44 protein-coding genes and 3 pseudogenes (1 of these 47 running past the window's edge) are annotated in these 57,671 nt (G+C 71.7%); 21 read left to right on the top strand and 26 right to left on the bottom strand.

Annotated elements, in window-relative coordinates:
- Both BM076_RS32490 and BM076_RS32495 read right to left on the bottom strand, forming a co-directional pair.
- A pseudogene (locus tag BM076_RS32490) lies at positions 1 to 541 on the bottom strand (IS5 family transposase); the annotation flags it as partial.
- 189 nt (positions 542 to 730) lie between these two features.
- Positions 731 to 1,405 (bottom strand): TetR/AcrR family transcriptional regulator, encoded by a 675-nt coding sequence (locus BM076_RS32495; protein WP_177246729.1) that lies wholly within the window; start codon positions 1,403 to 1,405, stop codon positions 731 to 733.
- Positions 1,406 to 1,533: 128 nt separating this feature from the next.
- Between BM076_RS32495 and BM076_RS32500 the strand changes: the two genes are divergently transcribed.
- Complete coding sequence (locus BM076_RS32500) at positions 1,534 to 3,750, top strand: MMPL family transporter (RefSeq protein WP_093717356.1); 2,217 nt, start codon at positions 1,534 to 1,536, stop codon at positions 3,748 to 3,750.
- A 133-nt stretch (positions 3,751 to 3,883) separates the two neighbouring features.
- Positions 3,884 to 4,651: an alpha/beta fold hydrolase gene (locus BM076_RS32505; protein WP_093717357.1), complete on the top strand. Its 768-nt coding sequence runs from the start codon at positions 3,884 to 3,886 to the stop codon at positions 4,649 to 4,651.
- On the opposite strand, the gene BM076_RS32510 is transcribed toward BM076_RS32505, so the two are convergent.
- On the bottom strand, positions 4,644 to 5,633 hold the full coding sequence (locus tag BM076_RS32510) for a thaumatin family protein (RefSeq protein WP_245796598.1): 990 nt from the start codon (positions 5,631 to 5,633) through the stop codon (positions 4,644 to 4,646). The genes BM076_RS32505 and BM076_RS32510 overlap by 8 nt on opposite strands.
- Before the next feature lie 88 nt (positions 5,634 to 5,721).
- Positions 5,722 to 6,303 carry an HD domain-containing protein gene (locus BM076_RS32515; RefSeq protein ID WP_093717358.1) on the bottom strand — a complete coding sequence of 194 codons (582 nt, stop codon included), beginning with the start codon at positions 6,301 to 6,303 and terminating at the stop codon, positions 5,722 to 5,724.
- Between the two features lie 292 nt (positions 6,304 to 6,595).
- Here BM076_RS32515 and BM076_RS32520 point away from each other — a divergent pair, with 292 nt between their 5' ends.
- Together BM076_RS32520 and BM076_RS32525 are read left to right on the top strand one after the other, a co-directional pair.
- Positions 6,596 to 7,552: an IS481 family transposase gene (locus BM076_RS32520; RefSeq protein WP_107417010.1), complete on the top strand. Its 957-nt coding sequence runs from the start codon at positions 6,596 to 6,598 to the stop codon at positions 7,550 to 7,552.
- Between the two features lie 159 nt (positions 7,553 to 7,711).
- Positions 7,712 to 10,084, top strand: a complete 2,373-nt coding sequence (locus tag BM076_RS32525) for an FUSC family protein (RefSeq protein ID WP_245796599.1) — start codon at positions 7,712 to 7,714, stop codon at positions 10,082 to 10,084.
- Positions 10,085 to 10,153: 69 nt separating this feature from the next.
- Here the strand turns inward: BM076_RS32525 and BM076_RS32530 are convergent, their stop codons facing one another.
- The 4 genes and pseudogenes from BM076_RS32530 to BM076_RS38420 form a co-directional block, all read right to left on the bottom strand.
- The gene (locus tag BM076_RS32530; protein ID WP_093717360.1) at positions 10,154 to 11,377 is read right to left on the bottom strand and encodes a cytochrome P450; all 1,224 of its coding nucleotides are present in this window, start codon (positions 11,375 to 11,377) and stop codon (positions 10,154 to 10,156) included.
- A 145-nt stretch (positions 11,378 to 11,522) separates the two neighbouring features.
- Positions 11,523 to 11,825: a DUF1330 domain-containing protein gene (locus tag BM076_RS32535; RefSeq protein ID WP_093717361.1), complete on the bottom strand. Its 303-nt coding sequence runs from the start codon at positions 11,823 to 11,825 to the stop codon at positions 11,523 to 11,525.
- Positions 11,826 to 11,992: 167 nt separating this feature from the next.
- Positions 11,993 to 14,218 (bottom strand): annotated as a pseudogene (locus BM076_RS32540) (family 78 glycoside hydrolase catalytic domain); the annotation flags it as partial.
- 582 nt (positions 14,219 to 14,800) lie between these two features.
- Positions 14,801 to 15,307, bottom strand: a pseudogene (locus BM076_RS38420) (glycoside hydrolase family 78 protein); the annotation flags it as partial.
- Between the two features lie 227 nt (positions 15,308 to 15,534).
- On the opposite strand from BM076_RS38420, the gene BM076_RS32545 reads away from it, so the two are divergent.
- The 3 genes from BM076_RS32545 (at position 15,535) to BM076_RS38240 (ending at position 18,304) form a co-directional block, all read left to right on the top strand.
- The gene (locus BM076_RS32545; RefSeq protein WP_245796600.1) at positions 15,535 to 15,981 is read left to right on the top strand and encodes a GNAT family N-acetyltransferase; all 447 of its coding nucleotides are present in this window, start codon (positions 15,535 to 15,537) and stop codon (positions 15,979 to 15,981) included.
- 193 nt (positions 15,982 to 16,174) lie between these two features.
- Positions 16,175 to 16,708, top strand: coding sequence for a hypothetical protein (locus BM076_RS32550; RefSeq protein WP_143120706.1), 534 nt, complete (start codon positions 16,175 to 16,177; stop codon positions 16,706 to 16,708).
- A gap of 141 nt (positions 16,709 to 16,849) precedes the next feature.
- Positions 16,850 to 18,304 carry a class I SAM-dependent methyltransferase gene (locus BM076_RS38240; RefSeq protein ID WP_322936895.1) on the top strand — a complete coding sequence of 485 codons (1,455 nt, stop codon included), beginning with the start codon at positions 16,850 to 16,852 and terminating at the stop codon, positions 18,302 to 18,304.
- A 105-nt stretch (positions 18,305 to 18,409) separates the two neighbouring features.
- Here BM076_RS38240 and BM076_RS32565 read toward each other — a convergent pair whose 3' ends face one another.
- From BM076_RS32565 to BM076_RS32575, 3 genes are all read right to left on the bottom strand, one after another.
- A complete protein-coding gene (locus BM076_RS32565; protein WP_093717366.1) occupies positions 18,410 to 19,384 on the bottom strand; it encodes an aldo/keto reductase in 975 nt (324 codons plus the stop codon).
- A 219-nt stretch (positions 19,385 to 19,603) separates the two neighbouring features.
- Positions 19,604 to 20,290: a response regulator gene (locus tag BM076_RS32570; RefSeq protein WP_093717367.1), complete on the bottom strand. Its 687-nt coding sequence runs from the start codon at positions 20,288 to 20,290 to the stop codon at positions 19,604 to 19,606.
- A complete protein-coding gene (locus tag BM076_RS32575; protein WP_093717410.1) occupies positions 20,287 to 21,975 on the bottom strand; it encodes a sensor histidine kinase in 1,689 nt (562 codons plus the stop codon). The genes BM076_RS32570 and BM076_RS32575 overlap by 4 nt, the downstream gene beginning before the upstream one ends.
- 135 nt (positions 21,976 to 22,110) lie before the next feature.
- On the opposite strand from BM076_RS32575, the gene BM076_RS32580 reads away from it, so the two are divergent.
- A complete protein-coding gene (locus BM076_RS32580; RefSeq protein WP_218160139.1) occupies positions 22,111 to 23,499 on the top strand; it encodes a cation:dicarboxylate symporter family transporter in 1,389 nt (462 codons plus the stop codon).
- A 107-nt stretch (positions 23,500 to 23,606) separates the two neighbouring features.
- On the opposite strand, the gene BM076_RS32585 is transcribed toward BM076_RS32580, so the two are convergent.
- Positions 23,607 to 24,287 (bottom strand): NAD(P)-dependent oxidoreductase, encoded by a 681-nt coding sequence (locus BM076_RS32585; RefSeq protein ID WP_093717369.1) that lies wholly within the window; start codon positions 24,285 to 24,287, stop codon positions 23,607 to 23,609.
- A 213-nt stretch (positions 24,288 to 24,500) separates the two neighbouring features.
- Here BM076_RS32585 and BM076_RS32590 point away from each other — a divergent pair, with 213 nt between their 5' ends.
- A complete protein-coding gene (locus tag BM076_RS32590; protein ID WP_093717370.1) occupies positions 24,501 to 24,800 on the top strand; it encodes a hypothetical protein in 300 nt (99 codons plus the stop codon).
- An 89-nt stretch (positions 24,801 to 24,889) separates the two neighbouring features.
- On the opposite strand, the gene BM076_RS32595 is transcribed toward BM076_RS32590, so the two are convergent.
- Positions 24,890 to 25,501, bottom strand: coding sequence for a VOC family protein (locus BM076_RS32595; RefSeq protein WP_093717371.1), 612 nt, complete (start codon positions 25,499 to 25,501; stop codon positions 24,890 to 24,892).
- Positions 25,502 to 25,898: 397 nt separating this feature from the next.
- Between BM076_RS32595 and BM076_RS32600 the strand changes: the two genes are divergently transcribed.
- Complete coding sequence (locus tag BM076_RS32600; RefSeq protein WP_245796608.1) at positions 25,899 to 26,744, top strand: GH25 family lysozyme; 846 nt, start codon at positions 25,899 to 25,901, stop codon at positions 26,742 to 26,744.
- Positions 26,745 to 26,911: 167 nt separating this feature from the next.
- Here BM076_RS32600 and BM076_RS32605 read toward each other — a convergent pair whose 3' ends face one another.
- From BM076_RS32605 to BM076_RS32620, 4 genes are all read right to left on the bottom strand, one after another.
- Positions 26,912 to 28,021 (bottom strand): polyprenyl synthetase family protein, encoded by a 1,110-nt coding sequence (locus BM076_RS32605; protein ID WP_245796601.1) that lies wholly within the window; start codon positions 28,019 to 28,021, stop codon positions 26,912 to 26,914.
- A complete protein-coding gene (locus BM076_RS32610) occupies positions 28,018 to 29,058 on the bottom strand; it encodes a terpene synthase family protein (RefSeq protein ID WP_093717373.1) in 1,041 nt (346 codons plus the stop codon). Before BM076_RS32610 ends, BM076_RS32605 begins: the two co-directional genes overlap by 4 nt.
- Complete coding sequence (locus BM076_RS32615; RefSeq protein ID WP_177246730.1) at positions 29,055 to 30,419, bottom strand: cytochrome P450; 1,365 nt, start codon at positions 30,417 to 30,419, stop codon at positions 29,055 to 29,057. Before BM076_RS32615 ends, BM076_RS32610 begins: the two co-directional genes overlap by 4 nt.
- A 389-nt stretch (positions 30,420 to 30,808) precedes the next feature.
- Entirely contained in the window at positions 30,809 to 31,717 is a 909-nt protein-coding gene (locus BM076_RS32620) for a LysR family transcriptional regulator (protein ID WP_093717375.1), read from the bottom strand.
- 147 nt (positions 31,718 to 31,864) lie between these two features.
- Here BM076_RS32620 and BM076_RS32625 point away from each other — a divergent pair, with 147 nt between their 5' ends.
- Complete coding sequence (locus BM076_RS32625) at positions 31,865 to 32,215, top strand: DoxX family protein (RefSeq protein WP_093717376.1); 351 nt, start codon at positions 31,865 to 31,867, stop codon at positions 32,213 to 32,215.
- A 103-nt stretch (positions 32,216 to 32,318) separates the two neighbouring features.
- Here BM076_RS32625 and BM076_RS32630 read toward each other — a convergent pair whose 3' ends face one another.
- Positions 32,319 to 33,158 (bottom strand): hypothetical protein, encoded by an 840-nt coding sequence (locus tag BM076_RS32630; protein ID WP_093717377.1) that lies wholly within the window; start codon positions 33,156 to 33,158, stop codon positions 32,319 to 32,321.
- Positions 33,159 to 33,646: 488 nt separating this feature from the next.
- Between BM076_RS32630 and BM076_RS32635 the strand changes: the two genes are divergently transcribed.
- From BM076_RS32635 to BM076_RS32655, 5 genes are all read left to right on the top strand, one after another.
- Entirely contained in the window at positions 33,647 to 34,669 is a 1,023-nt protein-coding gene (locus tag BM076_RS32635) for an ABC transporter permease (protein ID WP_093717412.1), read from the top strand.
- Between the two features lie 335 nt (positions 34,670 to 35,004).
- Complete coding sequence (locus BM076_RS32640) at positions 35,005 to 36,450, top strand: glycosyl hydrolase (RefSeq protein ID WP_093717378.1); 1,446 nt, start codon at positions 35,005 to 35,007, stop codon at positions 36,448 to 36,450.
- A 59-nt stretch (positions 36,451 to 36,509) separates the two neighbouring features.
- The gene (locus BM076_RS32645; protein ID WP_093717379.1) at positions 36,510 to 37,976 is read left to right on the top strand and encodes a glycosyl hydrolase; all 1,467 of its coding nucleotides are present in this window, start codon (positions 36,510 to 36,512) and stop codon (positions 37,974 to 37,976) included.
- A 126-nt stretch (positions 37,977 to 38,102) separates the two neighbouring features.
- A complete protein-coding gene (locus BM076_RS32650; RefSeq protein WP_093717380.1) occupies positions 38,103 to 39,596 on the top strand; it encodes a glycoside hydrolase family 30 protein in 1,494 nt (497 codons plus the stop codon).
- Between the two features lie 293 nt (positions 39,597 to 39,889).
- Complete coding sequence (locus BM076_RS32655; protein WP_093717381.1) at positions 39,890 to 41,704, top strand: adenylyl cyclase; 1,815 nt, start codon at positions 39,890 to 39,892, stop codon at positions 41,702 to 41,704.
- 118 nt (positions 41,705 to 41,822) lie between these two features.
- Here BM076_RS32655 and BM076_RS32660 read toward each other — a convergent pair whose 3' ends face one another.
- The 5 genes from BM076_RS32660 to BM076_RS32680 all read right to left on the bottom strand — a co-directional run bounded on the left by BM076_RS32660 (position 41,823) and on the right by BM076_RS32680 (position 46,999).
- On the bottom strand, positions 41,823 to 42,824 hold the full coding sequence (locus tag BM076_RS32660) for a YdcF family protein (RefSeq protein WP_093717382.1): 1,002 nt from the start codon (positions 42,822 to 42,824) through the stop codon (positions 41,823 to 41,825).
- Between the two features lie 64 nt (positions 42,825 to 42,888).
- On the bottom strand, positions 42,889 to 43,170 hold the full coding sequence (locus BM076_RS32665; protein ID WP_093717383.1) for a hypothetical protein: 282 nt from the start codon (positions 43,168 to 43,170) through the stop codon (positions 42,889 to 42,891).
- Positions 43,171 to 43,481: 311 nt separating this feature from the next.
- Positions 43,482 to 45,905 (bottom strand): glycosyl hydrolase family 95 catalytic domain-containing protein, encoded by a 2,424-nt coding sequence (locus tag BM076_RS32670; protein WP_093717384.1) that lies wholly within the window; start codon positions 45,903 to 45,905, stop codon positions 43,482 to 43,484.
- A gap of 265 nt (positions 45,906 to 46,170) precedes the next feature.
- Entirely contained in the window at positions 46,171 to 46,596 is a 426-nt protein-coding gene (locus tag BM076_RS32675) for an ATP-binding protein (protein ID WP_245796602.1), read from the bottom strand.
- A gap of 25 nt (positions 46,597 to 46,621) precedes the next feature.
- Positions 46,622 to 46,999 carry an STAS domain-containing protein gene (locus tag BM076_RS32680; protein ID WP_245796603.1) on the bottom strand — a complete coding sequence of 126 codons (378 nt, stop codon included), beginning with the start codon at positions 46,997 to 46,999 and terminating at the stop codon, positions 46,622 to 46,624.
- A gap of 324 nt (positions 47,000 to 47,323) precedes the next feature.
- On the opposite strand from BM076_RS32680, the gene BM076_RS32685 reads away from it, so the two are divergent.
- From BM076_RS32685 to BM076_RS32695, 3 genes are read left to right on the top strand one after another with little or no spacing between them, the layout of a single operon-like run.
- On the top strand, positions 47,324 to 48,889 hold the full coding sequence (locus BM076_RS32685; RefSeq protein WP_177246731.1) for a PP2C family protein-serine/threonine phosphatase: 1,566 nt from the start codon (positions 47,324 to 47,326) through the stop codon (positions 48,887 to 48,889).
- Positions 48,886 to 49,980, top strand: coding sequence for a cobalamin B12-binding domain-containing protein (locus BM076_RS32690; protein WP_093717387.1), 1,095 nt, complete (start codon positions 48,886 to 48,888; stop codon positions 49,978 to 49,980). Before BM076_RS32685 ends, BM076_RS32690 begins: the two co-directional genes overlap by 4 nt.
- Positions 49,977 to 50,417: an STAS domain-containing protein gene (locus BM076_RS32695; protein WP_093717388.1), complete on the top strand. Its 441-nt coding sequence runs from the start codon at positions 49,977 to 49,979 to the stop codon at positions 50,415 to 50,417. The genes BM076_RS32690 and BM076_RS32695 overlap by 4 nt, the downstream gene beginning before the upstream one ends.
- Positions 50,418 to 50,487: 70 nt before the next feature.
- On the opposite strand, the gene BM076_RS32700 is transcribed toward BM076_RS32695, so the two are convergent.
- On the bottom strand, positions 50,488 to 51,384 hold the full coding sequence (locus BM076_RS32700; RefSeq protein WP_093717389.1) for an SDR family oxidoreductase: 897 nt from the start codon (positions 51,382 to 51,384) through the stop codon (positions 50,488 to 50,490).
- 135 nt (positions 51,385 to 51,519) lie between these two features.
- Here BM076_RS32700 and BM076_RS32705 point away from each other — a divergent pair, with 135 nt between their 5' ends.
- Positions 51,520 to 52,125, top strand: a complete 606-nt coding sequence (locus BM076_RS32705) for a TetR/AcrR family transcriptional regulator (RefSeq protein WP_093717390.1) — start codon at positions 51,520 to 51,522, stop codon at positions 52,123 to 52,125.
- Between the two features lie 61 nt (positions 52,126 to 52,186).
- On the opposite strand, the gene BM076_RS32710 is transcribed toward BM076_RS32705, so the two are convergent.
- Positions 52,187 to 55,741 (bottom strand): ricin-type beta-trefoil lectin domain protein, encoded by a 3,555-nt coding sequence (locus BM076_RS32710; protein WP_093717391.1) that lies wholly within the window; start codon positions 55,739 to 55,741, stop codon positions 52,187 to 52,189.
- A gap of 563 nt (positions 55,742 to 56,304) precedes the next feature.
- Between BM076_RS32710 and BM076_RS32715 the strand changes: the two genes are divergently transcribed.
- Complete coding sequence (locus BM076_RS32715) at positions 56,305 to 57,489, top strand: AI-2E family transporter (protein WP_245796604.1); 1,185 nt, start codon at positions 56,305 to 56,307, stop codon at positions 57,487 to 57,489.
- 72 nt (positions 57,490 to 57,561) lie between these two features.
- On the opposite strand, the gene BM076_RS32720 is transcribed toward BM076_RS32715, so the two are convergent.
- Positions 57,562 to 57,671, bottom strand: the end of a protein-coding gene (locus BM076_RS32720; RefSeq protein WP_093717393.1) for a hypothetical protein. It continues 133 nt past the right edge of the window; 110 of the gene's 243 nt are visible here — the last part of the coding sequence; the start codon falls outside the window, past its right edge; it ends in the stop codon at positions 57,562 to 57,564.

Below are 57,671 nucleotides of genomic sequence, written 5' to 3' on the forward strand. Positions count from 1 at the left end.
GTCCTGGGGCGGCCGGTCGGTCTGGGCACCCGTAAGCGGATCATGACCTGCTCGAATGCGGGTGCGTCTGCGGCCTGGCCCGGTGTGATGACGAACGCGAGCGGGCGGCAGTTGCCGTCCGTAACGAGGTGGATCTTGGTGGTCAGTCCGCCGCGGGACCGTCCGAGGGCATGGTCGGCAGGCTCGCCGGCCGGGGCCCCTTTTGACGGGCCCCGGCCGCGTGCTGATGGGCGCGGACGATCGTGGAGTCGACCGCGACGACCCAGTCGAGGTCGCCTTCGGCATCGGCCTGGGCCAGCAGTGCGGTGAAGACCTTCTCCCAGGTGCCGTCCGCGGCCCACATCCGCAGCCGGTTGTGGGCGCCCTTCCACGATCCGAAGTGCTCGGGCAGGTCCGTCCACGGTGTGCCGGTGCGGTACTTGAACGCGATCGCGTCGATCACCTGCCGGTGATCCCGCCACCGCCCACCCCGCCGAGGCGTCCGATCAGGCAGCAACGGCTCGATCCTCGCCCACTGCGCATCAGTCAACGACACACCCAGACCAACGATCCGATGATCTGAAAGAAACGCCCTAGCCCGCTGAATGGCGTCGTCGGGCACCCGCCCGACCGGGCGCCGAGCCGCCCACGGGGCCGCGCACCCGCACCACCGGGGTGCGCGGCCCCATCCGTGTCTGCTGCGTCCGCCGCATCCGTGTTCACCCCATCCGCATCCGCGGCCCTCGCCGCGTCAGTCCTGGGCGCAGAGCCCCTGGACGAGCGTCTCCAGCACGTTCTCCACGGAGGCCGCCAGTGCCTCGCCCCGGAGCATGGCCAGCGGCCCGTCGATCACCAGGATGGCCAGGCCGTGCACGCCCGACCAGGCGGCGACCTCCGCGCCGGGCCGCCGCCTCGGCGACATCCGGCCGGTGGCCACCAGGTCGTCCAGGACGGTGGAGAGCATGTCGAACGAGCTGAAATTGTCGTTGTCGTCGCGCGTCGGCTGTCCGGTCTCGGCGTCCATGGGCATCGCGATCCGGCAGAAGGCGGTGCGGAACATGCCCGGCTCGGCGAAGGCGAAGCGCAGATAGCCGCGGCCCACCGCCTTGGTGCGCTCCACGGCCGCCGCGCCGGGATCGGCCTCGGCGCGGGCCGAGCCCGCCGCGGCCCCCGAGGCCGCGATCTCCGCGCGCATCGCGACCGCGAGCGCGTCCTGGCCGTGGGACTTCACCGCGAACAGCAGGTCGCCCTGCCCGGCGAAGTGCCGGTAGGCCGCGGTCGGTGACACGCCGACCCGGCGCGCGGCCTCGCGCAGCACCACCGCCTCGGGGCCGCCGGCGGTCGCCAGATCGATCGCGGCGCCGACCAGCGCGTTGCGCAGGTCCCCGTGGTGGTAGCCGTCCTTGCGGCCTTTGATCGTCTCCATGCCCCTATGGTGCCCCATTCTCCCGACCGATGTTGACGGGGTTAACTTCGGCTGCCATGGTGGATGTTAACGCCGTGCACATGGCGCGGCGCCGATTGCCTCGCAAGCAGTGGCGGAGGGGTACCACCATGTTCAGCACGATCCTGCGACTGGCCCTGAACAGAACCCGGCTGGTGCTCGTCCTGAGCGCCGTCGTCGTGGTCGTCATGGCCGCGGTCGGCTTCGGGGCGTTCGGCAAGCTCCAAGGCGGCGGCTTCGACGACCCGGGCGCGCCCTCCAGCCGCGCCAAGACCCTCATCGACCGGGAGTTCGGCGGCGCCTCCGACCTCGTGCTGCTGGTGACACCCGACAACGGCGGCCCCGACACGCCCGCCGCCGCGCGGGCCGGCCGTACGCTGACCGCCGCGCTCAAGGGCGAGCCGACGGTCGACAACGTCGTGTCGTACTGGGACCACCCCGGTCCCGCGCTCGCCTCCAAGGACGGCACCAAGGCCCTGGTCCTGGCACACGTCAAGGGCGGCGACAACGACATCGCGGACCGTGCCAAGACCCTCGTCGGCCGCTACACCGGCGACCGCGGCGCCGTCGACGTGCGCGCGGGCGGCGCCGCGGCCGTCAACAACGACGTCAACTCCCAGGTCACCAAAGACCTCGCCCTGGCCGAGTCGATCGCCGTGCCGATCACGATGATCCTGCTGGTGCTCGCCTTCGGCAGCCTCGTCGCGGCCCTGCTGCCCCTGGTCATCGGTCTGATCGCGGTCGTCGGCACCTTCGCCGAGCTGTACGTCCTCGGCAGCGTCACCGACGTCTCCGTCTTCGCCGTCAACATCACCACCGCGCTCGGCCTCGGCCTGGGCATCGACTACGCCCTGCTGATGGTCAACCGCTTCCGGGAGAATCTCGCCGCCGGGCACGAGGTCCCGGACGCGCTGCGCCGCACCCTGCGCACCGCGGGCCGCACCATCGCCTTCTCCGCCGGCACCGTCGCCGCCGCGCTCGCCGCGCTGCTGGTCTTCCCGCAGTTCTTCCTGCGCTCCTTCGCCTACGCGGGCATCGGCGTCGTGGTGATCGCCGCCCTCGCCGCGCTCATCGTCATCCCCGCCCTGCTCGCGGCGCTCGGCCACCGGGTCAACGCCGGCCGGCTGCCCTGGTCCAGCACCGTCCGCAGCTCCGACGCGCCGCTGTGGGGCCGCATGGCGAGCACCGTGATGCGGCGCCCCGCGATCACCGCGCTGCCCGCCGCGGCCGTCCTGCTGGTCCTGGCGAGCCCGCTGCTCGGCGTCACCTTCGGCAGCCCCGACGAGCGCGTCCTGCCCGAGAGCGCGCAGAGCCGCTCGGTCGCGCAGACCCTCGACCGGGAATTCCCCGGCGACGACTCCGGCGCGATCCAGGTCGTCACCACCGGGCCCGCCGCCAACGGCCCGCTCGACGGCTACGCCACCGCCGTCTCCAAGCTGCCCGGTGTCCAGCGCGTCACCGCCAGCACCGGCACCTACACCGACGGCGCCCGCGCCGCCGCCGGACCCGAGGCCGCCGCCCTGTCCCGGCCCACCGCACAGCGGCTGACCGTCGTGCAGGAGCCGGGCCTCGGCTCCGGCGACTCCCAGAAGCTGGTCCGGGAGGTCCGCGCGGTCGCGGCCCCGGCCGGCACCCACACCCTGGTCGGCGGCACCGACGCCGAACTCGTCGACTCCAAGCACGCCATCGGCAGCCGGCTGCCACTGGCGATCGGCCTGGTCGCCGTCACCACCTTCGTCCTGCTCTTCCTGTTCACCGGCAGCGTCGTCCAGCCGCTGCGCGCCCTCGTCCTTAACGGCCTCAGCCTCTGCGCGGCGATCGGCGCCATGGTGTGGATCTTCCAGGACGGCCATCTGACCGGACTGCTCGGCTTCACCCCGATGCCGATGGACACCTCGATGACGGTGCTGATGTTCTGCGTCGCCTTCGGCCTGTCCATGGACTACGAGGTCTTCGTCACCAGCCGCATCAAGGAACTCCACGACCAGGGCGCCGACACCGAGGCCGCGGTCAGCGGCGGCCTGTCCCGTACCGGACGGCTGGTCACCATGGCCGCCGCGCTCCTGGCCGTCAGCTTCTTCGCCTTCGGCACCGGCAAGGTCAGCTTCATCCAGATGTTCGGCCTCGGCAGCGGCCTGGCCATCCTCATCGACGCCGTCGCCGTCCGCGGCATCCTCGTGCCCGCCGCCATGCGGCTGCTCGGCCGCGCCGCCTGGTACGCGCCGCCCGCGCTGCGGTGCCTGCACGGCAAGGCCGGCCTGAGCGACGCGGACGACGAACAGGAGCCGCCCGTACGGCAGGAGCCGCACCCCACCGCGGCCCGCTGAAGCCCTGTCGCACCGCGTGGGGCGGCGCCCGGCAGGCACCGGCGCCGCCCCACGCGCGATGATCGCCCGCAGCGGAACCGCGCAGGGCGAAATTCGGAGGGCAAAGCACGGCGCCCTGCGTAGGGTCGGCGGGATGACGCTCTCTTACGACACGGCGGGGGACGGCCCCGCACTCCTGCTGCTGCACGCCGGAATCTGCGACCGCCGGATGTGGGACCCGCAATGGCGGCCCCTGGCCGACGCCGGATACCAGGTGATCCGCTGCGATCTGCGCGGCTTCGGCGAGACCCCCGCGCCGGACGGTCCGTACAACAACGCCGACGACGTGGTCGCGCTGCTCGACGCGCTCGGCATCGAGCGGGCCGCGCTGATCGGCGCCTCCTACGGCGGCAAGACGTCGCTGGAGATCGCCGCCCGCAGGCCCGACCGGGTGAGCGCCTTGGCGCTGCTGTGCGCGGGCTCCGACAGCCACGAACCCTCCGACGCCCTGGTCGCACTCGGCGAGCGCGAGGAGGCGCTGGTGGAGGCCGGAGACCTCGACGCGGCCCTCCAGCTGATGGTCGACAGCTGGATCGGCCCCGAAGGCGACGACACCGTCCGCGAGGCCGTACACGTCATGCAGCGCCGCGCCTACGAGGTGCAGCTCGCCGCCGGCGACGTCGCCCAACTGCGGCCCCCGTACGAGCTGTCGGCGATCACCGCGCCGACGCTCGCCGTCTCCGGCGGCCAGGACATCGAGGACTTCCGGCGGATCGCCGAGGGCCTGCCCGCGCGGCTCGCCGACGCCCGGCACCTCGAACTGCCGTGGGCCGGCCATCTGCCGAGCATGGAACGGCCTGCCGAGGTCACCGAGCTGCTGACCGCCTTCCTGGGGGAGCGGCTCGCACCGGCCGTCAGGTGACGCCGAAGGTCACCCGATAGTCGCACCGCCCCTTGCACGCCATCGTGGCCGCGTCGTCGAAGGCGTACGAATACGCGTACGGCGCGGCCTTCTTGAACACCTGCGTGTAGTCGACGGGCCATTTCGACGGCACACACTTGTCCCGGCCCGCCCAGGCGCCGCGGCAGCAGTAGGTGTCACCGCCGAAGGCCGCACACGGCGGCATGCACCCGACGACCCGGCCGCCCTTGGTGGCGCGCATCGCGGCCGGACAGTCCACGGGCTTGGTGCAGGCGCCCTTGTAACAGCCGGTCGGGCTCACCGGGTCGGCCGTGACGGTGTGCGAGATGTTGATGTACATCGGCAGATTGGCGCCGTCGACCATGCTGACGTCGTAGAAGTCGAGACCGGCATAGGCGTCGAAGGTGAACTCGCCCAGTGTGGTGGGCGGGTTGGCTCCCGAGCAGTGCGCCGTGCAGTCACCGGTCAGACAGTCACCGCCGCCGCCCGACGTACAGCCCGTACGCCCCCAGATCCGGCCGCCCCAGGTGTTGCCGACCGTGAGCGAGGTGCTCTGCCCGGGCCGCAGCTCGCGCCCGTCCGGATACGCGGACGTGTTGCTGACGATCGCCCACACCGTCTCCTGCGTACGGTTCACCACCGTGATCGTCCGCCCGCCGCCGGTGCCCGACGCGGGCGGCGCGGTGGCCGCCGGTGCCTTCGCCGGTGCTTTCGTCGTGGGCCGGTGCGACGGGGGAGCGGTGTGCGGCCGGGCCGAACGGCTCGCGGTGGTGGACGGCGTCGCGGCCGTGGGGGAGGGCGCCGCCGTGCCGGTCGGTGACGGCGACGCGGCGCCGGTGGTACGGGCCACGGCCTCGGTGCTCGCCGCGCCGTCCGTGCCGGGCGAGGACGGCCAGAAGTACACCGTCCCGGCGGCGACCAGCGCGATCACCACCAGCCCCCACCAGCCCCGTACGGACTTCGTCCGCCGTCTGCGTCCCATCGTGCCGTCCTCCCGCCGTGCGTCGGTACACGTGGGAGACCCCGCGGGGCCCGGCCGGATAACACAAAGCGGGCCGGGCCTCCGGTCGTCAGCCGCGCCGGACCGCGTGCCCGAACTCGGCGGCCAGGGAGTCCAGTTCGGGTTCGCCGAATTCGGCGACCAGATCCTTGAACGCCACGACCTTGTCAGGACCGAACCGCGCGACACGCTCGGCGTACGCGGCGGTGTCCAGGAACTTCGGCGGATTCGACTTGGAGTGGAATTTGTCCGCGTACATCACCAGCCGCTCCTCGACGGACCCGGCCACGTAGTCGCCCGGCGGGATCGGCAGGTGCTGCCGCTCGATGTCCGCACGGGTCAGACCGACCCCGGTGTGGCACGAGGCGAAACGGCACAGCGGCTCGGACAGCCCCTCGGCGCGCAGCAGTTCATGACCGAGCACACCGTGCCTGATGTACGCGCCGTCACCGACCCGGTAGACGCCGATGTCGTGCAGGAGCGCGCCGGTCTCGACCAGCCGGACGTCGACCGGAAGCGGGTAGCGGTCCGCCAGCTCCAGGGCGATCCGCGCGACGATCTCGCAGTGCGTACGGACGATGTCCAGGGATTCGTGGGTCGGAGCGTACTTCTCGTGCAGCGCGCGCACGCTCTCGGCAGAGGGAAGATTCACCAGCGCAGCCTAGGGCGTGTCCGCAATGTCGCGCCTGGCCGGCGGCGCCTGGCACGCACGCTCGCTGCGTTGTCGGGCTCGTCCGAGTAGGCCCACTACGAGGACGACCCTCCGCCTTGCGATCGCACGCACCAGACACCGCCGGCCCCGCCCTGCGGGCGGACGCCGCGACATTGCGGACACGGCCTAGGTGTATTGATCACGAGCGTTGTTGACACGTGCCGGTGCTTGATCATGGCGAAGACCTCCGGTGTGGTGGAGCTGTCTAGGACTGCACCGCACGGAGGTCTTCATGTCCCACCGTAATGCCCGGCTGACCGTTCACGGCAGACGGATCCTTGTTGGGCGTGTCCGTTCGGGCCGTCCGGTCGCGCATGTCGCAGCAGAGATGGGCATCTCGCGGACCACGGCCCACAAATGGGTCAGGCGCTGGCTGGCGGAGGGCGATGCGGGTCTGCACGACCGCTCCAGCCGACCGCACAGGACACCGCATCGCACTCCGGCCACGGTGGAGGCCCGCGTGTGCGAGCTGCGCCAGGCCCGCAAACTCGGCCCCGCCCGGATCGGCCCGATCCTGGGCATGCCCGCCTCCACCGTGCACCGCGTCCTGACCCGCCACGCACTGAACCGCCTGGCCTTCATGGACCGGCCCACAGGCGAGATCATCCGCCGCTACGAACGTGACCGGCCCGGAGAACTGATCCACATCGACGTCAAGAAACTCGGGCGGATCCCCGACGGCGGCGGCTGGCGCACCCGCGGCCGCCAGGCCACCCGGAACGAGAAACAGCACGTCGGCTTCGACTACATCCACTCCGCCGTCGACGACCACACCCGCCTGGCCTACAGCGAGATCCACCCCGACGAGAAGGCCGCCACCTGCACCGGCTTCCTCCGCCGCGCAGCGGCCTTCTTCGCCACCGCCGGCATCACCCGCATCGAGCGCGTCCTGACCGACAACGCCTGGTCCTACCGCAAAAGCACCCTGTTCAAGCAGGCACTGGCCGACCTCGGCGCGACCGGAAAACTCACCCGCGCCTACCGCCCCCAGACCAACGGCAAGGTCGAACGCTTCAACCGCACCCTGCTCGACGAATGGGCCTACCAACGGCCCTACACCAGCAACGAACAGCGGACCGCAGCCCTGGCAGACTTCCTCCACACCTACAACCACCACCACAGCCACACCGCACTCAGCGGCCAGCCACCCATCACCCGCGTCAACAACCCTGCGAGCCAATACACCTAGGCCGTGCCGCGCGGATGCTGCCGCCCGGACCGTGCCGGGCGCGCGGCGCCGCGCCACCGTGCGCCCGGGGGCTGCCGCGGGCGGCCGTCGGTGCCATGCTCTGCTGATGACCATCGACCCGGCCCGCACCCGGCGCCCCCGACGACAGGAGACACCGCCGTGGTGAACGTCCTGACCTGGCTGCGCACCCGTGACGCGGACCTGTCGGCGCTGCGCCGCGCCGCGCGCGCCGCCATCGTCATGCCCGCGCTGTTCGCCCTCGGCGACAAGGTGATCGGCAATCCGACCATCGCCACCTTCGCTTCCTTCGGCGCGCTGTCCGGACTGCTCTTCGTCGACTTCAGCGGCGCCATGGCCCAGCGGCTCGCGGCGCAGGCCGGCCTGGTGGCGGCGGGCGCGGCGCTGGTGTGCGTCGGGACGCTTGCCTCGCAGAAGGCATGGCTGGCGGTCGTGGCGACGCTGGTCGTCGGTTTCCTCGTGCTGTTCGCCGGAGTCGTCAGCTCCGTGCTCGCGAGCGCTTCCACCGCGCTGCTCGTCGCCTTCGTCCTGCCGGTGACCCTGCCCGCGCCGGTGAGCCAGCTGCCGGACCGGCTCGCGGGCTGGCTGCTGGCCGGCGCGTGCACGGTGTTCGCCGTCGGAGTGCTGTGGCCGGCGCCGCGCCGCGAACCGCTGCGGCTGGCCACCGCGCACGCGTGCGCACTGCTCGCGCGGCGGCTGCGGGCCGAGGTCGACTGCGTGCGCGGCGGCTTCGGCCCGGTCGGCGCGGCCGAGTACAAAGCGCTGGCCGACGAGGCGCGCGCCGCGGTCGCGCGGCTGCGCACCTCTTTCTTCGGCGCGCCCTACCGCCCCACCGGCCTGTCCACCTCCGCGCGCACCCTGGTGCGGCTGGTCGACCAGATCGTCTGGCTGGACGCGATCCTGGAGCGGATGCCGCTGGAGCAGGAGCCGGGCCCGACCGACGCCGTGGTGTGCGACGTGAAGATCGCCGCGGCCGTCCTGCTCGAACACGGCGCGGACACCCTGGAGTCGGTCGCCGACGACGCCGGACGGCTGGAGAGCGATCTGCGGCGCCTGGAAGAGGTCCGCGAGGCGATGGAGGCTGCCGTCACCGGCGACCTCCCGCTGCACCGCCCGCGCCGCCGGCCCGCCGCGGGAAACGACACGCCCGGTACGGCCGGCGCGTCTTCCGATGACGGCGGGGACGACACGCCCGACGCGATGGCGGGCATCCTCGGCTCCCTCGAACCCAGCTTCCGCGCCCAGGAGATGAGCTTCGCCATCTCCGCCATGGCCACGAACATCGGCCTCACCGTCGCCGCCCGCCGCCGTAGCTGGTGGGACCACGTCATCGGCCGCCAGCCCGCCGGCGTGTCGTCCCCGCTCGCCTCCGCGCAGGAACGCGCCGGGGCACATGTCGAACCGCACTCGGTGTGGCTGCACAACAGCGTGCGCGGCGCGATCGCCCTCGCCCTGGCCGTCCTGCTCGCGGAGTCCACCGGGGTCCAGCACTCCTTCTGGGTCGTCCTCGGCACCCTCGCCGTGCTCCGCTCCAACGCCCTGAGCACCGGCCAGAACGCGCTGCGCGGCCTGCTCGGCACCGGCATCGGCTTCATCATCGGCGGCGGCATCGTCTACGCCGTCGGCACCCACACCACCGCACTGTGGGTGCTGCTGCCCTTCGCCGTCGCCTTCGCCGGTCTCGCGCCCGCCGCCTTCTCCTTCGCCGCAGGACAGGCCGGATTCACCACCGTCCTGCTGATCCTCTACAACATCATCGAACCGGAGGGCTGGCGGATCGGCCTGGTCCGCGTCGAGGATGTCGCCATCGGCTGCGCCGTCTCCCTGGTGGCCGGCGCGCTGTTCTGGCCGCGCGGCGCGGGACCCGCGCTCAGCCAGGCGCTGGCCGACGCCTTCGCCGACGGCGCCCGCTACCTGCGCGGCGCCATCGAGTACGGCGTCGCCCGCTGCGACGCCTCGCTGCCGTCACCCGCCCGGCCCGAGGACGAACGGCGGCGCGCCGCCGCCGCGTCCCGCCGTCTCGACGACGCCTTCCGGGGCTTCCTCGCCGAGCGCGGCACCAAGCACATCCCGCTGGCCGACGTCACGACACTGGTCACCGGGGTCGCGGCGCTGCGGCTGACCGCCGACGCCATCCAGGACCTGTGGGCGCGCGAGACCGTGCTGTCCGACGAGGACAGGACCGCGGCCCGCGGCGAGATCCTGTGGGCGGGCACCTTGCTGGTCGACTGGTACGAGGCCACCGCGCGGGCGCTGGCCGGCTCCGGCGCGGTCCCGGAGCGGATCGCCCACAGCGCGGAGTCCGACCGGCGGCTGCTCGACGCCGTACGCCGCGACCTGACCGCCGACGACGGGCGCGGCACCTCCACGGCCGTCAAGATGATCTGGACCTTCGACCACATCGACGCCGCCCGCCGCCTCCAGGCCGCGCTGCTGCGCCCGGCACGCGCGGCGGCGGGCCTGCACCGCACCCGCCGCACACTCCGGCCGTGGACCCGCCCGGAGCCGGCCTGAGCCGTACGCCGTACGGCCTCCCGTGCCGGTCCGGGCCGGCCGATGCCCCGCGGCTCACCCCCGTATGTGTCAGCCCGCCGCGGGCGTCAGGCTCAGGTCCAGCCGCAGCGGCCCGCGGACGAACACCCCGGCGTCCGCGGCCGGGGTGCCGTCGGCGAAGTCCATCTCCGTGAAGGCGTCGAGGAGTTGATTGGCGCCGACCTCCACCTCGGTCTTCGCCAGCAGCGCCCCCACGCAGAAGTGCCGGCCGAGCGCGAAGGCCAGGTGGTCGGCGGCCGCGCTGAAGGCATTGGCGGTGGTGAGGTCGGCGCGGTGGATGTCGAAGGTGTCGGGCCGCGCGTAGTGCGTGCCGTCCCGGTTGGCCGCGCCGATCAGACAGGTCACCGTGGCGCCCGCCGGGATCGTGCCGCCGTCGAGGGGCACGTCCTCGGCGGTCTGCCGCATGATCATCTGCAACGGGGGAGTGAACCGCAGCGACTCCGCGAAGGCCGCGGGCACCAGCGACCGGTCCGCCCGTACCGCTTCGAGCTGGTCGGGGTGGGCCAGCAGATTGCGGAACATGCCCGCGATCGCCTTGTCAGTGGTCTCGCCGCCCGCCGACAGCAGCAGGCTCACGAAGGACGTGATGTCCTGGTCGGTCATCACGGTGCCGTCGATCTCCGCGGTGCACAGCGACGACAGCAGATCCGTACCCGGCTCGTCCCGCCGCCGGTGGATCACCGGCAGCAGATACGCGGCCAGCTCCCGGCTCGCGCGCATCCCCGCCTCGGCGACCTCCGGGTCCTGGGACAGATTGGCGAAGAAGCCGACGACGGCGGCGTACCAGGCGTGGAAGCGGTCGTGCTCGGTGCGGTCCAGGCCGAGCATGTCGACGATGACATTGACCGGGAACCTCGTCGCGAACTCGTCCACCAGATCGGCCCGCCGCGCGTCCCGGAAGCGGTCGATCAGCTCGCGCGCGTTGCGCTCGATCACCGGCAGGAATTTCTCCCGCAGTTCGCGGCCGCGGAAGGCCGGCGCCACCAGCGCCCGGTGGACCGCGTGCTCCCGCCCGCTCATCTGGACGATCGTCCGGCCGCCGTGCACCGGCTCCAACTGCCAGTCGTAGTTGTCGGTGGTGAACACCGGGTCGCGGAAGGCGCGTTCGACGTCGTCGTAACGCGACAGCAGCCAGCTCGCGGTGCCCTCGTGGAACACCACCGGATAGTGCTCCCGCAGAACGCGGTACGCCGGATACGGGTCGGCCGCGAACTGCGGCGAGAGGATGTCGGGCGGCTCAGGAACGACGGTCACGGTACGTCCTCGGCTTCCTGCTCACGACGCGCTGCGGGCGGGCGTACCCGACGGTAGAGCACCCCGACCGGCCGGACCTAGGCGCTTTCCCGCCCCGTACCGCACCCGCACGCGGCCCGGGCCACGCGCGGGTGCGGCCGCGACGTCAGACGATCTCGCCCAGCCCGGGCAGGATCGTGACGCGCCGTATCATCGCCCGCTCGGCGATCTCCTTGCCCGGCGCGTACGTGTCCGAGTCGTGCCAGGCACGGGCCTTCTCGACGCTGTCGAACGCCAGCAGGGTGTAGCCCTTGGTGCCGTCCCAACTGCCTTCGAGTGCCTCGGCCTTCGCATTGACCGCCAGGTAGTCGCCGCCGAATTCGGCCACCGCCTTCTGACCGATCTCCCGGTATTCCGCCAGGGCACTCATGTCGGTCACTTCGATTTCCAGCAGGACATATGCGGTCATCTGCGGTCTCCCCGAATTCAACTGCGATTTACGCCCCGCGGTGTGTGCCGCGTGGGCGCGGATCCCTCATGATCCGCGCCCAGCATGCCGACTGCGGGCCGGCCGCGCAATGGCCCAATGCCCTTACCGCGAGCCGGAATTGGCGTGAATTCGCCGGTGCCTCCGATTCACTTCCCGGCGGTGAAGCGCCACGTGCCGGAACCGACCTCGTACACCGCGACCTTGCCGTCGGTCCGCACCGGCCGCGCGCCGTGCGTGGCCGTGACGTGCGGGTGACCGGCGCCGGCCAGCGGCACCTCGACCGTCGCGGTGGTGCCGACTGGTACGGAGACGGTGAGGTCGAACCGCCTGCCGGTGTCCGTCCAGGCGCTGGCCACCGCGCCCTTCGGCGTGTCGATCGACGCGGACACCGCCCGCAATCCGCCGGGTGGCCGCGGCGCGATCGTCACCGTCCGGTAGCCGGCTCCCGTCGGCCGGATCCCGGCCAGCGTGGTGTACAGCGAGGCGTTGATGCCGGCGAACATCGCGTGGTCATGGGTCTCCATGCTGGAGCGGTACGTCCACTCCTCCCACGAGGTGGTCGCGCCCTGCCCGATCTCGTAGCCGAAGCCGGGATAGGTCCGCTGGTCCAGCACGGTCATGGCGACATCGGTGCGTCCGACGGCGGCGAGCGCGTCCATCAGGTAGCGGGTGCCGAAGATGCCGGTGTCCAGATGCCCGCCGTCCTTGGTCATGATGGTGTCGACCAGCTGGCGGCCGACCGCCGCGACCTTGTCGGCGGGCACCATCCCGAAGGCCATCGGCAGCACGCTGGTGGTCTGGCGGCCGTCGCCGTAGGTGTCGCCGGCCGCGTTGAGGAAGCGGGAGTTGAAGGCGTCCTTGATGTCCCCGGCCAGCTCCTCGTAGTGCGCGGCGTCCGCGCTCTCGCCCAGCGCCGTCGCGGACTTGGCGACGTCCACCGCCTGGAGGTACATCAGCGCGGTGTTCACCACCGACACCTCGCTCTGGCAGGCGCCCGCGCTCGGACTGCCCAGACCGCCGTTGGCGTTGGAACTGCGGTCCGGCGGGCACCAGTCGCCGAAGCCCTTGTTCTCCGGCCAGATGTGGTCCGGCTGCATCGCGGCGTCCTTGTCCACGAAGTCCTTCATGGCCGGATACGTCGCCGCCAGCGTGGCCTTGTCGCCGTAGTTCTCGTACAGCGTCCACGCCAGCGTGACCGGATTGCCGTCCATGTCCGGCCGCACCGCGTTGCCCTCGTCATTGGGCAGCGCCGCGCCGGGCGGCAGGTCCTGGAGGTACTTGGCGTAGTAGCGGTCCATGCCGAATTCCCGGGTGGACGCGTCGTGATACGCCTGTACGTCCATGCCGGGCGGTGTCCGCTCGTCGCGTACCGGATTGTCGGTGGGCGTGCTCATCGAATTGTTGAGGATCGTCCAGCGGTTGTTCTGCCAGATCTTGTTGAGCAGCGCGTCGGACGAGGAGAAGGTCCCGGTGGAGGCCACGTCGGCGTGCACCACCCGCGCGTCCAGGCTCGCCGCCGTCGGCCTGCCCGGGAAGCCGGTGACCTCGACGTAGCGGAAGCCGTGATAGGTGAACCGGGGCTCGTACGTCTCCTGCCGGCCCGTGCCCGCCAGGGTGTACGTGTCGGTGGACGCCGCCGACCTGTTGGTGACCGTGTCCAGCATTCCGTCCGCGCCGATCTCCTCGGCGGTGCGCATCTTCACTGCGGTGCCGGCCGCGCCCTCGACCCGCAGCCGTTCCCAGCCCGCGATGTTCTGCCCGAAGTCGTAGACGTACACACCGGGCCTGGGCTGCTTGACGCTCACCGGACGCAGCGTGCCGGTCACCCGCAGCGGCGGCATCGTGTCCGCGACGAGCTTCTGCGACGGCGCCGTCGCCTTCTTCACCGGCTGCCAGCCGGTGTCGTCGTACCTCGGGCGGTCCCAACCGGCTTTGTCCAGCGTGGCGTTGTAGTTCTCCCCGGCATAGATGTCATTGCCGGTGATCGCGCCGGTCGACCACTTCCATGAGTCGTCGCTGACGACCTTCTGCCGGGTGCCGTCGGCGTAGTCGACATCGAGCAGCACCACGGCCTGCTTCTGCCCCGTCCAGCGGAAACCGTACGGGTTGAACCGCGGCCCGTAGCCGTTCCCGAGCCACATGCCGACGGTGTTGGCGCCTCTCTTCAGCGCGCCGGTGATGTCGTAGGTCGCGTACAGATTGCGCTGGTCGTACGGCGTGTTGGCGGGCGCGAGCACCCGGTCGCCGACCTTGGCGCCGTTGAGGTGCAGCTCGTAGAAGCCGAGACCGTAGACGTACGCCCTGGCCCTCGCGACCTTCTTACCGCCGAGGGTGAAGGAGTGGCGCAGCATCGGCGCGGCCGGGTCGGGGTCGAGCAGCGTCGGGTCGCCCTTCGGCTCCAACTGGCCGTCGGTGACGGCAGTGTCGGGGAAGAGCGGGTCGGGGGAGGCGTCGAAGGCGTCGGAGAACAGCGTCTTCCCGTCCGGGCCGCGCACGGTGACGTTGTCGTACAGCGCGTCCTCGCCGACACCATTGGTGGTCGAGGTGCGGAAGCCCAACGTGCCCTCGGCGAAGGTGCCGTCGGTGCGGGAGTCGACCTGGGTGCCGTCGACCGATGTGGTGATGCGGTCGCCCTCGGTCCTGATGGTCAGGTGGTGCGGCGCGTTGAGATTCGCCGAGGTGATCACCGGACTGAGGTCGACCTCGCCGAGATTGCTGAAGGAGCCGTCCTTCTGTACATGCGGGCGCAGCAGGATCTTCCCCGGTGTGGAGGCGGAGTTGATCTGCCACATGTAGTAATTGCGGCTGTCCTTCACCCGGAACAGCACGCTCGCCGCTGCCGCCTTGACGGTGAAGTCCGTGTCCAGGGTGAAGTCCGACCAGGAGTATGCCGCGCCGGTGTCCGGGGCGATCCACTGGGCGCCCTGCCAGTCGGCGTCGCCGAGCAGCCCCATCTCCCAGCGCGCGACCGGGCTCCAGGCCGACGCGTGGCCTCGCGCGTCCCGGACCTGCACCTTCCAGTAGTACGTCCGGCCCGACTCCGGCGCGGGTCCGCCGTACGGCACCGCCGTCGAGTCGGCACCGGCGACCTGCCCGCTGTCCCACACGTCGGCGTGGCCCGGTGCCAGCCTGTCGGGGGTGGTCGCCACCAGGATCCGGTACCCGGTCTGCCGCTGGCCGTTGGCCGAGGCGCGCAGCTGCCAGCCGAGCGCCGGGTGGGTGTCGTCGGTCCCGAGCGGATCGGTGGTGGCGTCGGTCGTGAGGTGCGCGACCGTCAGGCCGCCACCGGCCGCGGCCTGCGCGACCGACCCGCTCCCGACGGTCGCGGCGCCGAGCGTCAGACCGGTCACCAGCGTCGCGACGCCGACACGGTAGGACAGCCGCTCGCGCAGCTTCGTCCGCGGATTTCTTCGCACACGACCGGGCATGGGACTCCCAACACCATGAGTGAAACGTTTCATTTCCGAAAGGCGTGTGCACCGTATGAGCGTTGCCTGTGAGGCGTCAATACTTCTGACATCGTCGGCCAATGCCGTACCGGACGCCGGGCGGAGAGTGAAAGACGTTTCAACGGCGGGCGTCCGTACGGCGACGGGCTGACCGCCCCCGCGGTCCGACCGCGTGCCCGGCGATCCGGCCCGCGCCGTGCCGGACCGTCGGCCGCCCGGCCACTGCCATGATCGGGTCCATGGAATTCCGAGTGGCCGTAGAAGAAGACCTGCCCGCGATCGTCGCCCTGCTGGAACACGAGGACACCGCGGTCGATCCGCGGACCGTCGCGGTCGGCGCGGCGTACGCCCGGGCCTTCGCCGCGGTGGCGGCGGATGACCGCAACGAATTCGTCGTCATCGACGACGGGACCGGCACCGTGCTCGGCTGCCTCCAACTGACCTACATCCCCGGACTCGGCCGGCAAGGACAGGAACGCGCGTTGATCGAGGCGGTGCGGGTGCACCCGGACCGGCGCGGCGCCGGGCTCGGCCGGGAATTCCTCACCTGGGCCATTGACCGGGCGCGCGCCCGCGGCTGCACCCTGGTCCAGCTCACCAGCCGGAAGCACCGCACGGCCGCCCACCGCTTCTACGCCGCGCTCGGCTTCGAGGCCACGCACGACGGGTTCAAACTGCCGCTGTGAGACCGGACGCGGCTGTCGTACGGGCGAGCGGTTCCGTACGTCCGCCGACGGGTGGGTCCGTACGGCTTGCCGCCGTCCGTCCGATGACGACTCGATACGCCTCTTTGTCACGGTCCGGCAACGGTGCGGCACAGGTGGCGTACGGGGTGCAATGCTCCCGTTCTCCGCACTGAGCGAAGCTTTGGGGGCCATTGTGCCGAAACGATCACATCCGCCGAGCCCGCCGCGCCTACCGAGCCCGTCCGCCCGCCGGTGGCGCGCCGCGACGGCCGCCGCCGCGCTGGCGGTGCTGGCGGGCGGTTCGCTGGCGGCCTGCGGCAGCGACGCGAAGGCGTCCGACGCCGGTGCGGACGCGGTGGCCACCACGCCCACGACGATGCCCGCCTGGTACGCCGCGGGCGGCGGCACCCATATGACGACGGTCTCCCGCGACACCACGACGGTCGACGACGACGCGTCCGCCAAGGACACCACCAGTCTCGGCACCGACTGCGTGACGCTGCTGACCGACGTCCAGGCCGCGCAGATCTTCGCGCCCGCCCCCGACGCCGACACCCAGCAGCACTGGTCGGACGCGCTGGACCGGCTCGCCCAGTCCGCCGCCGACTGCCGGGACGGCGTGACCCGCTCCGACTCCGCCCTGATCGCGAAGGCCGCCAAGGAGCGCCGCGCGGGCAGCACCGAGCTGAACCAGGCCATGAAGAGCGCCGCCGCGCTCAGCGGCTGACCCCGCCCGGGCGCGGGTCGGGGCCGAATACGCGGGTACCCGGACCGGCCGGTGCGGACGTGATGCCGGCGGGCACGGCCTGAGCCGCACACGCCGGGACCCGGACCCGAAGCGGCGGCGAGAGCGGAGAGGCGGGCCCCGATGCCCGAAGGCTGGCAGTGGGACGAGACGCTCTTCCTGGGCTCGGCGCCCTACTACCGGCGTGGCCGCCTGCCGTACGCGCCGGGCCTCGCCGACGCCGTGGCGCGGGAGCTGGCGCTCGACGGCCGGGGCCGGCTGCTGGACGTGGGCTGCGGCCCCGGCACGGTCGCGCTCGACCTCGTGGAGCACTTCGCCGAGGCCGTCGGGGTGGACCCGGACGCCGGCATGCTCGCCGAGGCGCGCCGCGAGGCCGCGGCCCGGGACGTGGCGGACCGCACCCGCTGGGTCCGGGCCCGCGCCGAGGAACTGCCGCTTGGGCTCGGCACGTTCACCGCCGTGACCTTCGGCCAGTCCTTCCACTGGATGGACCGCGACCGGGTCGCGCGGACCGTCCTCGACATGCTCGAACCGGGCGGCGCCTTCCTCCGTATCGCCGACCCCAAGGGCGAACGCCTCGGCACCGAGGGCCTGCCGTACCCCGCCGTCCCCTACGCCGCGATCGAACGCCTGATCACCGGCCACCTCGGCCCGGGGCGGCGGGCCGGGCAGGGCGTGCTGCGGCACGGGACACCCGGCGACGAGGCCACTGTGCTCGCCCGCAACGGCTACGGCCCGCCGCGCCGGCTCGTCGTCCGTGGCGGGGAACCGCTGGAACGCGACAGCGACACCGTCGCGGCCTGGGTCTTCTCGCTGTCCTACGCGGCGCCCCACCTGTTCGGCGACCGTCTCGCGGACTTCACGGCCGACCTCGACCGGCTGCTGGCGAAGACCTCGCGCGACCGACGGTTCTCCGAGCGGCTGCCGAGCACCGAGGTGCTCCTCTGGCGCAAAGCGCCGCCGTCGCACCGGCACCGGGGGGAGCGGCGATCGTCCCAGGTGAGGACATCCGCGGTGTCGCGGTTCCGCCCCGGCGCCGGGCCCGGTTACGGTGGGTGCATGAACGGACCGCGGCGGGCGAAGAGCGGGGCGGAGCGGACTGGTGACGCGGCCCGCGCCGAACGGCTCAAGGAGATCGAGGCCGAGTCGGAGGCGGCGGACGAGGACGCCAGGCTGCACCCGGCCAAGCGGCTCGTGCTGGGCATCGTCGGCGGAGTCCTCGTTTTGGTCGGCGTTGTGCTGCTGGTGCTGCCGGGACCTGGCATGCTGCTCGTGCTGGCCGGCCTGATCCTGCTCTCCCGCGCCATCCCCGCCGTGTCCCGCTTCGTCGAACCGGTCCGCGAGCAGGCGATGCTCGGTGCGGAGGCGAGTGTCGCCAACGGCTGGCGGATCGCCGGCTCCGTGCTCGCCGGGCTCGGCCTGATCGCCGCGGGCATCGTCTGGGGCCTGCGGGCTCTGTCCTGGCTGCCGTTCCCCGGTTGGAGCACCGGATCGAGCCTCATCCTGTCCGGCCTTGTGATCTTCGCCCTGCTCATCTGGAGCTACCGGCGCGTGCACGGCCCGCACCGGCAGGAGTGAACAGCCGGTGCCGGCAACGGTGGTGATGGAGCGTCACTCCCACCGCCGGCGCCTTTCCCACGGCCGGCGCCGATCCCCTCGCAGGCATCAATCCGGTGGCCCGCGTCAGTTCCACGGCAGGCGCGAGCGGAAGTCCCAGTACGCCTCGGGCGTCTGCGCCAACTCCGTCTGCGCGGCCTCCAGTCCGGTCCCGTCGAGCCGTACGTCCGTGGCGCGCAGATTGGCGGTGAGCTGTTCGCGGGTCGCCGCGCCCGACAGCACCACGTCCACCCACGGCCGGGCGAGCACCGCGGCCAGCGCGACGGCGTCGTAGGACACGCCCGCCGCCGCGGCGACCGGGCCGAGCACGGCATCGAGCGGCGGACCGGGCGCCGCCAGCCGCCCGTTGGCCATCGCCTCCTTGACGATCACGGTACGGCCCGCCGCGTGCGCCTCCGCCAGGGCGGGACCCGCCGACGGCTCCAGCAGATTCCAGGTGGACTGGATGCTGCCGAACAGCGGACGGCCGTCCACTTCTACGCCGAGCGCGGCGCGGATCGCCTCGCCCTGCCGCGGCCCGCTGGTCGAGATGCCCACCGTCACGCCCCGCGCGGCGAGTTCGGCGAGCCTGCGGTGCAGCGCGGGATCGGTGAGCGCGGGACTGCCGGGCGTCACCGAGTGCACCTGGTAGAGGTCGAGCCGGTCGCCGAGCAGCGCGCGGGTCTCGGCGAGCTGCCGGTCGTAGGTGGCGACGCCGTGGTCCTTGACCTCGTGCGTGTCGGCGTCGACCCGCCAGCCCGCGGTGTAGGTGTAGCCCCACTTGCTGCCCACGACGATGCCGGGCCGGTCACCGCCCTCCTCCAGCCACTGCGCGAGGAATTCCTCGGCCCGCCCGTAGGACCGCGCCGCGTCGAAGTAGCGGACCCCGTGGGCGGAGGCGTGGTCGAGCACGTCGTGCGTCCGCCGCCGCATCGCCGCCACGTCACGGCCCGGCGGCAGATCCCGGTCCCGGCCGAGATTGATGTAACCGGGCCGCCCGAGCGCGGCCAGACCGAGCCCGATCCGGTGGGAGGTGCCGGTGAGCGGCGACGGGGTGACCATGACGGTGGCTCCTGACGTTCGGCGGCCGGCCGCCGCGGGCGCACGGCCGGGGTACGGCGGCTGCGGGCGCGTACGGCCCCGGGCGCCGCCCGCCCGGACACCGGGGCCGGCGCGCACCGGTCACCGGCCCGCGTGATCACCGTACGACGCGCGCCGCCGCACCCGGCGACCGGCACGGCTGGGGCTGGCGGCGTACGGCGCCGGCACGCGCGGGTCCCGCTACGTCTTCGTCCCGTCCGACCAGCGGTAGCACAGCTCGGGCCGCCCCACCTGCCCGTACTGCGGGCTGCGCACCGCGCGGCCGGTGTCGACCAGATGCTCCAGATAGCGCCGCGCGGTGATCCGGGAGACGCCCGCCTCCCGGGCCGCGACCGCCGCCGAGAGCCCGTCGCCCGAGGCGGCCCGCAGAGCCGCCGTCACCGCTTCGAGCGTCGGCCCGCTCAGCCCCTTCGGCAGGGCCGAGGTCTGCGGGCCGCGCAGCGCGCCGAGCATCCGGTCCACCTCGGCCTGCCCCGACGCCTCGCCGCCCGCCGCGTCGTCGCGGTAACGCGCCCACAGCTCCAGCCGGTCACGCAGCGCCGGAAAGGTGAACGGCTTCAGCAGATACTGCACGACCCCGAGCGAGACCGCCTGCCGCACCACCGCCAGGTCCCGCGCCGAGGTCACCGCCACCACATCGGCGCCGTGCCCCGCGCTGCGCATCCGCCGTACGAGATCGAGGCCGTGGCCGTCCGGCAGGTGCAGGTCGAGCAGCACCAGATCGACCGGCCGCCGCTCCAGCAGCCGCAGCGCGGCGCCCCCGGTGTGCACCACGGCGCCCACCTCGAAACCGGGCAGCCGCTCGACGTACATGCGGTGCGCGTCGGCCGCCACCGGGTCGTCCTCGACCACCAGCACACTGATCACGCCGGAGCCTCCTGCCGCAGCGGCAGCCGTACGGTGAACCGCGCGCCGCCGCCCGGGGCGCGGTCGAGATCGACGGTGCCGCCCGCCCGCCGCGCCGCCTGCTCCACCAGGGCGAGACCGAGGCCGTGGCCCTCGCTCTTGGTCGTCCAGCCGCGCCGGAAGACCTCCTCGATGGCGGCCGGATCGACGCCCCGCCCTGAATCGGTGACCCTCAGCAGCAATTCGTCCTCCTCGGCCCTGGCCCGCACGGTGACCGACGGACGGCTGCCGCCGCGGGCGGCGCCCTCTATCGCCGCGTCGATCGCGTTGTCCATCAGATTGCCCAGCACCGTCACCAGATCGCGCGCGGCGAGTGCGGGCGGCAGCACCCCGTCGTCTATCCGGCTGTCCTCGGTGACGGTCAACTCCACGCCCCGCTCGTGGGCTTCGGCGGCCTTGCCCAGCAGCAGCGCGGCCAGTACCGGCTCGCCGACCGCCGCCACCACCCGGTCGGTCAGCGCCTGCGCCAACTCCAGTTCCGACGTGGCGAATTCCACCGCCTCCTGCGCGCGGCCCAGTTCGATCAGCGACACCACGGTGTGCAGCCGGTTCGACGACTCGTGCGCCTGCGACCGCAGCGCCTCGGCGAAACCGCGCACCGAGTCCAACTCCCCGGTCAGCGCCTGGAGGTCGGTACGGTCGCGGAGCGTCACCACGGTGCCGCGGCGCTCGCCGCCGCGCACCGGCGAGGTGTTGACCACCACGACCCGCTCCGAGGTCAGATGCACCTCGTCAAGACGCGGCTCCGACGCCAGCAGCGCCCCGGTCAGCGACGCGGGCAGGCCGAGCGCGTCCACGAAGCGGCCGACGACGTCCTGTTCGCCCAGGCTCAGCAGGTCGCGCGCCGCGTCGTTGCACAGCGCCACCCGCCGGTCGGCGTCCAGCAGGATCAGCCCCTCGCGCACCGCGTGCAGCGTGGCCTGGTGGTAGTCGTACATCCGGCTCAGCTCGGTCGCGGCCATGCCGTGGGTGTGCCGCCGCAGCCGCCGGTTCGCCACATAGGTGCCGAGGCCGCCGACCGCGAGCGCGCCGAGCGCCACCAGCACCAGCACGGTGAGCTGGGCGCGCACCTCCCGGCTGATGGTGTCGACCTTGATGCCGATGCTCACCAGCGCGACGACCCGGCCGCCCGACATCACCGGCGTCACCACCCGCACCGACGGGCCGAGGGTGCCGGTGTAGGTCTCGGTGAAGGTGCGGCCGCGCAGCGCGGGCGCGATGTGGCCGAGGAAGTGCTCGCCGATCCGCGACTTGTCGGGATGCGTCCAGCGGATGCCGTGGGTGTCCATGATCGTCACGAAGTCCACGCCCGCGTCCGCGGTGACCCGCTCGGCGTACGGCTCCAGGGTGCGGCTGGGATCGGCGGACGCCGCGGCGCGGACCACCGTGTCGGAGTCGGCGACGGCGGTGGCCGCCGCGACCACCCGGTCACGGGCCGCGTCCTCGGCCCGGCCGCCGGCGTTGACGTACGCCAGCACCGCGCAGCCAGCGACGACCAGCGCGACGATCACCACCTGCACCGCGAAGAGCTGGCCGGCCAGGCTGCGCGGCCGGGTACGGGTCAGGGCGCGGTCACGGCGCGGCCCGTCGGCGGCGCGGGACCCGGCCGCCGGATCCGTACCGTTGGCTCTCGGGATGCTCGGCATGACCACAGTGTGCACGCGATCGCGCGAACTCAATGAACGCAAACGTGACCTGCCTCACTCGCCGCGCGCATAGTCACCGGGACCTGTCCGATCGTGGGCGCTCGGGACGGCGCCCACGGACCGAGGGAGACGAAGGTGTCAGCCCAGGCCCCCCACGACGCCACGAGCCGTCGCGACCGTACCCATTACCTCTATCTCGCCGTGATCCTGGCGACCGTCGCCGGCGCTGTGCTGGGTCTGACCGCGCCCGGCGTGGCCGTCGAACTCAAGCCGATGGGCGACGGCTTCGTCAGCCTGATCAAGATGATGATCTCGCCGATCATCTTCTGCACCCTGGTGCTCGGCATCGGCTCCGTCCGCAACGCCGCGAAGGTCGGCAAGGTCGGCGGCCTGGCGCTCGGCTACTTCGTGGCGATGTCGTTCGTCGCGCTGGCCATCGGCCTGCTCGTCGGCAACATCCTGCACCCCGGCAGCGGCCTGCACCTGACCGAGACCATGAAGCACGTCGGCCACACGCAGGCCGCCAACGCGCCCGCCGACGGCGTCGACTTCGTCCTCGGCATCATCCCGACCACCCTGGTGTCCGCCTTCACCGACGGCGAGGTGCTGCAGACCCTGCTGGTGGCGCTGCTCGTCGGCTTCGCGCTCCAGGTCATGGGGCCGGTCGGAGCGCCGGTGCTGCGCGGCATCGGGCACATCCAGAAGCTGGTCTTCCGGGTGCTGTCCATGATCATGTGGGCCGCCCCGATCGGCGCCTTCGGCGCCATCGCGGCCGTCGTCGGCTCCGCGGGCATGGACGCGATCAAGGCGCTGGCCACCATCATGTTCGGCTTCTACATCACCTGCCTGCTCTTCGTCGCGGTCGTGCTCGGCGCGGTGCTGTGGGCGTTCGCCCGGGTCAATCTCTGGCACCTGCTGCGCTATCTGGCCAGGGAATTCCTGCTGATCGTCTCCACGTCGTCCTCGGAGTCCGCGCTGCCCCGGCTGATCGCCAAGATGGAGCACCTCGGCGTGAGCCGGCCCGTCGTCGGCATCACCGTGCCGACCGGCTACTCCTTCAACCTCGACGGCACGATGATCTATCTGACGATGGCGTCGCTGTTCATCGCCGACGCGCTGGACCAGCCGCTCTCCATCGGCCAGCAGATTTCCTTGCTGCTGTTCATGATGGTCGCCTCCAAGGGTGCCGCGGGGGTGTCCGGTTCCGGTATGGCCGTCCTGGCCAGCGGGCTCCAGTCGCACCGGCCCGCGCTGGTGGACGGCATCGGCCTGATCGTCGGCATCGACCGCTTCATGAGCGAGGCCCGCGCCGTCACCAACTTCGCGGGAAACGCGGTGGCGACCGTCCTGATCGGTACGTGGACGGGCGAGTTCGACCGCGACCGCGCCAAGCAGGTGTTCGCCGGTGACCTGCCCTTCGACGAGTCGACGCTCGCCGACGAGGACGAGGCCGCGCAGCCGTCGGCAGTGCCCGGTCAGCCCGCGCCCGAGGGCGTCACCGGCAAGCAGCCCGCCGCCATCTGACCGCGCGTCACCCCCTGATCGGCCCCGCCGGAGGTCCCCCCCTTCCGGCGGGGCCCGCGCGGTCCCCGTCCCGTGTCCCGGACGGTCGTCCTCCCGGGCGGTGGCGGTCAGCGGGCGAGCTGCACGGTGGCGTGCGGATGGGCGCGGCCGGTGGTCTCGGCGAGCATGAAGTGGGCGACGTCGGCGCGGGAGATCCGGGGGACGCCGTGCAGCGACAGGCGGGCGCCGACGCGGTAGCGTCCGGTGAGCGGCCCACCGACCAGCATCACCGGATACACCAGCGTCCAGTCGAGATCGGTGGCCCGCAGGATCTTCTCGCCGGCCGCCTTGTCGGCGAACATCCGGCCGAGCGCCTTGTAGACCGCCCAGTAGACGACCGGCGCCTGGTCGGCGGTGTCGCCGACGCCGTGCGCGGACAGGTGGACGATCCGCTCGACCCCGGCCTCCCGCATCGCCCGGACGATCAGCGGCATCGCCCGCACCGTGAGGTCGGGGGAGACCACGCCGTGCCAGGTGGTCGGGCTGCCGAAGGCGGTGAGCACGGCGTCCTGCCCCTCGACCGCCGCCCGTACCGCGTCCTGATCCGCCGTCACCTCGCCGCGGGCCACCCGCAGCCGCGGATGCGGCGGCGGCGCGGTCGCGCGGGGCCGGACGAAGGCGGTGATCTCATGGCCCGCGGCCAGGCCCTGCGCGACGAGCTGCTGTCCGGTCCTGCCGTTCGCCCCGAACACCAGCAGTTTCATCGCGGCCTCCCACCGGGCGGTCGGCGCGCGGACCGCGCCGGGCACGAATACATCTCCATCCAAACAGACGGGCCCGGCCGCCGCGGCCCGGTGGCGGCGTTCGGTACGCCTACGTCCACCAGGAGACAGTTATACGTAAATTCCCGTAGCGTGTAGGCTATTTGCGGGATCCGATCGAGTTGATACTTTCCCTCCGACAATATTTGCGCCGCACGGCCCGGTGTCCGCGGCCGGCGCGGCCCAGTGGGAGGACCACTCGTGATCCGTGCCCGTATCGCCGCCGCAGGGGCCGCCGTCGCGCTCGCCGCGGCCGGACTGGTCGCAGGTACCACCGTGACAGCGCAGGCCACTACCCCGCCGACGCCGTACATGTGCCCGTATTTCCTCAACGACGGCGCCTCCGGCCTCTACACCTGGACGTACGGCCAGGGCTGGCTGGTGTGCAACTACAGCCCGCACGCCGAACTGCAGTGCCGCTACAACGCCTTCAGCGGGGACGCCTGGTACAACGCCCCGAACCCCGCCTACTGTCCGACCCGCGCGATCCCCACGGCCTGACCGGGCGCCCCGGTCGGTGGCCCCTTCCGCCCGCGCCGGTATCTGCCGGCGTCGGCACGGGCGTGGTCCCCGACCGGCGGCGGGACGGTTCAGCCGGCCGCTTCCCAGACGAAGCCGTCCGGGTCGGTGAAGGGCCCGCTGTCGCTGCCGATCGCGATGCGGTGCGACCCGGTGCCCTCGGGCGCGACCCCGGCGTCCTTGGCGAGCGCGCGCCGCCCGTAGAGCGCCAGCTTGACCGGGCTTGAGGGCGTCGCGAACTCGACGTACTTACTGCCGAAGCTCTTGCCCACGGTCAGCCCCTGCCCGACGTAGAAGCGCTTGGTGGCGGCCATGTCCGCGACGCCCAGCAGCAGCACGAACTGGTCGATGCGGCGGTTGGCCGGTTCCGAGTCCTTCTTCGCGGAGGTCGCGATCTTCCACAGTGTGCCGTCGGGAGCCTGCACGACACCGCCGTAGCCCCAGAAGGACTTCTTGGCGGGCTTGACGGCGGTGGCGCCCGCGTCGAGGGCGGCGCCGAGGAGCGTGTCGACCGTGGACGGCTGGGAGACCGTCAGCGACAGCGTGAAGCCGCGGAATCCGGTCGTCGGCGTCCGCGCGGAGCGCACGCGCACCTGGCCGTCGAGGCCGAAGGCGTCGGTGTGGAGGCGGGCCGCGGCGGAGGTGTCGTCCACGTCGAGGGTGACGAAATCGATGGAGGTCATGGAAGAAGCCTGTCGCGCCGGGCCCCGCGTGGGCTTCTCGATTCCTGACCGATGCGGCGGCCGTCCGATTTGCGGGCATGCGCGCGGCACGGCAGATTTTCAGCCGCTGAAAGTTTTCGGCCGAGGGGTGCGGACTCCGCAGCTCATGGGCCTCAGATGTGGACTAGACCAACGAGAGGTCACGGTGCCCCCTTTACGCCACGGACGGTTCATGCGTCACTTGACGCGCTCCGGTCAATTCTTATTTCCGGCCCCGTCCGGCCACAGAACTACGCGCATAGAACCTCCGTACCGCCCCACGCACGAGAGCACCGCCCACCCCACCGCCCCACGTGCCAGGAGGAAAGCCTTGTTCTCCCGAATCCGCACCGCCGCCAGAACCGCCCAGGGCAAAGCGCTGGCCGTCGGCGCCGTCGGCGCGACCGTGGTACTCGCCGCGTCGCTGTCCGCGGGCGTCGCGTCGGCCCAGCCGGTGCCGTCCGGCAACGCCATTCCGATGGGCGACGGTTACATGGGCGTCGGCTACGTCCAGGACGGCAAGTCCTTCGCGCCCGACACACGGACGCTCCAGCTCGGCGCGGGCAGCGATGCCGTGACCCCGAACGCCACCACTCTGCCCGGTGTCGACGTCTCCCACTACCAGGGCACGATCAACTGGGGCTCCGTGCACGCCGCGGGCATCCAGTTCGCCTACATCAAGGCGACCGAGGGCACCACGTACAAGGACCCGCAGTTCAACGCCAACTACCTCAACGCCTACAACAACAAGGTGATCAGGGGCGCCTACCACTTCGCGCGGCCCGACGTCTCCACCGGTGCGGCCCAGGCCACGTACTTCGCCACGCACGGCGGCGCCTGGTCGGCCGACAATCTGACGCTCCCCGGCATGCTCGACCTCGAGGGCGGCTGCTACGGCAAGTCCGCCGCGTCGATGCAGTCCTGGATCCTGGACTTCTACAACACCTACAAGGCCAGGACCGGCCGCGACATGGTCATCTACACCAGCGCCAGCTGGTGGAACTCCTGCACCGGCGGCTGGGGCGGCATGTCCGCGCGCAGCCCGCTGTTCGTGGCCCACTGGACCACCGCGGCCAGCCCGAACATCCCCAGCGGCTTCCCGTACTGGACGCTGTGGCAGTACACCGACTCCGGTTCGGTGAGCGGCATCTCGGGCGCCGTGGACCGCGACCGGTTCAACGGCACCCAGGCCCGTCTGCTGGCGCTGGCGAACAACACGCCGTGACCCGCGGCCCGCGCCCGGCCGCCGGGACGCCGTAAGGCGCCCGGCGGCCGGACCGGCCCGCCCCGGCCGGTGGTACGGCCCTCGCGCCGTACCACCGGCCGCTCGCGTACCAGCGCGGGACGCGCCTTCGGACCGTCGCACCCGTACGGCCGTACGGCGCCGCACCGTTACACCCTGCGGTCCACCGCCATGTCGGCCAGCGCCGCCAGCAGGTGCGATCTGCCGGGATCCGGGACGGCGGTGGCCAGGCAGTCCAGCGCCCGGGCCCGCTGCCGGTCCGCCTCCCGCCGGGTCAGTTCCCGGCCGCCCGCCTCCTCCACCAGCGCGGTGGCGCGGACGACCTCGCGGTCGGTCAGCGGGCGCTCGGCCAGCGCGGCGAGCCGGTAGAGACCGGCAAGGCGCCGTCCGGCCGTGGTGCCGCTGCGGATCGCGGCCACCACCGGGAAGGAACGCTTGCGGCGCCGCAGATCACCGCCGGCCGCCTTGCCCGACAGGGCACTGTCGCCCCACACCCCGAGCAGGTCGTCGGCGAGCTGGAAGGCGAGCCCGATGTGGCGGCCGAAGGCGCGCAGCGCGCCCACCCGTTCCGGCGCCGCGCCCACCGCCTTCGCGCCGAGCGCGCACGCCGCCGCCAGCAGCGACGCCGTCTTGCCGTCGGCCATCCGCAGACAGTCCTCCTCGCGGACGTCGCTGCGGCTCTCGAAGACCAGGTCCTCGCCCTGCCCGGCCACCAGCGCCAGCAGCGCGTTCGCCAGCTCCCGCACCGCGTCCGTTCCCGCCGGCAGTGGCCCCTCCGACTCGGTGAGCAGCTTCATCGACAGCGCCATCAGGGCGTCACCGGCCAGTACGGCCTTGGCGTCGCCGAAGACCACCCACGCCGTGGGCCGCCCTCGGCGCAGCCGGTCGTCGTCCATGAAGTCGTCGTGCAGCAGCGAGAAATTGTGCACCAGCTCCACCACCGCGGCCGCCCGTACCGCCTGCGGACCGGGAGCCCGGTACGCGGCGGGCGCCGACAGCGGCGGTCCGGCGGCCGGATCGAGCGCCTGCGCGCTCGCCAGCACCAGCGCGCCGCGCACGCCCTTGCCCCAGTCGCCCGCCGCCGGATTGCCCCGCGCGTCGCGCCAGCCGAAGTGGTAGCGGGCCACCGTACGGACCGGCTCCGGCAGTTCGGCGACCGCGCGCTCCAGCACCGGGCCGGTCACCGAACGCGCCCACCCCAGCACTTCCTGGACATCGGGGAGCGCGCCGTTCACCGTCCCGCTCGGCGCGCCGGTCACCGTTCCGCCCCCGTGAGCCGGCCTTCCAGATACTCCTCGGGCCGTTCCTCACCGGTCGCCGCCGAGGTGCGGTAACGCTTCGTGCGCCGCGACCAGTCCAGATTGCCGCGCATCCAGGTCCGCATCCCGTCCAGATAACGGCCCAGCGGACCGGCCCAGTCGGGATGGGCGACCAGCACGTCCCGCTCGTGCGCCAGGAAGCGGCCGGTCTCCGCGTCGATCGCGGCGTGCACCCGCTCCAGCGCCTGACGCTCCGTCAAACCACGGTGGTGCTGCACGACATAGACGAGATTGTGGACCTCGCCCAGCGCCCGCTCCTTGGCGAGCGAATACACGTCGTTGGTCCAGCACACCACATTGCACGCCGCGTCCAGTGCGGCGCCGAACTCGCGGCTCCCGCGCACCTCGTCGGGCATCCGCGTGGGCCGCACGATCTCGATGAGGTCCATGCAGACGTAAATGGCCCCGGTGTGACGGCGGTTGGCGATGTAGACGTCCTCCGGCGGGACGATGCCGCCGATCCGGTTGCCCGCCTCCCACAGCGCCGCCGTGCTCAGGCACTGCTCCAGATGGCCGATGAACCGGCGGTCCCAGCCCGGTGGCGCGTCCGCCGTGGTGCGCCGCCACAGATCGGCCAGCGAGGAGACCACGGTCGGCAGCGCGGAGCCGCCCCCGGCCGGGTCGGGACCGCGGCCGTCGAGCACGGCCCGCATCTGGTCGACGACATCGCCCACCTGGTCCTGGCTGCGCCCGAACAGGCCGTCGTCGAGCTGGTCGTCGACCAGGAAGAGCCAGGCGAACCAGTCGGCCATCAGCTCCAGATGCGCCGCGTTCGCCTCCGGGTAGACCAGGGCCGCGAACCAGCCGAAGTCGGCCCGGTCGAAGCGCTGCCTGGCCGACTCGCGCCGCACCAGACCCGCGTCGCGCGCCCACCCGGCCAAGTGGTCCCGCGCGGCGTCCGCGTGCGGATTGACGCGGTACGGGAAGGGGCTGGTGATCTCCGGCAGTCCGGCGCCGCCCGGCGCCCCGCCGGTCACCGGCGCTCCAGACGTAACCGCACGCCGCCCTTGGGGTGCAGGGTGATCAGCGCTTCCGGCACGACCTCGGGGGCGCCCTCGGGCAGCACCAGCCGGTAGCGGCGCGCGACCGTCGCCAGCACGAGGATGAGTTCGGTGAGCGCGAAGTGCTTGCCGATGCAGACCCGTTGGCCCACACCGAACGGCAGATAGGCGTGCTTGGGACGGCGGGCGACCTCCTCCTTGCCGAAGCGCTCCGGCCGGAATTCCTCCGGCTCGTCCCAGAAGTCCGGGTGCCGGTGCAGGAAGTAGCTGTTGATCAGCATGTTGCTGCCGGCCGGGACACGGTAACCGTCGATCACGTCGTCCTCGGTGGCGTGCCGCATGAACTGGTAGGCGGGGGAGTAGATGCGCAGCGTCTCGTCGACGACGGTACGGGTGTACGTCAGCTCGCGCAGGTCCTCGAAGCGCGGCGTCCGGTCGCCCACCACCCGGTCGACCTCCTCGTGCACCTTCTTCTCGACCTCGGGGTGCCGGGCCAGCAGATAGAACGCCCAGGACAGCGTGTTGGTGGTCGTCTCGTACGCGCCGATGCAGATGTTGAGCACCTCGTGGTGCAGCTGTTCGAGGTCCATGCCGCCGCCGTCGACCTCGTCCACGGTGTGCAGCAGCAGCGTCAGCAGGTCCGTCTCCTCGCCGACGGCGACCTCCTCGGCCAGCCGCTTGCGCACGAAACCGGAGACGAAGGCGTCCATCTCGTCGATGGCCCGGCGCAGCCGACGGTGGCCGGGGGTCGGCACGCTCAGCGGCGGGAAGGGGAAGCGGAAGAAGGCGCCGAGGATGGAATTCGCCGCGCCGAAGGCCCGCTCGAAGGCGAGCGCGGTGTCGGTCACGTCCGCGCTGAACAGCGAACGGATGACGATCCGCAGCGCCAGCGCGCCGATCTCGTCGGTGACGTCGAGCGTGTCACCGGGGCCGTAGACCCGCTCCCAGTGCTCCAGGCTGCGCGCCGTCTCGTCGGTCATGTTGCGGGCGAAGGCGCTGACCGCCTTCGGGGTGAAGTGCGGTGCCATCATGCGGCGCTGACGCCGCCACAGCTCCATGTCCGCGTTGGCGATGAGCCCCTTGCGCAGCACCGGGCGGACGATCTTGAAGAGACTGGCGTTCTTGTCGTACTTGTCGCCCTTGTCGATGAGTATGTGCTGAATGTGGTCGGGATGATTCACCATGACCATGGGTATCCCGAGCGGCCGGAAACGGAATATGTCGCCGTGCCGGGCCAGTCCGCGGGAGAGGAAGGCGAGCTGGTCGCGTTTGAAAGCGAGCAGCCCGCCCGAGCCGTCGTTGAAGGTGACCGAAGGGAGTTCCTTGACCTGTGGCATGCGCGACCTCATTCACTGGTGTGTCGGCACTTGCGTACGGGGTGGCTCTCGTCGTCCGGCTGAGGTGCGGGAATCACTGCGGTATTCAGGAACGCCGCGCGCGGTACGTGACCAGCGCGGGAGGCGGTGATTTCAGGGCGGCGTCCGCCATGAATGGCGCAAAACGATCCCTGGGCGCGCTGTCCATTATGCCCGGGAAGCGGGGGTCGGTGGCGAATGCAGGAATTGGTGTCGATGCGCCTTCTCCTGGGAATTCGGCGACTGGACGCGGAAGTGTTTCCGTGCGACGTTTCCGACGGGACCGCCTTGCGAATTCAGCGTAGACGACACGGTCGACGGCAGGTGGGCTTTCAGTACGAGCGTCACGCTTTGGCGGACGCCGCCCGGGATCAGCCGGCGTCCTGCCGTGGCCCCGCGACCCGTACGCAGCAACGGACGAAGTCCCGTACCACCGCATTGCCGTCGTCGGCGGGGGACCGGGCGACCGCGACCTCGCTGCCGCTGACACCGCTGACGGGCCGGTAGACGATGCCGGGCCTGGCGTAGAAACGCGCGGCGGACGCGGGCGCCAGTGCGATGCCGAAACCGTTGGCGATGGCGTTCAGCCAGTCGTCCGGCAGATCCGTGACGGCGCCGACCCGGACCGGGCGCCCGTCCCGCTCGGCCGCCGCCAGCCACTCGTCACGCCAGGCGCCCGCCTCCGGCACGGCCGCCACGAAGGGCTCGTCCCACACCTCACGGAAGGCGATCTCCGCGCGGTCCGCCAGTCGGTGGCCCGCGGGGAGCGCGATCCAGCGCGGCTCACTGAACAGCGGCGTGATCCGCAGCGCCTCCTGCCCCGGGAACGGCAGCCGCACCAGCGCGACATCGACGTCCCCGTCGGCCAGCCCCGCGCTCGGATTCGACCAGGGCGCCTGCCGCATCTCCACCCGCCAGCCCGGCCTGCGGCGGCCGAATTCCGCGATGATGTGCGGGGTCGCCTCATTGGCGGCGCTGGCGAGAAAGCCGACCCGCAGCACCCGGGCGCCACGGCGCTCGACGCTCCTGGCCTCCCGCAGCAGCCCGTCGAGGTCCGCCAGCAGACCCGGCGTCCGTGCCGCGAGCAGCCGGCCCGCCTCCGTCGGGGTCATCCCGGTCCGGGAGCGGGTGAACAGCCGCACCCCGAGCAGGCGTTCCAGCTGCCGGATCTGCTTGGTGAGCGCCGGCTGCGACACATACAGCCGCTCCGCGGCGCGGGTGAGCGTGCCCTCCTCCGCGACGGCGACGAAGTAGCGCAGCAGACGGGTGTCCAGATCCATGCCGCCAGGTTATAGCCGCAGGTATTGGACGGCGCGACAGGCTCTCACGAGGCTTGCGGACAAGGGCGCTTCGCCGCGCGTCGAGCCCCCGCCGACTCCCGCTCACGCACACCGACCACCATCCACGCACGCCGAAGGACCGTCCTCATGACCGCCGTTTATGTGATCGTCACGCTCGTCACCGTCCTCGCCACCGGTGCGGAAGCGGTGGCGTGCTTCGCCCGCGCCGATTTCGTCGTCGGCAATTCGGCCGAGGTCGGGGTTCCTCCGGCCTGGCTGCCGCGGCTCGCCGCCCTGAAGATCGCCGGCGCGGCGGGTCTGCTGCTCGGTCTCGCGGGCATACGGCCGCTCGCGCTCGCCGCCGCGACCGGCCTCGTCCTGTTCTTCGTCGCGGCCCTCGCCGCACACCTCCGGGCCCGCGTCTTCCACAACATCGCCTTCCCCGCCGGGTATCTGGCGCTGGCCGCGGCGACCCTCGCGCTGACCGCCGCTCACTGACCGCCGTCCACTGACCGGAGCCCGCACGCAGCCGGAGGTGCCGGGCGCCCCGAGCGGAGCGACCGGCACCTACGCGAGCGGCACGTACACGACAGGCGGCGGCTCACCAACCGCCGTCGAAGAAGGCCGCGAGCGCCTGCGGGGAGTGCGCCGCACTCGTGGCGTTCGCGACCGCCACGACCAGCACCACCGCCGTCAGGGCCGCGCAGCCCGCGACGCCCCACGTCAGCGGACGGCGCGCCCGCGTACCGGCCGGCGCGGCGGACGCCCTGCGCCGCCGCCACAGGACCACGGTCGCCGCGCCGAGGGCGAGCGCCACCACGGCCGCCATCGCCGCGAGCACCGCGTGGTAGACCGCGAAGTCGTCGACCATGACGGCCAGCGCGGGGGAGTGCCGGCCGTCGGGGTAGTCGGCGAGCTGCTGCCTGGCCTGCGCGACCGTCGTACCGACACCGCTGTCCGTGCCGCCGCCCGACAGCATCGGGAGCAGCGAGGCGAAGGGCGCCGCCGCGCCCTGCACATTGGCCACCAGGGCGACCAGCGCGAAGGTCCCGGTCGTCGCGACGAACGTCCACGGCAGGACGAGTGAACGGCGCGTACGTTCGCCGGCCCGCTCCCGCCGCAGCCGCCACAAGACGATGCCGAGCGCCACCACCGAGGCCAGCAGCAGCGCGCTGACGCCCGCCTTGACCACGTGGAAGCGGAACCAGAAGGAGACCGTGGCGTCCAGTTGGCCGGGGAAGTCCTGGCTGCCCGAGTCCCAGTACGCGACCAGGCCGTGCCGGAAGGTCGTGCCGACGTTGCCGGTGTTGACCGAGCTGCGCGCCAGGGCGTTGGGCGCGATGAAGAACGCGACGAGCAGCGCCCCGGTCGCGGCGGTCAGCAGACCGATCTGCCGCCGGGGCGTGGCCGTGAGACGGGGCAGGGAGCCGAGGGAGTCCATGAAGGGCCTTTGCGTGTGGGTGCGCCGGAGGCGGCGCGGGCCCGCGGGGGACGGTGATCGGGACCCGAGGACGTGACCGTAACCCGCCGCTGACCTGCCTGTCCGTGGGGCAGGCCGCCGATCATGGGGTAGGGCTGGCCCCACCCCATGGCGCACCCCGGGCGGGCTTGCCGTCCCCCGAACGGGTTGCCGATGCCGTCGCTGCGGGCGCGTCCCGCGCACCCGGGCCGACCTGGAGCCGAGGATTTCGCACATCCCAACAGGCGACGGAAGCCGACGGAAGCCGACCGAAGCCGACGGCATCGGACGTCGGCCGACGGAATCCCGCCGACCCGGCGGACGGCATCAGCACACCGCGGGCCCGACCGCGGCCCCGCGGCACAGGCAGACCAGGAGAGTGGACGGCGTTGACCCCAGCAGACAGGCAGCCAGATACCGGTTCCAGCCGTGCGCCCGACCCCTCGCGGAAGAGCGGTCTTCTCGCCGAACTGCGGGACGCCGTCACCCCGCGCGCCGTCCTGGTCATGTTCGGCGTCCTGCTGCTCCAACTCGGCTTCGCCCTGTCCTACATGGGCGCCTTCCACTCGCCCAAGCCGCACCGCGTACCGGTCGTCGTGGCCGCCCCACGGGCCGCCGCCGCGCCGGCGGTGGCCCGGCTCAACGCCCTGCCCGGCGAACCGGTGCACGCCACCGCCGTGGCCGACCGCGCCGAGGCCACCAGGAAGCTGCTCCAGCGCCGTACGGACGCCGCCGTCATCGTCGATCCGCGCGGCACCACGGACACCGTGCTGGTCGCCTCGGCCGGCGGCCCCTCGGCGGCGGACGCCGCCACCAAGGTCTTCCAGGTCGCGGGCCAGGCCCAGCACCGCCAGGTCGTCGTCCGCGACATCCGCCCGCCGGCGAAGGGCGACTCGCGGGGCCTGTCCTCCTTCTACCTCGTCCTGAGCTGGACGATCGGCGGCTACCTCGCCTCGTCGGCGCTGAACATGGCGGCGGGATCCGCGCGGCCCACGCTGCGCCGCGTGCTGGTGCGGCTGGCGGCGATGGTCCCGTACGCGTTCGTCTCGGGCATCGGCGGCGCCGTGATCGTCGGCCCGGTCCTCGATTGCCTGCCCGGCGCCTTCTGGGAACTCGTCGGCATCGGCACCCTGATCGTGTTCGCGGCGGGCGCGGTCGGCGTCGCCCTGCAGTCACTTGCCGGCACCATCGGCCTCGGCCTGACCGTGCTGATCTTCACCGTCCTCGGCAATCCCAGCTCCGGCGGCGTCTACCCGGCCGCCCTCCTCCCGCCGTTCTGGCGGGCCATCGGCCAGGCACTGCCACCGGGCGCCGGCACCACCGTCGTCCGCAACACCGTCTACTTCGACGGCCACAACACCACAGGACCGCTGTGGGTGCTGGCCGCCTGGGCCTTCGGCGGTATCGCGGTGGCGGTCGCGTCCGCGGCGCTGCGCGGCCGACGGCAGGCGGGCACGGCGCCCGGTACGGCGCCCGCCACCGCGACGGCCTGAGGCGCGCGCCCCACCGGATCCGGCACGCGCCCATGTACCGTTCCAGTACGGCCGGTTCGGGGTCGCCCGGAGTGCCCGGAAGCACGCGCGCGAAAGCCACCCCGCCCGTCGTCACAGCGGGGCAATCACCGCAAAGTCGCCCACGGAACTAGTACGTTTTATCGATGCTTGGTCCAATCCATTGACACCGCTCAAGGCGAGTCCTAGCTTCCAGGCGTCGGTCCGGCCTGTGCGTCGCGGCACGACAGCGATGTCAGCGCAGCGCGACCGCCAGGCGTGGCACCGCGCTGCCTGCAACGTTCCACCTCCGGTTGCCCCGCAGGAGAGGACTCCCCTTGAGACCGAAGATCTTCCGCCGCCGAACGGCCGCCCTGCTGGCGGCGCTGCCGCTCGCCGCGGCGGCATGGCTGGCGACCTCGCCGTCCCAGGCGTCCGCGACCGGCGCTTCGACGCCGGCCGCGGTCGTCGACTATCTGCACCAGATCAGCGGCAATCACGTCATCAGCGGCGTGCACAACAAGGAACCGCTGAGCAACCCGTCGCAGTACACCGCGCAGGCCCACTCGATCACCGGCAAGTGGCCGGGCCTGTGGGGCGGTGAACTCGGCTTCACCGCCGCCGACATCGCGAACCGCCAGACGATGATCAATCAGGCGAAGACCGAGTGGGCCAACGGCTCGCTGGTCAATCTGACCTGGCACATGTGCCGGCCCGACGTCGCGACCTGCTCGTTCGAGAACGGCGGCATCAACGGCAGCAAGCTGTCGGACCCCGAGTGGAGCCAGCTGATCACCAACGGCAGCTCGCTCAACAACGCCTACAAGGCCAAGCTCGACACCGCCGTCCCGTACTTCCAGCAGCTGAAGGACGCCGGCATTCCCGTGCTGTTCCGGCCGCTGCACGAGATGAACGAGGGCTGGGCGTGGTGGGGCGGCCGTCCCGGCGCCAACGGCAGCGCCAAGCTGTTCCAGATCACCCACGACTACCTGGTCTCCAAGGGCCTGACCAACATCATCTGGGTGTGGAACGTCAAGGACACCGACCAGAACGGCGGTTCGTCCGGTGTGTCGAGCTTCTACCCCGGCGACAACTACGTGGACGTCGCCAGCCTCGACCCCTGGGTGAAGGGCTTCCCCTCGACGGACTGGTACCAGGCGCTCCTCAACACCGCGCACGGCAAGCCCGTTTCGCTCGCCGAGGTCGGTACGGTGCCGACGCCGTCGCAGCTCGCCGCCCAGCCGCAGTGGGCCTGGTTCATGATCTGGTCGGACTACCTGACCTCGGCCAACTCCACCTCCGGCCTCCAGGCCACCTTCAACTCCTCCCGGGTGCTCAACCAGGGCCAGATCACCCTCCCCGGCGGAGGCACCACCACACCGCCGCCCGGTGGTGGTACCGGCACCGGTCCGATCACGGGTGTGGGTGGCAAGTGTGTGGATGTGGCGGGGTCGGCGACGGCGAACGGTACGGCGGTTCAGCTCTACGACTGCAACGGCACCGGCGCGCAGTCGTGGACGGTGGGCAGTGACGGCACGGTCAAGGCGCTGGGCAAGTGTCTGGACGTGACCGGTCAGGGGACGGCGAACGGTACGAAGCTCCAGTTGTGGGACTGCAACGGTTCCGGGGCCCAGCAGTGGGTGGCCGAATCGGACGGGCATCTGAAGAACCCGCAGTCCGGCCGCTACCTGGACGTGCCCGGTGGCAACACCGCCAACGGCACCCGGTTGCAGATCTGGGACCGCAACACCAACGCCTGGCAGACCTGGCACCTCCCCACCTGACGCGGCCTCACATCCGGCCGCCGCACGCAGACGTCATCCCCTCACGAAAGGGCACCCCCATGTCCGTACGCACCAGAACGCGGGCGATCGTCGCCGGCGCGTCGGCCGCCGCCGTCGCGGGCGTCGCGCTCACCCTCACCGGCGGAGGCACCGCCTCAGCGGCGCCTCCCGCGGCCTCCGGCGTCACCAAGGCCGACGAGATCGCGTACCTCAAGAGCCTGACCGGCAATCACGTGCTCTCCGGCCAGCAGGGCGGCGCCAACAGCAATCCGGCGCAATGGATCAACAAGGTCCACGACATCACGGGGGAGTACCCCGCCCTGTGGAACGGTGACTTCGGCTTCAGCCAGAACGACATCGACAACCGCCAGACCGTCATCAACGAAGCCAAGAGCGAGTGGGCCAACGGCGCGATACCCGGCCTGATGATGCACGCGTGCCGCCCCGATGTGGCGACCTGCGACTTCCAGGGCGGCTCGAACCCCGTCAACGGCAGCAAGATGTCGGACAGCGAATGGCAGCAGGTCATCACCGACGGCACCACGCTCAACACCGACTACAAGCGCAAGCTCGACCAATTCGTACCGTATTTCCAGCAGTTGAAGAGCGCGGGCATCCCGGTGCTGTTCCGGCCGCTGCACGAGATGAACGACGGCTGGGCCTGGTGGGGCGGCCGTTCCGGGCCGAACGGCAGCGCGCGGCTGTTCCAGATCACCCACGACTACCTGGAGTCCAAGGGCCTGGACAACATCATCTGGGTCTGGGCGCTCAAGGACCAGCAAGGCGCCGCCTCGCAGGCGAGCAGCTACTACCCGGGCGACGCCTACGTGGACGTCGTCGGCCTGGACGTGTGGTGGCAGAAATTCCCCGCCACCGACTGGTACAACGCGCTGTCGAACATCGCCGGCAGCAAGAAGCCGATGGCCCTGGCGGAGGTCGGCAGCGTCCCGCAGCCCTCCCAGCTCGCGCAGCAGCCCAAGTGGGTCTACTGGAACGTCTGGCTGGACTACCTGACCAACCCCTCGTACAACACCAACGACCAGGTCAAGAACGGCTACTACGACTCCCGCACGCTCAACCGCGGTGAGGTGCACATCCCGACCGGCAACCCGCCCACCTCACCGCCGCCCGGTGGTGGTACCGGCACCGGTCCGATCACGGGTGTGGGCGGCAAGTGTGTGGATGTGGCGGGGTCGGCGACGGCGAACGGTACGGCCGTGCAGCTCTACGACTGCAACGGCACCAACGCCCAGTCCTGGACGGTGGGCAGTGACGGCACGGTCAAGGCGCTCGGCAAGTGCCTGGACGTGACCGGTCAGGGCACAGCGAACGGTACGAAGCTCCAGCTGTGGGACTGCAACGGTTCCGGGGCCCAGCAGTGGGTGGCCGAATCGGACGGGCATCTGAAGAACCCGCAGTCCGGCCGCTATCTCGATGTCCCCGGTGGCAACACCGCCAACGGCACCCGGTTGCAGATCTGGGACCGCAACACCAACGCCTGGCAGACCTGGCACCTCCCCACCTGACAGGGCGTCATATCCCGTCATCGCAGCACCTGATCGCACATCCCTCGGGGCCGTCCGACCGCCACCCACGGACGGCCCCGTCACATGCGCGACGCACCGTCACGCCCCCTCGATCCCAGGAGCGACATGAGGCATCCCACCCGTACCGCCCTGCGCCGCCGTACGGCAGCGCTCGCCGCCGGCTGCGCCCTGCTCACCGCACTGGTCACCACGCAGCTCGGCGCCTCGCCCGCGTCCGCCGCCGCCCCCGCGGACGTACGCCAGTGGGTGACCGACGCGCACACCACCGGCGCCCAACTGGCCGCCCCGGGCGCCGTCACCACCACCACGGCCGCCGCCGACACCACCGTGCACGTCGATCCCGCCCTCGGCTTCCAGAAGATCACCGGATACGGCGCCTCCATCACCGACTCCTCGGCGGCCGTGCTTTACCGCCTCGACAAGAAGTACCGCGACGCCCTGATGCGCGACCTGTTCGACCCGCACAGCGGCAACGGCTTCGGGATGCTCCGCCAGCCCATCGGCGCCTCGGACTTCGCGACCTCCGACTACAGCTTCGACGACATCCCCGCGGGCACGACCGACTACGCCCTCAAGCACTTCTCGATCGCTCACGACAAGCCGCAGATCCTGCCACTGCTGCGGCAGGCGAAGGCCCTCAACCCGCGGCTGCGGATCGTCGCGAGCCCATGGAGCCCGCCCGCCTGGATGAAGACCGGCGGCTCGATGATCGACGGCAAACTCATCGACGACCCGCGCGTCTACGACGCCTACGCCCGCTACCTGGTGAAATTCGTCCAGGCGTACGCGGCGGCCGGTGTCCCGGTCGACTACCTCACCGTCCAGAACGAACCGCAGGCACTGCTGCGCACCGACTACCCGGGCACCGACCTCCCCGTCGCCCAGGAGGCCAAGGTCATCGAGCGGCTCGGCCCGGCGCTGAAGGCCGCGGGCCTGCGCACCAAGATCCTCGGCTTCGACCACAACTGGGCCGAGCACCCCTTCGACGTCCAGTCGCACGTCGACGCCGGCGAGGACCCGGAACTCGACTACCCCTTCGACCTGTTGAACTCGCCCGCCGCCAAGTGGATCTCCGGCACCGCCTACCACTGCTACTACGGCGACCCGAGCGCCCAGACCTCGCTCAAGGCGTCCTTCCCCGGCAAGGACATCTTCGAGACCGAGTGCAGCGGCGGAGGCGTCACCCGCACCATCGGCGCGATGAACAACTGGGCCCGCAGCATGATCTTCTGGAATCTCGCGCTGGACGAGAACCACGGCCCGCACACCGGCGGCTGCACCGGCTGCGACGGCACCGTGAACATCGACTCCACCACCGGCGCCGTCACGTACACCGCCAACTACTACACGCTCGCGCACTTCTCCCGCTTCGTCCGGCCCGGCGCCACCCGGATCGCGGCGAGCGTCGCCGCCACCGAGGGCGACCCGGCCCCGCTCCAGGCCACGGCCTTCCGCAATCCCGACGGCGGCACCGCGCTCGTCGTGTACAACCCGAGCGGCACGGCGGCCCACACCACGACCATCGCCGCCCCCGGCGTCCGGCTGACCACCACCGTCGCCCCCGGCGCGACCGCCACCTACACCTGGGGCCGCCGCTGATCGCCACCGACCGGGGCGCGGGCACTGCGCGCACACGTCGGATGACCCGACGGGCCGGTCCGGGGTTCGACTCCGGACCGGCCCGACCAGCGCCGATGTCCGGACGCCGCAGGAAGCGGGCCGCGTTCGCGCGAGCCCGCAATCTCCGGTCGCTGCACGCTTATTGACGGTGGGTACCCACGATGATTCACTGCGTCCCTGAGAGCGCTCTCTAGTGGCTGAGATCCAGCCGCGGCCCGCCCCGTCCATCTCGTCCAGGGAGAGCTGTGTCCGTCAACCCCACTCGCCGTACCATGCTCCGCGGCGGCGCCGCTGTCGCCGCCGCGGTCCCGCTGGTCGGCGGCATCACCGCAGGAACGGCGTTCGCGTCGTCGCCCGCCTCCGCGTCCCACGGCCACGGAAACGATTACGGCCACGGTCACGGCCATGGCGGCGCCGACCTCGGCGCCAACGTCCTGGTCTTCGACCCCTCCATGGGCGACGCCGCGATCCAGGCCGCGGTCGACGCGGTGTTCGCCACCCAGGAGTCCAACCAGTTCGGCGACGAGCGCTACGCTCTCGCCTTCCGGCCCGGCACGTACAACGTCGACATCAACGTCGGCTTCTACACGCATGTGCTCGGCCTCGGCGAGAGCCCGGACGACGTCGTGATCAACGGACATGTCACCGTCGACGCGCAGTGGTTCGACGGCAACGGCACCCAGGACTTCTGGCGCGCCGCCGAGAACCTGACGATCGCCCCGCCGGACGGCCTCAACCGCTGGGCCGTCGCCCAGGCCGGCCCGATGCGCCGGGTCCACATCAAGGGCAACATCACCCTGTGGCCCAGCCCGCCCGGCAACCAGTGGTCCAGCGGCGGCTTCCTGGCCGACAGCCTCGTCGACGGCTACGTCGAGTCCGGCTCGCAGCAGCAGTGGCTGACCCGCAACTCCACCATGGGCAGCTGGAACGGCTCCAACTGGAACATGGTGTTCGTCGGCGTCCAGGGCGCGCCCGCCCAGACCTTCCCGACCCCGCCCTTCACCACCGTCGACCGCACCCCCGTGGTCCGCGAGAAGCCGTTCCTGACCGTCGACCGGCACGGCGACTACCAGGTCTTCGTGCCCGCCCTGCGCCGCAACTCCACCGGCACCACCTGGGCGCACGGCCGCGCCGCAGGCCACAGCATCGCGCTGTCGAAGTGCTTCGTGGCCCGCCCCGGCGACTCCGCCACCGAGATCAACCGCGCGCTGAGCCGCGGACAGCACCTGCTGTTTACGCCCGGCATCTACAACCTGTCCTCGACCATCCGGGTCACCCGCCCCGGCACCGTGGTGCTCGGCCTGGGCTACACCACGCTGCGCTCCACGCACGGCAACACCCTGATCGACGTGGCCGACGTCGACGGTGTCACCGTCGCGGGCGTGCTCGTCGAGGCCGCGTCCAAGCACACCCCGGTGCTGGTCCAGATCGGCGACGGCTGCGGCAGGCGCCGCCACGCCTCCGACCCGACCGTGCTCTTCGACGTCTTCGCCCGGATCGGCGGCGCCATCGCGGGCGGCGCGGGCGTCAGCCTGCGGATCGACAGCAATGACGTCATCTGCGACCACCTGTGGCTGTGGCGCGCCGACCACGGCCTGGACAACACCGTCGGCTGGGCGGTCAACCCCGCCGACACCGGCATCCTCGTCAACGGCGACCACGTCACCACCTACGGCCTGTTCGTCGAGCACTACCAGAAGTACGAAGTGCTGTGGAATGGCGACCACGGCAGCACCTACTTCTTCCAGAACGAGCACCCGTACGACGTGCCCACGCAGACCGCCTGGGTGCACGGTGCCACCAAGGGTTACGCCGCCTACAAGGTCGCCGACTCCGTCCGCGAGCACCATGCCTGGGGCCTGGGCAGCTACTGCTTCTTCAACCTCGAGGCCGACATCTACACCGACCGCGCCTACGAGGTCCCCGACCGGCCCGGTGTCGTCTTCACCGACCTGATGACCGTCTGCCTCAACGGCGCGGGCGGCGGCGGCATCCTGCACGCCATCAACAACGCGGGCGACCCCGTGCAGAACGGCTTCGGCACGTACTTCATGAAGTCCTACAGCAACGGCCGAGCGGTCGTCTGACCCCGCACCACTTCCCCGCACACCGGTCGGGCGGACCCCATACGGTCCGCCCGACCCGCGCGTCCGCGAGGAGTTCCTGGAACCGGCCGGCGGCGGCCACTTCGCCGCCGCCGACCGCTCAGCCCAGCAGCCAGATGAAGCCGCCGCCGACGAAGACCAGCAGGCAGATCCCGAGATTGGTGCGCCGGTAGGTCGCGAAGAGCGCGACGAATTCGCGGATCACCGCGCTCGGCAGGAAGTACGCGGCGGTCGGCGACCCCACCACATGGCCGCGCACACCGGCCCTGCGGGCGGTCACCGCGGCGCGGAAGGCGTGGTAATTGTTCGTCACGATCACGCACCGGTAGTCCGGTTTGGCCTTCACCATGATCGTCCTGCTGAATTCGATGTTCTCCTCGGTCGCCCTCGACCGGTCTTCCCGCTCAATCAGGTCCGCGGGGAAACCGCGCCCGATCAGATAGTCGGCCATCGCGTGGGACTCGGGCAGGTCCTCGTCCGGCCCCTGGCCGCCGGAGGTGATGAGCACCGGCCGTCTGCCGCGCCGCGACAGCCTGCCGTGGACGGCGTGGGCCCGGTCCAGCCGGCTCGCCAGCAGCGGCGGCACCTTCGACCCGCCGATCAGGCCGGAGCCGAGGACCACCACGAAGTCCGCCCTGCGCCGCAGGGCCAGCCGCCCGTACAGGAAGGCGTAGACCACGAAGCAGAGGAAGAGGAAGCCCACGTAGCCGGCCAGCGCGAGGGCCGTCGCGGTCACCGCCACCAGCACGCGGCTCTGCAGCACGACCGTGGCGATCAGCAGTCCCAGCAGCGCCACCAGCGCCAGCCCCGCCAGCAGGGACAGGAGATTGGCCGGACTCCTGCCTTCCTTGCGCACCATGACCAGGCCGTTGGAGATCAGGAACCACGCCAGGGTCACGATGCCGAGCGCCACCAGCACCACCAGCGCGACACCGAGGTCCCTGGCCAGGACCGGGTGCCGGTCGCGGAGTTCGAAGATCCAGGCACCGAAGGCGAACAGGCCCGTCAGCCCGAGCAGTACGGCATTGCCGAAACGGCGGCGGTCGCGCAGCACACCGACACAGAAAAGGAAGAAGCACAACAGCGCCGGGGCGTAGACCATGCGCACATCGTAGGCAGTGGAACGGCCCCGGCCCGCATCCGCGGGCCGGGGCCGGCAGGCGGCGTCAGCCCTTGCAGGCGGGGTCGGCGATGATGACGGGCGCCGCGTCCCGCGTGGTGACGAACGCGCGGAAGCCGGGCGCGTCGGCGACGCACTTGGTGGCGATGTTCGCGAAGCCGTCCGGGAAGTTGGTGACATTGGCGGGACTGTCGTCGCCCCGGTGATTGGCGACCGGCGCGTCGCCCTTGCCGCGCTTGTCGCTCGAACACCCCGACAGAGCCGACACCGCGATGGCGACCGATGCCACCGCGATCAGATACTTCGTCGCACGACGCTTCTTGCTCATTGTCTTCCCTCACCTCGACCGGTTCCGTCCGGCCTGGCCGGACGAAGGGAAGGACATGCGCCGGGCCCGCGCGGTTCCCGGACCGGTGGCCCGTACACGTTCACCCCCGGCCCGCCCCTTCGGCGCGGCCCGCCCGCCGGGCCGGCGGCACCGGACGGGTGCGCGGGGACGGCGCCCGCGGCGCCGAGCGCGGCGGCGCCGGAACCGGCCAGGAAGACCCGTCGGGTCAGCGGCCGTCCGGGCTCGTTCGTGGCATTCGTGGGGTTTGTGGTGGACACAGGGGACTCCCGGAGCGAGGGGCGACGACGGATCTACAGGCCGGTCAGGGTGACCGAGGCGCCGGGCCGCAGGCGCACCGTCCGGCTGCGGCGGCCCGCGGTGACCGTGACGGTCCTGCCGCCCACGCTGTGGACGGTGACGCGGGCGACGGCGCCGTCGCGCCACACCAGGTCGACCCGGAAGCCGCCGCGCACGCCCACACCGGTGATGTGCCCGGAGTGGGCCCACGCGGCGGGGAGCGCGGGCAGCAGATCGACCGCGCCGGGCCGGGAGTGGACGAGCATCTCGACGATGGCGGTGGGGGTCCCGAAGTTGGCGTCGATCTGGAAGATGCCGCGGCTCTGGTCGACCTGGTAGATGTCGAAGAGATTGGGCGCGGTGCCGTTGCTGTTGCCCACCGACGGCTGGAGGTTGGTGGTGATGAGCTGATACGCGCGTTCGGCGTCGCCGAGCCGCGCCCAGCAGGCGGCCCGCCAGGCGTTGGCCCAGCCGTAACTGGCCATGCCGCGCGAGATCAGCAATTCGGTGGCGCCCTGGACGAGTTCGGCGGGGGAGGAGGCCGGTTCGATCCGGTCGCCGGGGAAGAGCCCGATCAGCGGCGACAGATGCCGGTGCTCGACCTCCCCGAGATCGTCCGGCGACATCCACTCCTCGAGGCGGCCCGAGGTGGGACTGACCCGCGGCAGGTACAGCCGCTCGCGCAGCCCCGCGATCGTGCCCCGATACGCCCGGTCCTCGCCCAGCTCCGCCGCGGCGGCCAGATAGTTGCCGAACAACGCCCACACCAGCTCCTGCGAGTAGGTGTTGCCGATTCCGTCCTGCGGCCCGTGTTCGGGCGACCAGTCCTTGTCGTCCACCAGCACCTCACGGGCCGCCCCGCCGTCCGGGTCGGTGACCGACATCGAGACCAGCCGCGCCTCCCAGAACTCGCAGGCACCCTTGAGCAGCGGATAGATCCGCGCGAGCGTCCGCCTGTCCTGGGTGAACTCCCAGTGCGCGAAAAGGGTGTTGGCCAGCCACGCGTTGGCCGCCGGATGCCACCACCACCCCGATCCGCCGTGGATGTTGGTGGAGAAGGCGACCGCCCAGCCGGCCACCTTGCCCGAGGAGTTGCGGAAGCGGTTGCGCGGGTCGTTGAACAGCCGCCTGGTCGTGTCGGACCAGGACGGCAGTTGCGCCAGGCAGTAGTCGGTGAAGGCGTCGAAGGACGAGGACAGCCCCGTACGGTCCGGCATCCAGTAGTTCATCTGCACATTGATGTCGGTGTGGTAATCGCCCATCCAGTCCGGGTCGTTGCCGTCCAGCCACGGACCCTGCAAGCCCATCGGGAGGCTGTCCCGGGAACCGCTGATCATCAGATAGCGGCCGAACTGGAGGTAGGCGGCCTCCAGTTCGGGGTCGGGGGCCGATCCTGCGGCGGCCCGTGCCTGGAGCCGCTCCCAGGTGTCCAGCGCGCGCTGCTGTTCGCTGGAGGCGCCGAGGGACAGCTCCATCGTGCCGAACAGCCGCCGGTAGTCCGCCACATGGGTGTCGCGCAGCACCGAGGCGGGATGGCGCGCGGCCGTCTGTGTCTTGTGCCGCGCGAGCTGCTCGGGCACGAGCTTCGGATTCCGGTAGCCGTGCGCGGCGTCCGGGGCGTAGTCGGTGCCGCCGCCGAGGACGACGGTCAGGTCCGCGCAGTCGGTGAAGACCAGGCCGGTGCCGTCGGCGGTGACCCGCCCGCTGCCGCTGGTCGCGGTGACGGCGGCGGCGTAGCGCAGGCCGTTGCCGAGGGCCGCCGCGAAGGACACGGTCGCTTGTCCGCCCCGCGCCGTCGCGGCGGACGGCGTCTCGCCGTGCAGCCCGGCCAGCGTGACCCGGCCGGTGTACCTGCCGCCGCCCTGCTGCGAGAAGTGCAGCACCACCACATCGTCGGGGTGGCTGGCCCACACCTCCCGCCGGAAGGTCGCCGCCCCCTTGCGGTACGACGCCCCCGCCACCGCGGAGCCGAGGTCGAGCCAGCGGCCGTAGGAGGACACCTCGTCGAGCGCGTGACCGTCGATCTCGACGGTGAGCAGGGCGAGTTGGGTGAGCGAGCCGAACTCCACCCGCTCGTAAGGGAACTGGCCGTCGCCGTCCAGGACGTCGTTGATCCCGCCGGTCCACAGGGTGCTGTCGGTCACGTGCAGTGTCTCGGCTGCCGGGTCGCCGCCGATCATGGCACCCAGCCGTCCGTTGCCGACCGGCAACGCCTCCTGGATAACGTTGTCGGCGGCCGCGGGCGCGCCGTACCGCAGCCGCAGGCCGTCGTCGGCCGGCACTGTGACAGGACCGTCCGGGCGGGCGGGTTCCGCGGCCGACGCCGTGAAGGCCGGCAGACCACCGAGGGTGCCGAGCGTACCGAGTGTTCCGGCACTTGCCGCGAGAAAGGTCCGACGACTGTGCGGGAAGAATCCGGGGCGGTGGTCCGAGGTCATGGCGCGTCACTCCCAGGGATCGATGAAGTTTTGCCTGCCCGACCGCTGAAATTCGAGCGCGGGCAGAGGAGGATGCGGCAGTGGTGGCGTGCCGCGTCCTGGGGACGCCAGCACCATAGAACTCATTAATAATGAAGACAAGAGTCACGGCATGACACAGACCTCGGATCAATAGATCCGAGGTCTGTGATGACTGATGCGTGGGAAACCTGACACGGCCGCGGCGCTGCGCCGGCGCGCGGGCGTACGGAACGCCGCGTGTCCGTCAGCCGGAAGCCGGGAGCAGGGGCAGCACGACGACGACGGTCTTCCCTCCGCCGGGTTCGGGTCTCACGTCCAGCGAGCGGCACAGGCGCTTCACCAGAGGCATGCCGAAGCCGCCCGGCAGGAAGCTGTTGCCCGGATCGCGGGTCGTGGGAAGTTCGTCGCTCGCATCGCTGATCCGCAGTTCCAGCGATCCCGCCTCGACGCGCGCGGAGAAGCCGGTCAGCCCCCCGCCGTGCCGGACCGCATTGGTCGTCAGCTCCGATGTCACCAGCATCGCGTCGGCCCACGCCATGCGGATCGTCTCAGGGGTCAACCCCGCGGCCAGCAGCACCTCGCGTACGCGGCCGCGTGCCGTCGCGGGACCGGTGGGCACCGGAGCGCGGCCGTCGGTCGACGGCTGTCGTCGAAGCTCCCTGTTCGTCACGTCAAGCCCCGCTCCGCCGATTCCGCTACTGCCATTTTCTCGGCACCGCCGCGAGCGCCGACTCGCGGTCCGGTGAGAACCGGAAGGCGTCCCCGAGGCCGGTCACCTCGAACAGCCGCTCCAGGGTGTCATTGAGCGGACCCGCCAGGAACAGCGCGCGGCTCCCGGTCTCGGCCCGTGTCCTGGCGCGCGTCAGGATGTGCAGGATGGTGGAATCCGCGAAGTCGACGGCCGACAGGTCGACGACGACGGCGTCGGCCACTTCGGCGGCACGCGCCAGGGCGGCGTCCAGTACGGATGCCGTCTCGTAGTCAAGGTCGCCGGAGGCGAGGACCACGACCGCACGTGAGTCCGACTGCGGCTCCAGCCGGACCTGCTCGCCATCAGCGTCTGCCTCCAGCACCGCACCAACCCTTCGTTCGCCCCGGCGCCCGGACCATCGCCGGACCGGGCACAGCCTCTCCTACCCAGCGGTGATCGTGAAAACTGACCGTTCACCGCTTCACCCGGTCGCCGCACCGTCCGGCGCTCACTTGCCAGACGTGCGCCAGGTGCGGGATGGTTGCCGGAAGGCAACATTTCCGATCGGATGAGGTGAGGGATTCGCACAGCGGGTCCTCAGCATGTGGTCTCCACTCAAGAATCGTCCGGCACCACTTCCGACAGTGGTCTCCTATGGGGCCACGTTCCGTACCCCGTCCTCGTCGTCGACGGCCAGGACACGATCGTGCTCCGCAACGATGCCGCGGCGCGACTGCTGCCCGCGGCCGATCCGGGGACGCGGCTGACTGACGCCGCCCCCGTATGGCTGTCCGCGGCCCACACCGCCGCCCGCACCGCCGTACGGCTTCCCGGCCCCAGGACAGCGGACGCCCCCGCGACGCCCGCCTTCGGTGAGGTCGGCGAGCGCAGTTTCGAGGCGCACCCGAGCCCGCGCGACGACGGTTCGATCGTGTGGTGGCTGGTCGACGACACCGACCACCGCGTCGTCAGGAGCGCCCTGACGAAGGAGCGCGAGCGGACCGCGTTCCTGACCCAGGCGTCCAACTCCCTGCTGTCCTCCCTCAACCTGGGGCGCTGTATGGACGTGACCGCCCAGATGGCGGCGGAACAGCTCGCCGACGCGGCACTGGTCATCGCGCCGGCCCGCAGGCGGCGCCTTCCGGTGGTGAGCTGCCTGCGCGGCCAGAGCCCCGTTCAGTTCGAACAGCAGGTGGATCCGGACGGTGTACCCGGTCTCGGCGAGGCGCTGCGCGGATTCCCGCCGGTGCCCTCGCGCTGGATCGACCCCGCTTCCGCCCCGGAATGGATGGTGCCCGACGGGTTCGGGCCGGTCGGTTCGATAGTGATCACACCGCTTCCGGGCCACGGTGTACCGGCCGGGGCGCTGATCCTGCTGCGGCGCTCGGAGAGCACCGCGTTCACCGAGGGCGAGGAGGTCTTCGCCCGGTTGTTCGCCGCCCGCGCCGGCGCCGCGATGTCGGCCGCGCGGCTCTACGCCGAGCAGTCCTCCATCACCGAGATCCTCATGCGCGAACTGCTGCCCCCGACGCTCCAGCAGACCAGGGGAGTGGATTTCGCCGGCGGTTACCAGCCCTCGCAGGACCACGAGCGGATCGGCGGCGACTTCTACGACGTGCATCCCGCGCTCTCGGACGACGAGGCGTCGCTGGTCGCGCTCGGGGACGTCTGCGGCAAGGGCCTCGAAGCCGCGGTACTGACCGGCAAGATCCGCAATACGCTCCACGCCCTGCTGCCGATGGCCGACGACCACCAGCGCGTGATCAGCCTGCTGAACACCGCGATGCTCAACTCCCACCACACCCGGTACGCGACCCTCGTCCTGGCCTCCGTCCTGCGCCGGGGCAGCGACGTCAAGCTCCGGCTGACCAGCGCGGGACATCCCAGCCCCCTGATCATCAGGACCGGCGGGACGGTGGAGAGCGCCGACACCAGCGGCACCGTGGTCGGAGTGCTGCCCAAGGCTCCGGCGCGCTCCACGGACGTGGTCCTGGCGCCGGGGGAGTCGTGCGTGCTCTACACCGACGGAATCACCGAGGGCAAGGGCGGCCCGCTGGGCGACGCGCGGTTCGGCGAGGCACGGCTGCGCCGCGCGTTGGCCGAGTGCGCGGGCATGCCGTCGGAAGGCATCGTGGAACGCATTCAGATGCTCGCGGACCAGTGGGTCGGCCAGGGATCCCACGACGACATGGCCGTCGTCGTGATCTCGGCGCCGCGCACCCACCATTTGAGTGCGGTGGACGGGCACACCCGGGGCAGATTCACCGCATGAAGTCCAGTTCTCCGCACGGTCCGTCCGCGGACCCCGAGACGCGGCTCCTCACCGACAAGCTGTGGGACGCCGTCGTCCGGGCCGACGAGTACGCGGCCACCGAACTCGTCCTCGGCGCCCTGGACGGCGGCGCGCCCGCCGAGTCCGTGCTGCTCGACGTCATCGCGGCGGTCCAGGGCAGGGTGGGCGAGGAATGGGCCGCCAACCGCCTCAGCGTCGCCCAGGAGCACGCGGCGACCGCCATCAACGAACGCGCGGTGACCGCGCTGTCGTTGCACGACGCGGCCCGCACCGAGGTGACGCGCGGCCGGCTCACCGTGGCCTGCGCCGACGGTGAATGGCACGCCCTGCCCGCGCGTCTGCTGGCGGAAGTGCTCAAGCTGCGCGGCTGGAAGGTCGACTATCTGGGCGCCCAGGTCCCCACTCCGCACCTCATCACGCATCTGCACAGGTCCGATGCCGACGCTGTCGCGCTCTCCGGTTCGATCGCCACCCGGCTGCCGACCGCGCACGCCGCCATCACGGCCTGCCAGGCGGTCGGCGTGCCGGTCCTGGCGGGCGGCGCGGCCTTCGGCGCCGACGGACGGTACGCACGTCTGCTCGGCGCCAACGCGTGGGCACCGGACGCCCGCGCCGCCGCCGACCGTCTCGCCGCGGGCCCGCTGCCGCGACCGCGCCCCGACCACCAGGCGATCGACGACCTGCCGCACTTGGCCGACCAGGAGTACACGATCGTCGCCAGGAGCCGCTCGGCCTTGGTCCGTACGGTCCTCGCGGGGCTCGAAGAGGCGGTCCCCGAGATGCGCGGCTACAGCGACCTGCAGCGCGAGCACACGGCGGAGGACCTGGCGCACATCGTGGATTTCCTGGCCACCGCCCTCTACCTGGGGGACGGGGAGCTGTTCGTCGGCTTCATCGGCTGGACCGCCGGGATCCTCGCGGCCCGCGGAGTGCCCGCGCGCAGCCTTTCGCCGGCCCTGGGCATCCTGTCGGACGAGCTCAAGGACTTTCCCCGCGCCGTGGACTTCCTCGCCCGGGGCACCGACGCGGTCTCCTCCTTTCACCGCACCACCGCAGGGAAGAACGCATGACCCCGACGCCCTTCACAGGCTTGCGCCTGACCAGAGTCGACGCCGACGGCACGGTCCGGATAGAGGTCTCGGGCGACCTCGACTACGACAGCGCCGACGACCTGATGACCGCGGTCACCGCGGAACTCGCCGCGCATCCGCAGCTGGACGATCTGCATCTGCACTTCGGCGGCCTCGGCCTCGTGGACTCCATGGGACTGTCGGTGCTGCTGATGATTCACCGCCGGACCACGGAGGCGGGCGTACGCCTTCATCTGGACGACCGTACGGACGACCTGGACCGGCTCCTGGCGCTCACCGGCACCCTGGAGCACTTCACCGCCGATCCGGACGGCGCCGCCGACCCGGCCCCGGCCGCGGAGAGCCGGCCCGACGACGGCGCCCGGGCGGACCCGGCCCGGTCCGCGGGGCGCGACCGCGGCACCCCGGGCCACTGACCGCGCCGGGCCCGGGTCCGTACGGCATCCGGGTGCGCCGCGTGCTCCCCGGGCTCCGCGGCGGCGGCCGTCAGCGCGGGCCGTACGCCCCGGCGTCGAGGTCGGCGAGCAGCGTGGGGCCGGTGGGCGTCCAGTCCAGGCTCTCGCGGGTGAGGTCGCTGGTCGCCGACAGGTCTCGGCCGAAGAACATGCCGATCCACCCGAAGTGGTCCATCACGTCGTCGGGGGCGACGGACGCGACCGGCAGGTCGTACGCGCGGCCGATCGCCGTCGCGATCTCCCGCGTGGAGACGCCCTCCTCGGCGACCGCGTGCAGCCTGGCGCCCGCTGGCGCCTTCGGCAGCGCCAGACCGACGAGCCTGGCCGCGTCGGTGCGGTGGACCGCGGCCCACCGGTTGCCGCCGTCGCCGGGATAGCCGGAGATGCCCTTGTCGCGGGCGACCGCCGCGATGGCGGCGATGAAGCCGTGGTCACCCATGCCGTGCACGGTCGGCGCGAAGCGCAGGCTGACGCTGTGCACCCCGCGGTCGGCGAATTCGAGGGCCAGATTCTCGCTGCCGCCGCGCGGCGAGTCGGGGCCGTGGAAGGGCGACGGATCGGCCTCGGTGGCCGGCCGCCCCTCGGCGAGTCCGGCCACGCCCGAGGCGAGCAGGAACGGGCGGCCGGTTCCGGCGAGGGCGTCGCCGATGGTCTGGACTGCGGCCCGCTCGGCCGCGTTGGACGCGGCGGGGTCGGACCAGTCGTGCTTGTTGGCGAGGTGGATGACCGCCTCCGCGCTCTTCGCGCCCGATCCGATGCTGTCCAGATCGTCGAGGTCGCCGCGCAGGACCCGCGCGCCCTTGGCCGCCAGGGCGGCGGCCGAGGCGTCGGACCGCGCGAGGCCGACGACCTCGTGGCCGCGGGCGATCAGCTCGTCCACCACGGCCGAGCCGATCCAGCCGGAGGCGCCGGTGACGAATACGTTCATGACCCGATCTCCTTCACCGCCCGGTGTCCGGGCGAGAGCCAGTGGTTCCGAGACGTTGATGTCTGTCACTGACATCAACGCACGCCTCCACCGTACCACCGTGAAGTCAGTGACTGTCATCGGTAGACTCGGGGCATGGCTCGATGGGAACCGGGAACACCGGAACGGCTGCAGAAGGCCGCGCTCGAACTGTTCGCCGCCCAGGGATTCGAGCAGACGACCACGCTGGAGATCGCGCAGTCGGTGGGCGTGACCGAGCGCACCTTCTTCCGGCACTTCAGCGACAAACGCGAAGTGCTCTTCCACGGGCAGCAGAGCTTCGAGCAGGCATTCGTCGACGGGGTGGAGGCGGCGCCGCCGGACGCGCCCGCGATGGACGCCGTCGCCCGCTCCCTGCGCTCGGCGGCATCCTTCTTCCCCGAGGAGCGGCGGCCCTACTCCCGCATCCGGCAGTCCGTCATCGACGCCAATCCGGCGCTCCAGGAGCGGGAGCTGCACAAGCTGTCCCGGCTCGCCGTGACCGTCGCCGCGGCCCTGCGGGCCAGGGGAGTGGACGACCTCGCGGCGACCGTCGCGGCGCAGACCGGCGCGTCCCTGTTCGGCGTCGCGTTCTCCCGGTGGATCAAGGAGGACGAGCGGCGCACGCTGGCTGACATCGCCGACGACGTCCTGCGCGAGCTGACCGTCCTCACCCGGCAGGCCGACCCGGAAGCGGGGGCGCGGACGCACCCGAGGCCGTGAACGGGGCGGGCGCGCCCGGCCGCGCCCGCCACAAGACGTGCCCCGCCCCCGGCGGCGCCCGTCAGCCGAGCCGGAAGCGCTGCGCCGCCGTCCCGTTGCAGTCCCACAGTTGCAGCGGATCCCCGGCCTTCTGACCGTTGTCCTTGTCGTCGAGGCAGCGGCCCGACTGCGGGTTGAACAAGGTCCCGTCGGCCCGGCTCTCCCACACCTGGGCGCCCGTACCGTTGCAGTCCCACAGCTGGGTCCGCGTGCCGTTGCCGGTGTTGCCGCCCACCGCGTCCAGGCACTTGCCGAAGGTCCGCAGCGTACGGTCGCCGGGCGCCGACCAGCGCTGCGCGTCGGTGCCGTTGCAGCCGGACAACTGCACGGGCGTGGTGGACGCCGGATCGGCGTTGGCCACGTCCACGCACAGGGCGCCGGGTCCCGAGACCGCACCGGGCGGCAGCTTCCACAGCTGCGCGGTCACCCCGGCGCAGTCGTAGAGCTGGAGCTGTACGGCGCCGGGCGTGGTGGTGCCGTCCGGCACGTCGAGGCAGCGGCCCGAGGCCGGATTGAGCAGGCTGCCGTCGGTGCGGTGCGTCCAGGTCTGCGAAGCGGCCCCCGAGCAGCCCGCGATGCTCACCGGCGTACGGTTCGCGGTCCCGCCGCCGGTGGCCGTCAGGCACTTGCCGAGGACCCGCACCGTACTGTCGGCCTGGTACGCGACCTGCTGCGCCGCACTGTGGTTGCAGCCCCACAGCTGCGCGGCCGTACCGTCGTCGGCCACCCCGCCGCGCACGTCGAGGCAGAGCCCGCCGGCGCCGATCACCTCGCCGGACGCCGGATTCGCGGACGCGCTGCCGGACAGCGTCACGGTGTGCGCCGAGCCGAGCGGGAGCGCGCCCGTCGTCACCGTCACCGTCCTGCGGTTGACGTTCCACGACCACGCGGTCTCCGGTACCTGCACCCCGTCGACCGAAACGGCGGTCGGCGCCTGCGAGTTGGACAGCCGCAAGGTGTACGCCCGGGAGGTCGGCGCACCGCTGAAGGAACCGGTCTGGGCGCCGATCGTCAGCGTGCGCGCCGCCTCGTTCCACGACAGCGGCGCCCTGGTGGCCTGCCCGCTGCGGTAACCCGTGCCCTCGCCGGCGTCCGAGTAGAGCGAGAAGGAGCCGTCGGCGCCCGCGGCGACATTGACCGTCACCTGGGTCAACGGCCGCTGCCCCTGGTTGTCGACGTAGTCGGTGCGGGTGGTGAGGATGCCGCCGGCCTTGATCAGCACCGGCATCTGGGACAGCGGATCGGTGATGGTGACGGTGGCGGGCCCGGTGTAGGTGCGGCCGGTGAAGTAGTCCGTCCAGCTCCCCGGCGGCACCCACACCGACGCGGAGCCGTTGCCGTTCGCGTCATTGGGCGAGGTGATCGGCGCGACCAGGACGTCGTCGCCGTACAGATACTCCCCGGTCGCGCTGTAGGCGGCGTCCTGCGTCGGGTAGTCGAGATACAGCGGCCGGACGATGGGCACACCCGTCGCGTTCGCCCGCTCGGCGAGCGTGTACGTGTACGGGACCAGCGCCTCGCGCAGCCGCAGGAAGGACTCGGCGCTGGCCGCGGCCGCGCCGGTGTAGTTCCACGGCAGCCGGTCGCCGTGGTCGGAGTGCAGCCGGTCCACCGGCTGGAAGGTGCCGAACTGCACCCAGCGGGCGTACAGATCGTCGGCGAGATGGCCGCCGTGGAAGCTGCCGATGTCATGGCTGACATTGGAGATCCCGGCCGCGGCCTCGGCCGCGGTGAACTTCGCCTCGAAGGCCAGCATGTCCCAGGTCGCGGGCGTGTCACCGGTGAACTGCATCGAATTGCGCCGCTCGGACCACGGCCCGATCGGGTAGCTGCTGTCGTCGCCGCCCTCCTCCGAGCCGCCGATCCGGGCGAAGGAGAAGCCGCGCAGCCCCTTGGCCTCTGCGTCGTCCACATACGCCTGGTTGATCAGATTGTCCGGACCCACATGCGGGTCGGACGCGGTGGAGGCGCCGCAGTTGGTGCAGTAGTCCAGCCACCACTCCCGGACGCCCTGCTGCTCGAAGGGCTGGTGCAGATCGAGATAGGCCGCCAGGTGCGCCGGGTTGGACCAGTCGAAGGCGTACGTGCTGCCGCCGTCCGGAAGCAGGCCGCCCGCACGGGAGTTGGCCGCCGCGAACTTCGGGTCGCTGCTGTCGATGGTCGGGTGGATGTTCATCGACACCGAAAGGCCCTGCTGCTTGGTCCAGTTCAGGAAGCCCTGCGGATCGGGGAAGAGGGTGCTGTTCCAGTTCCAGCCGTTCCACTGCGTCGGCGACTTCCAGTCGGTGTCCACCACCAGCCAGTCGATCGGCGTGTTCGTGCTGCGGAAGGTGGGCAGCAGCGAATTCTCGTAGTCGGCCGTCGAGTAGCCGTAGTAGCGCGAGTACCACACGCCGTACGCCGACTCCGGCAGCAGATTGGTGCCGCCCGTCAGGGAGTTGAGGTCGGCGAGACCCTGCTTGTAGTTCTGGCCGTAGCCGAAGAAGTAGCCGTCCTGGTACGGCTGCGCGCCGTGCGAGGGCCGGTCGGTCACCGTGTGCGAACCCGACAGCAGGGCCGTGCGGGTGTCGTCCAGCAGATACCAGCCGTCGCGGTCCAGGATCCCCGGGTGCTCGGGCACCGGCAGGGTCGCCGGATTGTCCAGCGTCCGTGACCAGCCGCCGAGGGTGTTCGTCGGGCCCGCGCCGTAGCCGGTCGTGGTCAGCGCCGTCGAGGCGGCCGGGTAGGTCGTGGTGCCAACCGGTGTGACCGCCAGGCTGTCGATGTTGACCCGGCCGGTGTCACCGGAATTCTGCACGATGCTCAGCGTGTTGGTCCCGGCGGTCAGATGCACCGTGGTGAACGCGGTCGACCAGGCGTTCCACGACGAGGTGGCGGGCAGGCTGAGCGCCGGGCCCGCGGCCGAACCGACCCGCGTGGACAGGGTGCCCGTGCCGCCCGCCGCGTTGGAATAACGTACCCACAGCCGGTAGTCGCCGGTCGACGGCACCGCCGAGACGTCCTGCGTCAGGCCGCTGCCGGTGTGCTCGTAACCGGCCACGAAGCCGGAACCGGTGTGCCCGGTGTGGTCGTAGGCGGTGACGCCGTAGCCGCTGAGCAGCGAATTCTCGCCCTCGCAGGCCGAGTTGACGGTGCAGTAGGAGGGGAACGCCGGTTTGGCGGTCACCCCGGTGCCCGCCATCGTCACCGTGAGGTTGGCCGCCGTGAAGGGGCCGCTGCCCTGCTTGTAGCGCAACGTGAGCCCGGACGTCGTGATCTCGCGGTAGCCGTCCGCGCTGACGTCCGTGGTGAAGTCCGGTACGGGGAAGGACCGGTTGACGGCGTTGAAGGTCGTCCCGTTCTGGAAGGCGCCGTCACCCGCGTACTCCAGCCGCACCAGGGTCGGGCTCAGCACCTCGAACCGCGCGTTCCCGTCGGTGACGACGGGACTCGCCGCCGCGGCCCGCGCCGCCGGCGCGGCCTGCTGCGCCACCGCGCTGTCGACGGCCGCGACCGACAACAGCGCCAGACATGAACTCAGCGCCAGCGCCCGGCTCCTGCGGAGCGAGAGCAGCGTTCCGATGCGGCGTGGGCGCATGGGCATGCCTTCCGTAGTCCCCGAACGTGCCTGACATCGTTGTCCGTCGCCCAACTCGCCGCGTCGGCGCCTGAGTTGAACGGTGTTGCGAGGTACGAGAGCGCTCTCTGAAGTTAGCCACTGGTCGCGTACGCGTCAACGCACCGTGCGCTTGGCCGTACGCCGCCCGGGGACGGGGCCCACCGTCCGGTCACTCGCCTGTGCGTCGCCGCAGCATGCGCGGGTAGGAGCAAGCCACATCGAGGCGTCGGCCGCCGACAACCGCGCGGCCCGAGCCGAAGGACCACTCCGGGGGAGAGGAGGACCACGCAATGCCCGACGGCCCGGCCGACACGGCGCCACCGTCCGACTCGCCGCCCCCCGAGCAGCCGCAGACCGCCCGAAAGACACCGCATACGGTGCCCGGCCAGAAGCCGAGGACGGCTAAGCCCGCCGCACGGCCATCCGACGGCGCGCCGCCGCCCCCGCCCGCGAGCCCGGCCCCGGGACCGACCGAAGAACCGGCCCCGGCTCCACACGCGGACGTGACCCCCGGCGAATGGTCCCCGGCCGCGGACGGACCCTTGGATCCGTCGAGCCCCGACCTCGACGAAGCCTCGGACACCACCGAATACTCAGCTTCGGACGCCACCTCCGACGTGCCCAATCGGCCCTCCCCTTCTGTGGCGGAGCGCCGCCCCCGCCCCTCCGCGGCGGCCCGCCGTGTCAGCCCGAAGCCGACCGCAGGTCATCCCTCCTGGTTCCAGACCGGCTTCGGTCTCGCGCTCGGGGCGATCCTGGCCTGGCTTCTGGTGCAGACGGTGCTCAAGCTCAGTGAGCTGCTGACGCTGCTGCTGCTCTCGGTGTTCATCGCGGTCAGCCTCGAACCGGTGGTGGCGTGGCTCGGGCGGCTCGGGTTGCGGCGGGGCTGGTCGGTCGCGGCGGTGGTGGCCGCGTTCGCCGGGCTCTTGGCCGGCTTCCTCGCCCTGATCATCCCGCCGGTCACGGACGCGGTGAACGCGCTGACCGATGGGATTCCCCGCTGGCGGCAGCAGCTCCACGACCACCACTCCGCCCTCGGCCGCCTGGAGGACCACTACCACGTGCTGGAGAAGGCGCAGTCGGCCCTGGGCTCCGGCGGCGCCTCGCAGGTGGCCGGCGGTGTGCTGGGCGCGGGCCAGCTGGTGATCAGCCTGGTGACCTCCGCGGTCATCGTCGTCACCGTGACCCTCTATGTGATGGCGGGCCTGCCCACGATCAAGCAGTTCTGCTTCCGCTTCGTGCCCGGCAGCCGCCGGCCGCGGGTGGAAACCATCACCGAGGAGATCCTCAGCCGGGTGGGCCGTTACATGCTCGGCAACATCGTCACCTCGGCGATCGCCGGCCTCGCCACCTTCATCTGGTGCGAGGTCGTGGGCGTGCCTTACGCGGCCGCGCTCGGATTCTTCGTGGCCCTGATGGACATGATTCCGGTCATCGGCTCGACGATCGGCGGCGTCGTGGTGAGCCTGGTGGCGCTGATCGTCTCCTTCCCGGTGGCGCTGATCACCGCGGCCTTCTACATCGGCTTCCGCGTCGCCGAGGACTACCTGATCATGCCGCGGGCGATGAAATTCGCCGTGGACGTGCACCCGGTGGTGACCGTCGTCGCGGTGCTCGCCGGAGGCTCCCTGCTCGGCGTCATCGGCGGCCTGGTCGCGATCCCGGCCGCCGTCGCGCTCGGCATCGTGCTGGACGAGTACGTCTTCCCGCGCACCGACGCGTCCTGATGCAAACGTACGGGCGGGCCCGCGGAGGAATCTCCGTGGGCCCGCCCACCGTGCCGCTGTGGCACGGACCGGTCAGTCGGTCACCACGACCTGCCAGACGATCGCCAGCCTCGGCGCCTCCAGCAGCACCCAGTGGGCGTGCATCCCGGGCAGCACCTCCGCCCGCAGACCGACGCCGTCCG

This window comes from Actinacidiphila alni, assembly GCF_900112845.1.
Lineage (GTDB): Bacteria > Actinomycetota > Actinomycetes > Streptomycetales > Streptomycetaceae > Actinacidiphila > Actinacidiphila alni.

Coding starts and splice junctions, on each gene's coding strand:
- BM076_RS32495 (WP_177246729.1), bottom strand. CDS start 1,405: ATGGAGACGATCAAAGGCCGCAAGGACGGCTACCACCACGGGGACCTG.
- BM076_RS32500 (WP_093717356.1), top strand. CDS start 1,534: ATGTTCAGCACGATCCTGCGACTGGCCCTGAACAGAACCCGGCTGGTG.
- BM076_RS32505 (WP_093717357.1), top strand. CDS start 3,884: ATGACGCTCTCTTACGACACGGCGGGGGACGGCCCCGCACTCCTGCTG.
- BM076_RS32510 (WP_245796598.1), bottom strand. CDS start 5,633: ATGGGACGCAGACGGCGGACGAAGTCCGTACGGGGCTGGTGGGGGCTG.
- BM076_RS32520 (WP_107417010.1), top strand. CDS start 6,596: ATGTCCCACCGTAATGCCCGGCTGACCGTTCACGGCAGACGGATCCTT.
- BM076_RS32535 (WP_093717361.1), bottom strand. CDS start 11,825: ATGACCGCATATGTCCTGCTGGAAATCGAAGTGACCGACATGAGTGCC.
- BM076_RS32545 (WP_245796600.1), top strand. CDS start 15,535: ATGGAATTCCGAGTGGCCGTAGAAGAAGACCTGCCCGCGATCGTCGCC.
- BM076_RS38240 (WP_322936895.1), top strand. CDS start 16,850: ATGCCCGAAGGCTGGCAGTGGGACGAGACGCTCTTCCTGGGCTCGGCG.
- BM076_RS32565 (WP_093717366.1), bottom strand. CDS start 19,384: ATGGTCACCCCGTCGCCGCTCACCGGCACCTCCCACCGGATCGGGCTC.
- BM076_RS32575 (WP_093717410.1), bottom strand. CDS start 21,975: ATGCCGAGCATCCCGAGAGCCAACGGTACGGATCCGGCGGCCGGGTCC.
- BM076_RS32595 (WP_093717371.1), bottom strand. CDS start 25,501: ATGACCTCCATCGATTTCGTCACCCTCGACGTGGACGACACCTCCGCC.
- BM076_RS32615 (WP_177246730.1), bottom strand. CDS start 30,419: ATGCCACAGGTCAAGGAACTCCCTTCGGTCACCTTCAACGACGGCTCG.
- BM076_RS32620 (WP_093717375.1), bottom strand. CDS start 31,717: ATGGATCTGGACACCCGTCTGCTGCGCTACTTCGTCGCCGTCGCGGAG.
- BM076_RS32625 (WP_093717376.1), top strand. CDS start 31,865: ATGACCGCCGTTTATGTGATCGTCACGCTCGTCACCGTCCTCGCCACC.
- BM076_RS32630 (WP_093717377.1), bottom strand. CDS start 33,158: ATGGACTCCCTCGGCTCCCTGCCCCGTCTCACGGCCACGCCCCGGCGG.
- BM076_RS32645 (WP_093717379.1), top strand. CDS start 36,510: ATGTCCGTACGCACCAGAACGCGGGCGATCGTCGCCGGCGCGTCGGCC.
- BM076_RS32650 (WP_093717380.1), top strand. CDS start 38,103: ATGAGGCATCCCACCCGTACCGCCCTGCGCCGCCGTACGGCAGCGCTC.
- BM076_RS32655 (WP_093717381.1), top strand. CDS start 39,890: ATGCTCCGCGGCGGCGCCGCTGTCGCCGCCGCGGTCCCGCTGGTCGGC.
- BM076_RS32660 (WP_093717382.1), bottom strand. CDS start 42,824: ATGGTCTACGCCCCGGCGCTGTTGTGCTTCTTCCTTTTCTGTGTCGGT.
- BM076_RS32665 (WP_093717383.1), bottom strand. CDS start 43,170: ATGAGCAAGAAGCGTCGTGCGACGAAGTATCTGATCGCGGTGGCATCG.
- BM076_RS32670 (WP_093717384.1), bottom strand. CDS start 45,905: ATGACCTCGGACCACCGCCCCGGATTCTTCCCGCACAGTCGTCGGACC.
- BM076_RS32690 (WP_093717387.1), top strand. CDS start 48,886: ATGAAGTCCAGTTCTCCGCACGGTCCGTCCGCGGACCCCGAGACGCGG.
- BM076_RS32695 (WP_093717388.1), top strand. CDS start 49,977: ATGACCCCGACGCCCTTCACAGGCTTGCGCCTGACCAGAGTCGACGCC.
- BM076_RS32700 (WP_093717389.1), bottom strand. CDS start 51,384: ATGAACGTATTCGTCACCGGCGCCTCCGGCTGGATCGGCTCGGCCGTG.
- BM076_RS32705 (WP_093717390.1), top strand. CDS start 51,520: ATGGCTCGATGGGAACCGGGAACACCGGAACGGCTGCAGAAGGCCGCG.
- BM076_RS32710 (WP_093717391.1), bottom strand. CDS start 55,741: ATGCGCCCACGCCGCATCGGAACGCTGCTCTCGCTCCGCAGGAGCCGG.